Here is a 57,363-nt window from a genome sequence, read left to right as displayed (position 1 = left end):
TTGACCGACCATGCACTCCTGTGGACAAGCGGCGCCCAACTCCCCGTCGAGGCAAGGCTGGTACGTCAAGGCGCATAACCCTTCTGCCCCATTTAGGGGAATAGGGCCCTTTTCCTTGATCCCTCCGCCTCACGCCCCCGCGGATTCCATCCTCAGCATTACCAATACCGGCAATTCGGGCAAAGTGACACGCTTGGCAATATCGGTTCGGACTACCGAAGCCGACACCGGTAGCCTGGAGGGGTGATTGACCTTCGCCTGCTTCGTGAGGACCCCGACCGTGTTCGCGCCTCCCAGCGCGCCCGTGGAGAGGACGTCGGCCTCGTCGACGCCCTGCTCTCCGCCGACGAACGGCGCAGGTCGTCCGGGGTCCGGTTCGACGAGCTCCGTTCCGAGCAGAAATCGCTCGGCAAGCTCGTTTCCAAGGCCTCCCCGGAGGAGCGCGCCGAACTCCTGAAGAAGGCCGAGCAGCTCAAGGCCGACGTCAAGGCGGCCGACGCGGCGCAGGACGAGGCCGACGAGGAGACCAAGAGCCTGCTGCTGCGGCTCGGCAACATCGTCCACACGGACGTGCCGGTCGGCGGCGAGGAGGACTTCGTCGTCCTGGAGACGCACGGCACCATCCGCGACTTCGGCGCCGAGGGCTTCGAGCCCAAGGACCACCTGGAGCTCGGCGAGGCGCTCGGCGCGATCGACATGGAGCGCGGCGCCAAGGTGTCCGGGTCGCGTTTCTACTACCTGACGGGCGTCGGCGCGCTCCTGGAACTCGCTCTCGTCAACGCGGCGATCGCCCAGGCCACCGAGGCCGGCTTCATCCCGATGCTCACCCCGGCGCTGGTCCGTCCGCGCGCCATGGAGGGCACCGGCTTCCTCGGCCAGGCCGCGGAGAACGTGTACCACCTGGAGAAGGACGACTTCTATCTGGTCGGCACCTCCGAGGTACCGCTCGCCGCGTACCACATGGACGAGATCATCGACGCGGACAAGCTGCCCCTGCGGTACGCGGGCTTCTCGCCGTGCTTCCGCCGTGAGGCGGGTACGTACGGCAAGGACACCCGCGGCATCTTCCGGGTCCACCAGTTCGACAAGGTCGAGATGTTCTCGTACGTCGACCCGGCGGACGCCGAAGCCGAGCACCAGCGCCTCCTGGACTGGGAGAAGCAGTGGCTCACCGCGCTCGGGCTGCCCTTCCAGGTGATCGACGTCGCCACCGGCGACCTGGGCTCCTCCGCCTCCAGGAAATTCGACTGCGAGGCGTGGATCCCGACCCAGGGCAAGTACCGCGAGCTGACCTCCGCGTCCAACTGCGACAGCTTCCAGGCACGTCGGCTGTCCGTCCGGATGCGGGACAACCGCGACGGCAAGAAGGTCCTGAAGCCGCTGGCCACGCTGAACGGCACGCTCTGCGCCGTACCGCGGACGATCGTGGCGATCCTGGAGAACCACCAGCTCCCCGACGGTTCGGTAAGGGTGCCCGAGGTCCTCCGTCCGTACCTGGGCGGGCGCGAGCTGCTGGAGCCGGTCGCCAAGTGACCTTTCCCTACAAGCTCGTCGCGACCGACCTCGACGGCACGCTGCTGCGTGACGACGACACGGTCTCCGGGCGCACGCGCGAGGCACTGGCCGCGGTCACCGCGGCCGGTGCGGCGCACATCATCGTCACAGGCCGCGCCGTCCCGTGGACCCGGCATATCCTGGACGACCTGGGCTACGAGGGCCTCGCGGTCTGCGGCCAGGGCGCGCAGGTCTACCACGCCGGCCAGCACAAGCTGCTGACGTCGCTGACGCTGGACCGCCAGCTCGCCGGCCTCGCGCTCTCCAAGGTCGAGGCCGAGGTCGGTCCGCTCGCGCTGGCCGCCAGCCGCGACGGGCTCGACGGCGAAGTGCTCGTCGGCCCCGGGTACCGCGTACAGGAAGGCCCGCTGCCGACCGTCCTGGTCGAGGACCCGGCCGAGATGTGGTCCGCCCCGCTGAACAAGGTCTACATACAGCATCCGGAGCTGGACGACGACGCGCTGGCGAAGGCCGCGCGGGCCGCGGTCGGCAACCTGGTGGACGTGGTCATGGCGGGTCCGGGCGTGGTGGAGATCCTGCCGCTGGGGCTCAGCAAGGCCACCGGCCTCTCGCTGGCCGCGCGTCGGCTGGCCGTGAAGGCGGCGGACACGATCGCCTTCGGTGACATGCCGAACGACATCCCGATGTTCGCCTGGGCACGGCACGGTGTGGCCATGGCCAACGCGCACGAGGACCTGAAGGCCGTGGCCCAGGAGATCACCGCGTCGAACGAGAACGACGGCATCGCCGTGGTGCTGGAGCAGTTGCTCTAGGCGTCGGGGCTGGGCCTCAGAGCTGGACACCGGTCCCAGACGCCAGGGCTGGACATCGGGTCCAGACGTCGAGGCAGGAGATCGGGTCCAGGCGTCATGGCTGGACGTCACGGCTGGACCTCAAGGCTGGGTCTTCTGCGAGGCGGAGGATGCGCGGATCGAACGCGCGCGGGGTCAGAGCCCCGACGACGGCTTAGCAAGCCGCTGCCTTACCACTCGGCCAATCCTCCGGGAGGACGGCCGCGCGCGATGCGCAGCAACGGCCGCCCGGGCGTTCTGCTCGGAGCGGCGCGGCGGAGCAGTCGCTGACTACTCCTGCGCCCGCTCGGGCACGCCCTGCTGGGAGCTCGACGGACTCGGACTCTCGGTCATCGCCGCGCTCCTCTCCCGGTCTTCAGTGCCGTTCCCGGCGGTTGCCGTTCCCGGCGGTTGCCGTTCCCGGCGGTTGCCGTCTCACCTACTGTGCCGTCCCACCGTGGACCGGTGCCACCCAATTAAGGGTGCCACCGGCCCTCCAGCCCTCTCAGCGGCTCCTGTTACGGCGGCACAGGTCCTTGAGATTGCGCGCGAGCTCGTCCATGCGACCGTCGAGCCGGCCGATGTCCTCGGTCACCTCGCCCAGTCGCACGCTCATGGCGCCGACCACCTGATGCGTGACCTCCAGCCTCCGGTCGAGGCTGTCCAGCCGGTGCGACATCCGGCCGAGCACCGGGCCGAGTTCCTGCAGGGCGGTGCCGACGCCGGCCAGGCAGCTTTCGACCCGGGTGACGCGGTGTTCGAGCGAGGTGTACCCGGCGCGCAGGTCCTGCTCGGCGTCGAGGAGATACGTACGGACGCATCGCGCGATGTCGCTGTCGCGAAGAAGCATGGCGACGTTGAGAACGGTCCTGCGGGTGTAGAGGCGGAGTTGAGTCGCTGCCTGTGGATAACTTTCCGCCCCTTCACCACCCCATAGCGACAGCATGTCGCTATGGAAGGTTCGCAGGTCGGAGCCCCGGAGCACACGCAAACCGTTCTGTGCGAGCTCGTCCTGATGGCGGTCGGTCAGCCTCCTGACCACACCTGTGGATACTTCGAAGTACCGGGCCACGTCCTCGGTGCGGACGTGAACTCCGTCCGGGAGCATGACAAGACTCTTCACCTTGTCGAGGACGTCGACGCGCCCCATTTGTTCGATGCGCAAGGCGCGTGATTCGAGTAGGGCGACTTCCGTGGGCATGAGCATGCCTTCCGATCGGGATGCGACGGGGGACAGCCCTCTCCCCGGGCTTCAGGGGCGGAGGACGCTCACGATTGCCACTCACTCAATGACCGACCGACGGGTGATTCCCCGCCGCGCCGGCTATCCCGATTTCACGAAAGCCACGACGCCACAGACTCCAGTTGCCTCCACGCACCAGGAACAACGAACCGATAACCGTACAGTTACGCGTAGGACTGTCTGACATGCGACAACCCCCGTCCATGGGACGGGGGTTGTCGCACGTCACGAGCCGTCCGTACTCACGCGCTCACACGCTTACTCCTCGCCGGCGAGCTTCAGCGTCCGCAGCTTCTGACCGGCGTACCAGGTCGCCACCACGGTGACCGCCACCAGCAGCACCGTCGCGACCGGCAGACCGACGTCGGAGGTGATCGCGCCGCCCCCGCCCACCTTCTCCGCCAGAGCCAGGGACCACTGCTGCACGCTGAGCGTGCGCGCACCGGGTACGAGGCTGCCGAAGAGGGCCTCCCACACGAGCGCGTAGACGAGACCGAGGACCACCGCATGCCGGCTGACCGTGCCCAGCAGCAGGAACAGCGCGCTGTAGGCGATCGAGGCGACCAGTGCGGCGATCGTGTACGCCACCGCGATCTGCTGGCCGTTCCCGTTGAGGATCAGACCGGCGATCAGGGTCGGCACCGCCGAGAACACCATGGTCACCGCGATCGCCACGACCAGCTTGGTGAAGATGATCCTCGGCCGCTTCACCGGCTTGGCCAGCAGATAGACGATCGAGCCGTCGTCGATCTCGGGTCCGATGGCTCCCGTACCGGCGATCACACCGATCAGCGGCACCATGGTGGCGATGGCGAATCCGCCCAGCACGTCCGAGGCCACCTGGTCGTCCGCCCCGGCGAACATGCGCACCGCCACCGCGATGACGATCAGGAGCGCCGGCAGGACGAAGAGGATGGCGGCCCGGCGCCGGCCGAGCAGGGCCCGGTAGGTGAGCCGGGCGACTGTGGGGTCGTACATGACGTCACAGCTCCTTTCAGGCCACTACTCAGGCCGCTACGAGATAGGAAAAGACCGATTCGAGGGACTCGTCGGACGGCGAAACGGTCAGCAGCCGAATGCCCTGATCACGCGCCACCTTGGGCAGCAGCGTGGTGAAGCGTGCGAAGTCGACGGCCTGGATGCGCAGCGCGTTCTCGCCGAGGTCGACCTCGATGCCGGCCGTCGACGGGTCGGCGATGAGCGCGGCCGCGAGGGCGCGGTCGTCGCTGGACCGTACGAGATAACGGTGCGGCCGGTCCGTCATCAGCCGCCGGATCCTGCGGAAGTCGCCGGACGCGGCGTGCCGTCCCGCCACGATCACCTCGATGTGCGAAGCGAGCTGCTCGACCTCTTCGAGGATGTGGGAGGAGAAGAGAACCGTGCGGCCCTCGGCCCCCATCCGTCGCAGCAGTTCCATCAGCTGCATCCGCTGACGCGGGTCCATTCCGTTGAACGGCTCGTCGAGCAGCAGCACGGACGGATCGTGGACCAGCGCGGACGCCATCTTCACGCGCTGGCGCATGCCCTTGCTGTACGTGGAGATCTTGCGGTCCTGCGCGTACTCCATCTGGACCGTGGCCAGCGCGGCAGCCGCCTCGGCGTCGCCGAGACCCTGCAGTTCGGCGTTGGCCACGACGAACTCACGGCCGGTCAGGAAGTCGTACATCCCCTCCCGCTCCGGCACGATGCCGATCTGCCGGTAGACGGCCTCGTTGCGCCAGATCGGCGAGCCGTCGAGCGTGACCGTGCCCGTCGACGGTGCGAGGAATCCGGCCATCATGTTGATGAGCGTGGACTTGCCGGCGCCATTGGGCCCCAGCAGACCGGTGACCCCTGGTCCCACGGTCATGCTCACGTCGTTGACGGCGACCACGTTGCCGAACCAGCGGGAGGTGTGGTCGATCTCGATGGTGGTCACAGCCCGACCCTCCGGTAGCGGCGCATCAGTACGGCGTACGAGCCGGCGACGAGCGCGAGAACAACGATCAGGTAGACCACACCGGCTCCGGCCCCCGGGCCTTCCCCTCCGGGGAAGGCGGAGTCCGCGCCGAGGAACGCGGTCTGCACACCGTCGACGAGCGTGATCGGGGAGAAGAGTCCGAGCCAGGGCACGGCGCCGGTGGACCCCGTGGTCCAGGCGATGCCCTGGATCGTGCTGACCGCTCCGTACGTGATCGTCAGCACGGCGATCACCGCTGCGACACCGAAGCCGCGCCGCGGGGTGAGTGCGGCCATCACGAGGCCGAGACCTGCGAAGAGCACGGACAGCAGCGCCACCGACACCATCCCCTGAGCGAACCACTTGGTCTGGTCGGCGAAGTCGAACTTCCCCAGCAGTGCGCCCACGTACAGGATGACGAGCGGCGCCGCGGTGATGACGAAGAGCGCGGAGACCATGGCGGCGAACTTCGCGAGGACGTAGTCGCCTCGCTCGATCGGCCGGGAGAAGTAGAGCGGAATGCTCTTGAACCGGAGGTCCCTGGAGACCGACTGCGGTGCCTGCGCGGCGATGAACAGACCGATGACCGCCTGCAGATAGATCGCGAACGAGGTGTACTTGATCGGCAGCTGCGTGGTGTTGGGAGTGGCGATGGCGAGTGCCACGATGACTGCCGCGACCAGGCACATCACGCCCAGCAGCAGCATGGGCAGCACCTTGGACTTGGTCGATCGGCCGAGTCCGAAGGAACCGCGCAGAGACTGCGAGTAGAGCGAGCGGCGGGCGTAGGCGCGGCCCAGGCGCGGGCCGTCGTAGGCGCGGTAGCCGATGTTGTGGATCCGGGAGGTCTCGCTCCCGGTCGCGGCGCCGGTCTCAGTGCTCATCGCGACCGCTCCCCTTCTGCAGTACGGCCCCGGCGGATACGGGCGCGGTCCGCGCCTCAAGGTGTGCCGCCGGTGCCTCTTCGGTACGGAAGACCTCGGAGATGTGGTGGCGGCGCTGTTCCATCCGGACGAGGCCGAGGCCGAGACCGGCGACGCTGTCGCGGACGAGGTCGTACGTCTCCTCGCCGGCCGCCTCGACCAGCAGGATGTGGCCTGCTCCGGGCAGCCCCTCGGCGTCGAGCCCGTTGAGCCCCACCAGCTTGACCCCCGCACCGGTGAGGACCTTCCGCAGCGCGTCGGTCCCGTCGGGGTGGGTGTCGCTGTCGGTGACCTCGACCGCGAGTGTCGTGGTGGTCTGGGTGAAGTCGCTGGTGGAGCTGGAGCGCAGCAGTGCTCCGCCGTCGATGACGACGACGTGGTCGCAGGTGCGCTCCAGTTCGCCCAGGAGGTGCGAGGTGACGAGGACCGAGATGCCGAAGTCGGTGTGGATCCGCCGGATCAGGCCGAGCATCTCGTCGCGGCCCACCGGGTCCAGTCCGTTGGTCGGCTCGTCGAGGAGGACCAGCTGCGGGTCGTGGACCAGCGCCTGGGCCAGTTTCACCCGCTGCTTCATGCCGGTCGAGTAGCCGCCGATGGGCCGGTAGCGCTCCTCGTACAGGCCGACGTGCCGCAGCGTGTCCGCGGTGCGTTCACGGGCCGCGGTCGGCGGGAGTCCGGACATCCGCGCCATGTGCACGACGAACTCGGTGGCCGAGATGTCGGGCGGCAGACAGTCGTGTTCGGGCATGTAGCCGACCCGTTCCCGGATGGCGGCGCCGCTGGTCGAGACGTCGAGCCCGAGCACTGCGGCCCGGCCCTCGGTCGCGGGGGACAGACCCAGCAGGATCTTGATCAACGTGGACTTGCCGGCTCCGTTGGCGCCCACCAGCCCGGTCACACCGGGGCCGATGTCCAACGAGAGCCGGTCAAGCGCGGTCACCCGTGGGAACCGCTTGCTCAGGCCTTCGGTCGCAATGACAGTCACGTCATCGACGTTAGTGGCGCGGGCCACACCGGTCGTCAGACCTGACGGCTGGATTCCCGTCAGACTCCAGATGTACGGACCCGTAGGGGGACCCCTCGAAGGAGGACAGCCCGTCACAGGGCCCGGGACCGCCACACGGCGACGCGTCCGGGGCGGCGAGTTGTGTGGTGTCCGGCCGGCCGGTCGTGCGGCGTCCGGACCGGTCGACGGCGTTGTGTCCGGAGCGACCGGCCGCGGTCGTGTCCGGAGCAACCGGCTGCGTCGTATCCAGAGCAACCAGCTGCGTCGTGTCCGGAGCGACCGGCCGCGTCCTGTCCGGAGCGACCGGCTGTGGAGTTGTCCACAGGCCAGGCGCACCCCTTGACGTAGCCGCCGGACATTGTCACATTCATCAGTGTCACGTTACGGGCACGTACCGCACACGGCAGGGAACGGACGGTGGCATGGTCTCGCGCGTCAAGGACGAACGGGCCCCTGAGCTCCAGGGGTTCAGAGAAGTGCAACGTCTCGCGTACGCCTGCGCGGAGGCGGTCGCAGCCCGCCTGAAACCGGGGGTGACGGAGCGCGAGGCGGCCCGGATGCAGCGCGAGTGGCTGCGTGAGCGCGGGGTGCGCGACTGGTTCCATCTCCCCTTCGCCTGGTTCGGGGACCGTACGGCGTTCGCCGGGTTCAAGGTGCCGCTGCAGTTCTTCCCGACCGACCGGCGGCTGGAGCCGGGGATGCCGTTCATCCTCGACATGGCCCCGGTGTACAAGGGGTTCACGGCAGACATCGGGTACTCCGGCTGCCTCGGTCTCCACCCTCTCCACGACCGGCTGCTGGCCGATCTGGAGGCGCACCGCGCGCTGATCCTGAGCGAGGTGCGGGAGCGGCGTCCGCTGCGCGAGATCTACGAGGACGTCGAACGCCTCATGATCAGGCAGGGGTACGCCAACCGGCACCGCGCCTACCCGTTCGGGGTCATCGCCCACAAGGTCGACCGGGTCGCCGAACGGCGCTGGTCGCCCCATGTGTTCGGGTTCGGAACGCAGTCGCTCAAGGGGCTGCTGAGCGACGCGGTGCACGGTCACCGGGACGGCTGGTCGCCGCTCTGGAGTCCGTACCGCTTCTCCGACCATCCCCCGCAACCGGGCCTGTGGGCGGTCGAGCCGCACCTCGGATTCCGGGGTACCGGTGCGAAGTTCGAAGAGATCCTGGTCGTCACCGACTCACGGGATCCCGAGCAGAGTGCCTTCTGGCTGGACGACGATCTGCCGCATGTGCGGCGCTGGGCCGAGGAGAGGGTGGCGGCGTGAGTCTGCGAGATCTGCCGGGGGCGCGCGAGCGCCGGGTGGCCACGGGCGGTATCGAGCTGTGTGTCATCGAGCTGGGTGACGCGGCCCGGCCCACGATCGTGCTGGTGCACGGCTATCCGGACAGCAAGGAGGTCTGGACGCAGGTCGCCCGGCAGCTCGCCGAGCAGTGGCATGTCGTGCTGTACGACGTCCGTGGTCACGGCAGATCGACAGCTCCGGTGCCGCTGCGCGGCGGGTTCACGCTGGAGAAGCTGACCGACGACTTCCTGGCCGTCGCCGACGCCGTGAGCCCGGACCGGCCGGTGCACGTGGTCGGGCACGACTGGGGTTCGGTGCAGGCCTGGGAGTTCGCCACGGTCAGCCGCACCGAAGGGCGGATCGCCTCCTTCACCTCGATGTCCGGCCCGTCGCTGGACCACTTCGGGCACTGGATCAAGCAGCGGATGACCCGTCCCACCCCGCGCCGGGTCGGTCAGCTGCTGGGGCAGGGCGCCAAGTCCTGGTACGTGTACATGCTGCACACTCCCGTGCTGCCTGAGCTCGCCTGGCGCGGACCGCTCGGCAAACGGTGGCCGCGCATCCTGGAGCGGCTGGAGAAGGTGCCTCCGGGCGACTACCCGACGCCGTCCCTGCCCGATGACGCGGCCCACGGGGCCTGGCTCTACCGGGACAACGTCCGTTCCCGGCTGCGTCGGCCGCGCGCCGACGCGTTCGCGCACGTACCGGTCCAGCTGATCACCCCGACCGGCGACATATTCCTCTCGGAACAGCTCTACGACGGACTCGACGCATGGGTACCGCAGTTGACGCGGCGCTCACTGCCGGCCAAGCACTGGGTACCGCGGACCCGCCCGGACCAGCTGGCCTCCTGGATCGGCGAGTTCGCGGCCGTCAACGAAACGGCCCTGCGGGACGGTGTTCCTGTGCGGGACACCGCGCCGCAGGGTGCGTACGCGGACCGGTTCGGCGGACAGCTGGTCCTGGTGACGGGTGCGGCCGGCGGGATCGGGCGGGCCACGGCCTTCGCGTTCGCCGAGGCCGGGGCACGCGTGGTGGTCGTGGACCGGGACGCGGAGGGGGCGAGCCGGACCGCGGAACTGGCCCGGCTGATCGGCGCCCCGGCCGCCTGGGCCGAAACCGTCGACGTCAGCGACGAACAGGCCATGGAGAAGCTCGCCGAGAAGGTCGCCGCCGAGTACGGCATCGTCGACGTGCTGGTCAACAACGCCGGTATCGGGATCTCCGGTTCGTTCCTGGAGACGAGCACCGAGGAGTGGCGACGCGTCCTTGACGTGAACCTCTGGGGCGTCATCCATGGCTGCCGGCTCTTCGGCAAGCAGATGGCCGACCGCGGGCAGGGCGGCCATATCGTCAACACGGCTTCGGCCGCGGCGTATCAGCCGTCCCGTGCGCTGCCCGCGTACAGCACGTCGAAGGCAGCAGTGCTGATGCTCAGCGAATGCCTGCGTGCCGAGCTCGCGGAGAAGTCGATCGGGGTCAGCGCCATCTGCCCCGGGATCGTGAACACGAACATCACCGCCACGACGCGCTTCGCCGGTACGGACGCGGCCGAGGAGCAGCGGCTGCGGAAGCGGACGAGCAAGCTGTACGGGATGCGCAACTACCCGCCGGAGAAGGTCGCCGACGCGATCCTCAGGGCGGTCGTCCGCAACCAGGCCGTCGTCCCGGTGACGCCCGAGTCCCATGGTGCCCGGTTCCTGTCCCGGCTCAGCCCGGGAGCGCTGCGCGCGGCCGCCCGGCTGAAGCCTCCGCTGTGAGCGCCGCCGGGCCGCAGGCGGCCGGCCGGACAGTCGCCGAGTACCGGATCGAGGACCTCGCGCACGCCAGTGGCGCCACGGTGCGCACCATCCGCGCCTATCAGGACCGGGGGCTGCTGCCGACCCCGGAGCGGCGCGGCCGGGCGAACGTGTACCGGGACGCCCATCTCGCCCGTCTCCGGCAGATCGCGGACCTGCTGGACCGGGGCTACACCCTGGCCAGCATCAAGGAGTTGCTGGAGGCATGGGACACCGGGCGCGGCCTGGGTGGCGTGCTGGGACTCGTCGCCGAGGTGCACGGACCGTGGACGGACGAGCGGGCCGACCGCATCACCCGCGCGGACCTGGACGTGAGGTTCGGCGGGCACCCCGACGACGAGGCGATCGCCGAAGCCGTGGAGCTGGGAGTACTCGAACGCATTCCGGGGCGTGACGACGAGTTCCTGGTACCGAGCCCGCAAGAGCTGGCGGTGGCAGTGGAGTTGTACGCCGCCGGTGTGCCGCTGAGCGCAATATCCGGGCATCTGCGGGAGCTTCGCGGGCAGGTCGAGCAGATAGCCTCCCGCTTCCTGGAGTTCACGACGGAGCATGTCTTCGCCCGGTATCTCGGCCACCGGCCCCCGACCGATGCGGATGCGGCCGAGGCGGCTTCGATGGTGCGGCGCCTCCGTCCGCTGGCACAGCAGACGGTGGACGCCGAACTCGCACGGGCCATGCGGACGTTCGCCACGAGACATCTGGAGCACCACCTCTCCGCCGCTGGCCCCTTCACCTCCGGGTCCGTCACCCCGCCGCCGGTGCCGGTCACGCTGCCGGTCGGGACGATCACCGCTGTGGAGCGTCTGGTTGGGCGGGAGAATGCCGCAGCCTTCATTGCCGCAGCCACGGAACGAGAGGTACATACAAGGACATTGGACGCACTAGCCCCACTTGCGGTCAATACAAACATAGTTGATCAAAAGGGTTAAATCGCAGGCCACTTGTCCACAGAATCGTCAAATTACCTGTGGATAACCGGAGTTGGCTGTGGATCAAACCTGTGGGCGAAAATTGCTGCGTGAAATCGGGAGCCAAATCCGGATGCGCCGGAGAGGACCACGCGGGCAGGCTGTCCGGATGGATGACAGACGCACCGTCAAGGTGTCCAAGTACCTCTCGAAACACCTCCGGCATCAGCCCGAACGGATCGGTCTCACGCTGGACGCCAACGGCTGGGTGGCGATCGACGAGCTGCTACGGGCCGTTGCCCGCCACCACTTCCCGCTCACCCGCGCAGAACTCGACCATGTCGTCGCGTCCAACGACAAGCAGCGCTTCGCCATCGAGGGCGACCGCATCCGGGCGAGCCAGGGCCACACCGTCGAGGTGGACCTGGACCTGCCCCCGGCCGAGCCGCCGGCGTACCTCTACCACGGCACCGTCGCCCGGTCCCTGGACGCGATCCGCGGCGAGGGGCTGAGTCCGATGAATCGCACGCACGTCCATCTCTCGCCCGACCGCGAGACGGCGACCCGCGTCGGAGCCCGACGCGGCCGGCCTGTCGTCCTGTCCGTGGACGCGGGTGCCATGCACCGGGCCGGACACGTCTTCTACGTCAGCGCCAACGGGGTCTGGCTCACCGCCGCCGTACCCCCGCGGTTCCTGCGCCTGCCCGGCTGACGGAGCGCCCGCGTCCACAGACAGGACGACTGGCCGACAGGCCGACTGGACCACTGGACGACTGACCGACTGGCCGACTGGATGGCCGCGCCCGTTCGGGCGCTGCCCGGTACCGCTCGCCGGCCCGCGAGCTGGTCCAGCCCCTGCGTCACGTTCCGCTCGAAGAGCTTCTCGTCCGCCACCGCAGCGGGGAGTTCGGGGCTGCCGCCGGGCACCGGTGCGTGGATCACGATCTCGGTGAAGCCGAGCTTCGCGTACCTGCCCGCGAAGTCCACGAACGCGCCCACGAAAGCGAACGGCCCGACCCGGCCCCGACGAGATCCGGGTTGCACTCCGGTGTGAAGCCGCCGGCCATCCACCACCGCAGAGCCTCGCTCCAGCAACGGGCGTCGTAGTGCTATCGGGAGAGGAAGGCGCTGACGGTTTTGCCGCCGGACGGCCGGTGGATGACTGCCGTGGTCCGGGCGAGGTGGGTGACCATGTGCCAGCCGAAGCCGCCGGTGGCGCCGGTCAGGTCGGGGGTGCGCATGCGCGGGGCCCGTGGGCTGGGGTCGTCGACGGCCACCTCGATGAGGTCGGGGTGGGCGGTCAGGTGAAGGGTGTAGGTGCCGCCGCCGTGCCGCAGTGCGTTGGTCACGAGCTCGGAGACGACAAGGATCACGGTGTCGACCGCATCGGGGGCGACGCTCGGCTCCTGCAAGGCTCCGAGGAAGCTCCGGGCCCTCCCGCGCGCGTCGGCGACGGTTGCTGCGGGGCGGATGGTGGTGGCGTTGACGCGCATCGTATTCATCAGGTTCACCCTGGCTCTCCTCGGCTCGTCGCTGCCCGGTACTGCCTGGCTGCCCCTTGTGCCCCGCCCCGCCCCGCTTAACCCGCAACGCTCGATTATCTACGCGTAGAGCCATCGGAAATCTCCATCGGCCACAGTAGACATTGGGGTGGGGTGTGGTTATGGTTTCTCTCGTAGCCGAGATCAACAGGGCCCGGCAGAGACGAACTGGCGGGCAGTAGTACAAGCAGTTGCTGTACGCAAAACGGTGCGGTGGTGGAGTTCCGGAGCCAGAGCGGTTGCAGGATGGCGACGGGACTGACGGCCGGACCGGGTGGCCCGCGGTTTCAGGGGCCGCCGTGAGCGGGGCTGCGGCAAGAACGCGGCGACGATACCCGCGAAAGCAGTTCGCAGGACCAGCAGCGTAGTGAGTGGTCCCTCGGTAAAGGCGTCGGCTGCGGACGCGCGTACCGGTAGGTTCGGCAGTGGGGTTCCAAGCCGGAGCAGACGCAGGACGGGCAACGGGGCTGGCTGCCGAAGAGTGACGCTGCCACAGGTCACGGAGCAGGACGCATCACCAGCAATACGCAAGCAGTTGACCAAGAGGGAAGAACGGAGGAGTTGGTCGCCATCAGGATCGCCCGGGCGCAAGTGCTGGTCCCGGGTACCGCAGGACATCGATAGTGAGGTGGTCTCCGGTCAAGCAACCGCGATCCCCGCAGCCCCCGACCTCTCCCGGGGCGGGTATGCGGAAACAGAGGGCCGACAAAGCCGATCACGGCCGGCCGATGGTGTAGCAGTTCCTTCGGGGCCCTGGTGCCAATGGCACCAGGGCCCCTCCAGCGTGTTCCACAGAGAGGTGCAATGACAGCAAACGACTCGTTCGGCCGTCTCGATGACGACGACTACCCCGCCTACACCATGGGCCGGGCCGCCGCGATGCTCGGCACCACCCAGGGCTTCCTCCGGGCCATCGGCGAAGCGCGCCTCATCACACCCCTGCGCTCCGATGGCGGCCACCGCCGCTACTCCCGCTACCAGCTGCGCATCGCCGCCCGCGCCCGGGAACTCGTCGACCAGGGCACCCCCATCGAAGCCGCCTGCCGCATCGTCATCCTCGAGGACCAGCTCGAAGAAGCCCAGCGCATCAACGCCGAACACCATCAACGGAGTGACCCGGCAACCTGACGGCTGCACCACAGGTACCGCCGGTCCCCCGACACCGTGGCCGCGAACCGAGCCTTCGCGCCCCTGAGACAGGAAAGCGTTGCGGGACAGGCCGGGGGTCCCGCTTCCTCCCGGCACGGATTCCTGCGCCTCAGCCCCACCCACCCGGACACTCTGCGCTCCCGGGCAATTTCGAGGATCTCCAGGAGCTGACCGCCTTCGGGCTTCGGGCACGCGCGAGGAGTCGGGCCGGTGAAGGGGACGGAACGCGGGGCGTGTGACACTCCCGAGTGGGCTTTGATGCCCGTTCCGGCTGGTCTACGGCGACAGTCGCTTTGATGGAGATACGCGAAGAAGGCAGGTCCGGTACCGGTGGACAGACCCAGCGCGGTCGAGCGCTCCCTGCGCGAGGCCGCGCCCCATGAGATCTTCGACGTGATGCGCTCCGTGATCGAGCGCCGCCACCATGCCCACGCGGTGGATCTGTTGTTGGTCGACTACGCCATGACGAGGCTGCAGCCCGTCGGGGTGCTGCCGCACACCCGCTCCCCCGTGTCGGTGCACGACAGCGCTCCGGGTCGTGCGTTCGGCTCCCAGGAACCGCACTGCGTGTACGACCCCTCGGCGCCCACGGTGACGGTGTACCTGCCCCTCAGCGTCCGGGGCGACCGGCTCGGCATCCTCGGCGTCACTCTCCCTGTGGTCCGGGGCGAGGAACTGGACGCAGCCGTGCTGGAGGATCTCCAGGAGTGCGCCGATGCCCTGGCGCACGAGGTGGTCGTCGCGGAGCGCGACACCGACCTCTTCCTCCAGGCACGCCGGGCGGAGCGGCTGACCCTGGCTGCCGAGATGCAGTGGCAGCTGCTGCCCGGGCGCTCGTGCGCCCGGCCGGAGTACAGCCTGGGGGCTCAGCTGGAGCCCGCCTACGCCATCTTCGGGGACTGCTTCGACTGGTCAGCCTCGGCCGATGACCTCTACGTGACCGTCAGCAACGGCATGGGGGAGGGTATCGACGCCGCGCTGTTGACGAACCTCGCGGTCAACGCACTGCGCAATGCCCGCCGCGCCGGCCTGAGCCTGAGCGATCAGGCGTATCTGGCCGATCAGGCCGTGTACGGGCAGCACAGGGGCAGCCAGTACCTGTCGACCCTGCTCTTCCGCTTCCACCTCCCGACCGGGAACGTGGAGATCATCGATGCCGGGTCGCCACGGGTATGGCGGGTACGCAAGGGGGTCGTCGAGCCGATCGAGCTGGAGGCGCAGATGCCTCTGGGCATGTTCGAGGACACCGCCTACGTCCCGCAGCACTTCCGGGTCGAACCCGGAGACCGGCTGCTCTTCATCAGCGACGGCGTCTATGACGCCCTGTCACCGGGCGGTGAGAAGTACAGCCTCCGCGCGCTGGCCGCATCCATCAACAGCACCCGGCTGCTGCCCGCTCCGCAGGTGCCCAGAGTGATGTTGCAGGAACTGCTCGGGCACCGCGGCTCCGGCCCGGCGGCCGACGACTCCCTCGTCATGTGCTTGGACTGGCACGGACGCAGTCCGAGCCGCGACCGCTAGTGCCGTGGCAGGCAACGTCTGCCCCGCCGCGGCACCAGGGCCTCTCGTTCGGATCATGCCGGGCTCGCGGGGTCCGGCACGCACATCTGCGGCGTTGTCGTCGGTCGCCCATGCTCCGCAGTGACTCCCTCCTCCGCCTTGCGGCTGCACGCACCGGACCCCACTCCCTGATCCGGCCTGATCCAAACGCAAGACCCCAGCCCTTCAGCCCTTCACACACCCGTTATGTGGGCCTCAGGTGAAGAACCTGCAACCTTCTCCCCGAGAAGGCCGCGCGGGGCGGGGATGTCGGTTGTCAGGCAGCAGCCTGTGAGAGATTGTTGCCTTCAGGCAATCGTCTAGTTGATGGGGTGAGGGATTCGCTCAGCGGATCCTCGATATGTGGTAGCCACTCAAGTGCAACCCGTCGCAGATACGGGGATGCCGGACCTTCCTTGGGGCCGCGCTCCCTATCCGGTTCTGGTCGCTGACGTCCATGGTGCTGTGGTGCGGTGCAATGACGCGGCAGGTCTTCTTCTGCCCGCCGCGGCCCCGGGGACACCACTGACGGACGTCGCTCCGGACTGGCTCTGTGCCGCGCACACCGCGCTGTCCCTTCCGGGCCCGCATGCCGTCCCGGACACCGAGGGGCCGCTGCGTGGTGTGATCGGAGGGCGCTGTTTCGAGGCGCACCCGACCATACGGAAAGACGGCTCGGTCGCCTGGTGGCTGGTGGATGACACCGATCACCAGCTCGTCCGTGAGGCCCTGTGCATGGAGCGGGGGCGCACCGCGTTCCTCGCGAAGGCGTCCAACGTTCTGCTCTCCTCCCTCAATCTGGCGCGCTGCATGGACGTGACCGCGCAGATGGCCGCCGAGAGCCTCGCGGATGCTGCGCTGGCGATCGCGCCGGCCCGAGGCCAGCGGCTGCCAGTGGTGACCTGCCTGCGTGGCGGCGCACCTGTCCTGTCCACCTTGACGGTGGACCCTGACGACGTGCCGGGGCTGGGAGAGGCGCTGCGCGGATTCCCGCCGGTGCCCTCGCGGTGGATCGACCCGGCGACGGCGCCCGCGTGGATGGTGCCTGAGGGGTTCGGGCCTGTCGGCTCGATAGTGATCACCCCGCTGCCCGGGCACGGTGTTCCGGCTGGAGCGCTCATTCTGCTGCGCAGGACGGAGAACGCCGCGTTCAGGGACGAGGAGGAAGTCTTCGCGCGGCTCTTCGCCGCCCGTGCCGGGGCGGCGATGTCGGCCGCACGCCTCTACGCGGAGCAGAGCACGATCACCGACGTACTGATGCGTGAACTTCTGCCACCGGTCCTGCACCACATCTCCGGAGTGGACTTCGCAGGCCGGTACCGGCCTTCCGCGGACCACGAACGTATCGGCGGTGACTTCTACGACGTGCACCCTGCGGCCGTCGAGGGCGAGGCATCGCTGGTCTCGCTCGGGGACGTGTGCGGCAAGGGCCTGGAGGCCGCCGTGCTGACGGGCAAGATCCGCAACACACTGCACGCACTGCTGCCCATGGCCGATGATCACCAGCGGATGCTCGGTCTGCTGAACACCGCGCTGCTCAGCTCTCATCACACCCGATTCGCGACCCTGGTCCTGGCCTCCGCCGTGCGGCGCGGCAACGTGGTGGACCTCAAACTCACCAGCGGTGGCCACCCCAGCCCGCTGATCATCCGCGCGGACGGCACCGTCGAGGAAGCCGACACCCACGGCACTCTGATCGGAGCCATCCCGAACATCTCCTCCCACACCGCATCGGCGTCCCTGGCACCCGGGGAGTCCTGCGTTCTGTACACGGACGGCATCACCGAGGCCAAGGGCGGCCCCATGGGCGACGCCCTGTTCGGAGAAGAGCGCCTCAAGCGTGCCCTCTCCGACTGCGCGGGCATGCCGGCCGAGGGGATCGTGGAGCACATTCAGATGCTGGCCGCGCAATGGCTCGGCAACCGCCCTCATGACGACATGGCCGTCGTCGTGATCTCCGCCCCCCGCACCCACCATCTCAGCGCGGTGAACGGGCACACCAGGGGCAGGTTCACGGCATGAGCACCAGCACCCCGCCGCGCCTCCCGCGCACCGGAGACACGGAGCAGACCGCGGAGCTGCTGTGGAAGGCCGTCTCCGCTGCGGACGAGTACGCGGCCACCGAACTCGTACTGCGTCTGCTCGACGAGGGGACCGATCCGGAGAGCGTCCTGCTGGATGTGATCGCCCAGGTGCAGGGCAGGGTCGGTGAGGAATGGGCAGCCAACCGGATCAGTGTCGCCCAGGAGCACGCGGCGACCGCCATCAACGAACGGGCCGTGACCGCGGTGAGCACGCACTCCGCCGCCCGCACCGCGGTCACCCGGGGCCGGATCACAGTGGCCTGTGTGGACGGCGAATGGCACGGGCTGCCGGCCCGCCTGCTGGCCGAAGTCCTGAAGCTGCGTGGCTGGCAGGTCGACTACCTCGGCGCCCAGGTTCCGACCCCGCACCTCATCGGGCATCTCCACAGCACCAGGGCGGACGTGGTCGCGCTCTCCAGCTCGATCGCCACTCGGCTGCCCACCGCGCACGCCGCGATCACCGCCTGCCAGGCCGTCGGCGTCCCCGTCCTGGTCGGCGGCGCCGCCTTCGGGCCCGAGGGCCGCTACGCAAAGCTGCTGGGCGCCGACGCCTGGGCCCCCGACGCCCGTACGGCCGCCGGCCATCTCGCCCAAGAGCGCCTGCCGCGGCCTGCGAGCGATCATCAGCGGTTCGATGACTTGCCGCATCTGGGCGACCAGGAATACACCATGGTCGCCCGCAACAGCGCCACTCTCGTGCGCAGCGTTCTCACCGGGCTGGAAGATGCCTTTCCCGCGATGCGCGCCTACAGCGAACTCCAGCGTGAGCGCACGGCGCAGGATCTCGCGCACATCGTGGACTTCCTCGCCACCGCGCTCTACCTCGACGACGAGGATCTCTTCACCCGGTTCATCGCCTGGACCGCGCAAATCCTCGTGGCTCGGGGCGTACCCGCCCGCAGCCTGCCACCGGCCCTGGACCTTCTGGACCGTGAGCTCAAGGATTTCCCCCGGGCCGTCCGCATTCTCCGAGCCGGAACACACACCCTCACCACCGCCCCCTTCACCGCCGCCGGGAACATCGCATGACCACACACCCCCACCTGCGGCTGACCACGGTCGACGCCCAGGACAGCGTCCGTATAGAGGCCCACGGCGACCTCGACCACGACAGCGCCGGCCTCCTGCTGCGCGAGGTCACCGACCAGCTCTCGGCCCGGCCCGCGATGACCGACCTGCATCTGCTCTGCGCGGCCCTCGGCACCGTCGATTCCATGGGCCTGTCCGCCCTGCTGATGATCGGCCGCCGCACCGCCGCCGCAGGGGTGCGGCTGCACCTGGACGACCGCCCCGCGAAGCTGGACCGGCTCCTGCGTCTCACCGGTACCCTTGACCACCTCACGGCACCGCCCCTCACCCCGCGGTGAGATCCTCGGATGCCGAGGAGAGAGCGGTGTGGCGGCTCGCCCCACCGGACCGGACGGAACCACCTGAGCCACTGCCCGGCCGTTTCACCGGGCAGAAGCACACACCGACGGGCAATCATGACCGCACCAGACGCAGCCCCCAGCGGAATCTCGTGTGAGGCGACCCACTCCGCGAGCTTCATCACCGAACTCCTCGACGTGATGTGGGACAACGCCAGAAACTCCACCGCGGGCATGACAGCGCCCAGCTCCACCTCCCAGCTGCGTCTGATGTACGTCGTCGACCGCGAGGACGGCATACGGATGCGCACCGTCTGCGAACGCCTCGCCTCCGCGGCTCCGACCGTGACCCGCATGTGCGACCGCCTGCAAGCCACCGGCTTCCTCGAACGTATCCCCAGCCCCGACAGCGGCCGCGAAGTCACCCTGCGACTCACGCCCACAGGCAAAAGGCACCTGCAACGCATCCGCGAACAACGCGACACCATGCTCCACCAAGCCATCGACAACATGCCGCCCACGGAACGCCGCGCCCTCACCCAAGGGCTCACAGGGCTTCACACACAGCTCTGCACCGCCCACGGAGAGCAAAACCACGGCGGCCACTCCGCAGCCTGAACCAGCAGGTGCTGCACCGGCGCCGCGCACATCGCCTCATGGCAAAGACAGGCAGCTCCTCGACCAGCTGCGTGCGGTCGCGTCCGTCACTGGTCATGACGCCACCGGCCAGAGACGGCGTCCCCGAGCGGCACGCTCAGGTCGAAGGCCGGGCGGCGTCTCCACAGCAGCCGCGGCAGAGGCCGGCTCGGCATCGAGCGACTCCGCTCTGCCTTCGCCACCGACACATGGGCAGAGATGCTCTGTCTTCGCCACCGACACATGGGCAGAGATGAGGACGGAGATCGACGTAGGCTCCTGAGCATGAGTCTGCGCCTGAGCACGGTGATCCTTCCTGTCGACCGCTGGCACGCGGGAGGCCGTGCCAAGTGGCAGAAAGCCGAGGAGCTCGGCTTCCACGCCGCCTACACCTATGACCACCTCTCCTGGCGGACCTTCCGCGACGGCCCGTGGTTCGGCGCCCTGCCCACGCTTACCGCCGCTGCCACGGCCACTGACCGGCTGCGCCTGGGCACCCTCGTCACGTCACCTAATTTCAGGCACCCTGTGACCCTTGCCAAGGAGCTGATCTCGCTCGACGACATCTCCGACGGCCGGATCACACTCGGCATCGGGGCAGGCGGCAACGGCTTCGACGCGACAGCCCTGGGGCAGGAGCCGTGGACACCGAAGGAGCGGGCGGATCGGCTCGGCGAGTTCGTGCCGTTGCTCGACCGGTTGCTCACTGAGGACTCCGTCACGCACAAGGGGAACTTCTACTCGGCGGACGAGGCCCGGAACATCCCCGGCTGCGTACAGCGGCCCCGGCTGCCGTTCGCGGTGGCGGCGACCGGCCCCCGCGGGCTGAAGCTGGCCGCGCGGTACGGGCAGGCATGGGTGACGACCGGTGACCCGAAGCTGTACGAGGAGGGGACGCCGGCACAGTCGGTGGAGGCCCTGCGCGGTCAGGTCGCCAGGCTTGGCACGGCGTGCGCGGAGCTCGGCCGGGACGTGGCCGAGCTGGACAAGATCCTGCTGACCGGCTTCACCCCGGACCGGGGCCGCCCGCTGGAGTCGGTGGACGCGTTCGTCGACTTCGCCGGCCGTCACCGCGACCTCGGGTTCACCGAGATCGTGGTCCACTGGCCGATCGCGAACTCCGACTTCGCCGCGGATCCGGCCGTCTTCGAGCGCATCGCGACCGAGTCCCTCGCCCAGCTGCGCTGAGCGTCCCCACCCTGACGGCGGCAGCCTGCGCCACCTCGCGGCTGCGGCGCCGAACCTCGGCGGCCGGTCATGGAAGCGTCATGGAAAGCCCGCCGGGCCAGGTGGTCGCAGGTGTACGCGGCGCGCAGCCCCAGTTCCCCGGCGCGCTGCCACTGCGCCCGGCCGCCCTCAAGCCGGCAGTGGACGGGCAGGATGACGGTGCTGAGGCGCAGGGGGTGCTCAAGGCCCAGAGCTCACGGTGGGCCGCCCGGTCGCACCCCTTCCCGCAGGCCTCCTTGCAGGACGGCACCGGGGGCACCGGCATGTGGGATCCGCAGAGAATTGCCGGGGAATCCTCCGACATATGCCAGAGGAATTTTCTCCTGCTCACGGGCGTGCGCACTCAAATGTGCGCCCCTGCGCACGCCCGTGCACCCTCGTACGCGAGAATGGACCGGTGACCTCAGCTACCGAACAGCCCGTTCCCGCCGCTCCCAGGCTGATCGCCACCGACCTGGACGGCACCCTCCTGCGCGACGACAAGACCGTCTCGGACCGCACGGTCGCGGCGCTCGCCGCTGCCGAGGAGGCCGGGATCGAGGTCTTCTTCGTCACCGGACGTCCCGCCCGCTGGATGGACGTCGTCAGCGATCACGTGCACGGCCACGGCCTGGCGATCTGCGCCAACGGAGCCGCGGTCGCCGACCTGCACGATGGCGGAAGACTGCTGAAGGTGCGGGGGCTGGAGCGGCCGATCGCCCTCGATGTCGTACACATGCTGCGCTCGGCCGCCCCCGGTACTTCGTTCGCCGTCGAGCTGGCCACCGGTATCCACTACGAACCGTCCTACCCGCCCTTCCACCTCGACCCGGGCGCGACGGTGGCCATGGCCGAGAAGCTGCTCCACGAGGAGACGCCGGGTGCCGGCGCCCCGGTACTGAAGGTCCTGGCCCACCACGGCGAAATGGCCCCGGACGCGTTCCTCGCCCTGGCGCGTGGCGTCGCCGGCGACCGGGCGTCCTTCACCCGGTCCAGCCCCACGGCGCTCCTGGAGGTCAGCGGACCCGGTGTCTCCAAGGCCAGCACGCTGGAGCTGTGCTGTGCCGAGCGCGGCATCTCCGCCGCCGAGGTCGTCGCCTTCGGAGACATGCCGAACGACGTGGAGATGCTGAGCTGGGCGGGCACTTCGTACGCGATGGGCAACGCTCACCCTGCTGCCCTGGCCGCTGCCTCCGGCCGGACGGTCACCAACAACGAGGATGGCGTCGCGGTCGTCATCGAGCGGATCATCGCCGAACGCGCCCGTCTCCGCGTGGAGCGCTGAGGAGCGGATCCCGCCCGTCTCCGCGTGGAGCGCTGAGGAGCGGATCCCGCCCGTCTCCGCGTGGAGCGCTGACACAGGCAAGGTCCACCTCCGCGTGGAGCGCTGACACAGGCAAGGTCCACCCCCGCGTGGAGCGCTGACACAGGCGAGGTCCACCCTCGCGCGGCCCGCCGAGGGATCAGTGAGGCGCCTGCCCGTCAGAGAAGCGCCTGCCCGTCAAAGAGGCGCCTGCCACACCACCGTCGTACCCGCGCCCTCCTCCCCGATCCCGGGTCCGAACCAACTGGCCCCGCCGAGTGATTCCGCCCGGCGGGCCAGGTTCCGCAGCCCGCTGCGCCGACCGCCCGCGGGGATGCCCACCCCGTCGTCGGCGACCGAGAGCCGGACCGCGTCCCGTCCGTCGGGCAGCGTCACGGTCGCGTCGACGACCACATCGATCCGCGCGGCATCCGCGTGCCGGAAGGCGTTGGACAGCGCCTCCCGGAGCGCGGCGATCAGGTTCTTCCCGGTCAGCTCACCGACCAGGGAGTCGACCGGGCCGAGGAAGCGGTGGGACGGTTTGAAGCCCAGCGGGACCGCGGCCATGTTGATCTCGCGCAGCACACGGGTACGCAGCCCGGAGGGCGCCTCGGCCGGCTCCTGCTGCAGCGCGAAGATCGCGGTACGGATCTCCTGAATGGTCACGTCGAGTTCGTCGACCGCCCTGCCGACCCCGGTCTGCACCTCCGGCACGTCCGACCGGCGCTGCGCGCTCTCCAGCATCATCCCGGTGGCGAACAGCCGCTGGATAACCAGGTCGTGCAGGTCGCGGGCGATGCGATCGCGGTCCTCGTAGACCGCGAGCCGCTCCCGGTCCCGCTGTGCCTCGGCCATCATGAGCGCCAGGGCTGCCTGCGAGGCGAACTGGGTGGCGAGGGTCCGCTCCGTCTCCGTGAACGGCCGCCCGCCCCTGGCACGCGGCGTGGCGAGCGCGCCGAGCACCCTGCCTCCGCTGTGCAGCGGGAGCATCATGCTCGGGCCGAAGCGGTCCGCCAGCCTGGTGATCATGCGGGAGTCGGTGGCCGAGTCGGCGACGAAGACCGCCTCTCCGTTCAACAGCCTCGCCACCACAGGGCTGTGCGCCGGAATGATCACCCCGAGCGAGGCGGACGGGTCGTCCGCGGAGACGGCGACGATCTCCAGTCCCCCGTCCTCGGCCGGCAGCAGCACGATGCCTGCCGCGGATCCGGCGAGATGGCGGGCCTGTTCGGCGACGACGGAGAGCGCGTCGTCGGCGTCTCCGCCGGACAGCAGAGCGGTGGTCACGGCAACCGATCCGTCGATCCAGCGCTCGCGCTGCCTGGCCGCCTCGTACAGCCGTGCGTTACCGATGGCGATGCCTGCCTCGGTGGCCAGCACACGGACCATGTGCAGGTCGTAGTCATTGAACTCGCCGCCATCGGCCTTCTCCGCCAGGTACAGGTTGCCGAAGATCTCACCCTGGACCCGGATCGGAACGCCGAGGAACGTGCGCATCAGGGGGTGGCCCGGCGGGAAACCGGCGAACCTCGGGTCGGACGTCAGGTCGGCCATCCGCAGGGGGTGCGGTTCCTGGATGAGGGCGCCGAGCAGTCCCCGCTGCCCGTCCGGCCGGCGCCCGATGCCGCGCGCCACGGTCTCGGGGACTCCGTACGTGACGAAGTCGGACAGCCCCTTGCCCTCCTCGTCCACGACACCGATGGCTGCATAGTGGGCGTGCGCCAGCTCGGCAGCGGTCTCGCAGATCCGGTCGAGCGTGGAGTGGAGTTCCAGGCCCGTGCCCACCGACCTCATGGCTTCCAGCAGCCGTGGAACGCGGGCGGTGAGTTCGGTCGACAGACCCTGCAGGCTGCGGGTCGCCTCCGTCGCGGCGTCGAGCGAGTCCAGTGAATCCTGCGGTTCCAGAGGCTCCGGTGCCTTCGGCGGCTTCGGCGGCTTCGGTGGTTGATCCGGACGATGCGCATGCTCCGGGTGGTTCGGGTCCTGCTCTGACATACCCAGAGCGTAGTTAGTCCTTTTTGAGGTGGAAAGTCGAGAGCTGGAGGCGATCCACGCCTCTCTCAGACACGCGCGCCCACCGGCTCGCCGGAACCGGCCGTGGTCTCCTGCTCGCGCTTCAGCATCCGGCTCAGCGGCCCGTCCACCGCTGCGAGGGTGCTGTACGGGCCACGCTGTACGACGGCGCCCTCCTCCAGGACCACCACCTCGTCCACGGCCTCCAGCCCTTCGAGCCGGTGCGTGATCAGCACGGTCGTACGCCCCTGAGTCGCCGCCAGCAGGTCCGCGGTCAGCGCATCGGCCGTCGGCAGGTCGAGGTGCTCGGCCGGCTCGTCCAGAACCAGCACGGGGAAGTCCGCGAGCAGCGCCCGGGCCAGGGCGAGCCGCTGGCGCTGACCGCCGGAGAGGCGGGCTCCGTGCTCACCGACGAGCGTGTCCAGCCCGTCCGGCAGCGCCAGCGCCCAGTCGAGCAGCCGGGCCCGGCCGAGAGCGTCGCGCAGTTCCGCGTCCGTCGCGCCGGTGCGGGCAAGCCGCAGGTTCTCCCGGATGGAACTGTCGAAGACGTGGGCGTCCTGCGCGCAGAGGCCGACGAACCGCCGGACCGTGTCCCCGTCCAGCGCGGAGGCGTCCACCCCGCCGATCCGGTACGTGCCCGTCCGCGCGTCCAGGAAGCGGAGCAGGACCTGGGCCAGCGTGGTCTTCCCGGAACCGGACCGGCCCACGATCGCGATGCGCCGGCCCGCCTCCAGCGTGAGGTCGAAGGAGTCCAGCGCATCGTGCCCGGCTCCCGCGTACCGGGCTGACAGGCCCCGTACCTCCAGCGGGAACGGCGACGCGGGAGCCTCGGCCGGGACGGCGGGTTCCCGTACCGGCACCGGGGCGTCCAGCACCTCGAACACCCGCTCCGCACTCCGCTTGACCCGCTGCCTGTACTGCACGGCGAGCGGCAGACCGGTCACGGCTTCGAAGGCGGCCAGCGGGGTGAGGACGACCACGGCGAGCTCCACCCCGGCCAGCCGGCCGTCGGCCACCGCGGGAAGGGCGACGAGGGCGGCGGCGACCACGGTGAGTCCGGCGATCAGGGCGCCGAGACCGCCGCCGAGCGCGGTGGCCGTAGCCGCCCGGGCGGCGATCCGGGTCAGCACCCCGTCGGACTCCCGGGTCCTGGCCAGGCGGGCCGGAAGCGCACCGGCGACGGTCAGTTCGGCGGTCCCGCCGAGCAGATCGGTGATCCCGGTGGCCAGATCCGCCCGCGCGGGCGCCAGGCGGCGCTCCACGTGCCGGGCACAGGCTCCGCTGACGAGCGGAACCCCGACCCCGGCCAGCAGCAGTCCGGCAGCCAGCACGACGCCTGCCCCGGGCAGCAGCCACGCGGTGAAACCGGCGGCACCCGCGCCCACGACGACCGCGGTGCAGGCGGGCAGCAGCCATCGCAGCCAGTAATCCTGGAGGGCGTCCACATCGGCGACGAGCCGCGAGAGCAGGTCCCCCCGCCGGGTCCGGCGCAGGCCCGCGGGCGCGATGCGCTCCAGGCTCCGGTAGACGCCCACGCGAAGCTCCGCGAGCATCCGGAGCACAGCGTCGTGCGAGACGAGGCGCTCGGCGTAGCGGAAGACCGCCCGACCGATCCCGAACGCGCGGGTCGCCGTCACCGCCACCATGAGATAGAGAACCGGGGGCTGTTCGGAGGCACGGGAGATCAGCCAGCCGGAAACCGCCATGAGGCCGACGGCGGAGCCCAGTGCGAGGCTTCCCAGCAGCAGGGCCAGCAGCAGCCGGCCGCGCTGTGCGCCGGCGGCCTCCCTCACCCGGGCGAGCACATGCCCGGTCCACGCCGTCGTGTCCCGCAGCGTGCTGGATTCCTTCGGCGTATCGGTCGCGACGACCGCTGCCCGGGCCTCCACCGGCTCCGGCCTCACAGCGGCTGTCCGCTCACCCGCCGCCGGCGAGGCCACTCCGGCAGGTGACAGCGTCACCACCCGGTCCGCCACGGACAGAAGCGCCGGCCGGTGGACGACCAGCAGCACGGTCCGGCCCACCGCCAGCCGTCGTACCGCCTCGACGATGCCCGCCTCCGTCTCGCCGTCCAGGCTCGCGGTCGGTTCGTCGAGCAGCAGGACCGGCCGGCCGGCGAGGAACGCACGGGCGAGTGCCAGCCGCTGGCGCTGTCCGGCGGAGAGTCCCGCGCCGTCCTCGCCGAGGAGCGTGCCGGCACCGTCCGGCAGCGCGGCCACGAAGTCGTACGCCCCGGCCTCGCGCAGCGCGGCCGTCACCGCGCTGTCGTCCGCCCCCGGCCTGGCCAGCCGGACGTTCTCCGCGATGCTGCCCGCGAAGAGGTGCGGGCGCTGCGGCACCCAGGCGATCCGCTCTCGCCAGCGCTCGGGGGAGAGGGTCGCCAGATCGGTCCCACCGACCCGCACCCGGCCCTCGTCGGGTGCCACGAACCCCAGCACCACGTTCAGGAGGGTGGACTTGCCGACGCCGCTCGGACCGACCAGCGCGACGGTCTCCCCCTCGTCCACCACCAGTGAGGCCGCGGCGAGCGAGGGTTCGGTGCGCCCGGTGTGCCGGACGGTCACTCCTTCCACTTCCAGCCGCAGCGAGCCGGGGACGTCCTGCGTGCCGCTCGTGCGCGGCTCGCTCTCCAGGACCGCGAAGATCTCCTCCGCGGCCGAGAGCCCCTCGGCCGCCGCGTGGTACTGCGCGCCCACCTGCCGGATGGGCAGGTAGGCCTCGGGAGCGAGGATCAGCACGACCAGACCGGTGTAGAGATCGAGCTCCCCGTGCACGAGCCGCATGCCGATGGTGACCGCGACGAGCGCCACCGACAGCGTCGCCAGCAGTTCCAGGGCGAAGGACGACAGGAACGCGATCCGCAGGGTCTTCAGCGTGGCCTGCCGGTACTGCGAGGTGATGGTGCGGATGGACTCGGCCTGGGCCTTGGCCCGGCCGAAGACCTTCAGCGTCGGCAGTCCCGCGACCACGTCGAGGAAGTGTCCCGAGAGCCGGGAGAGCAGACGCCACTGCCGGTCCATCCGCGACTGGGTGGCCCAGCCGATCAGAATCATGAACAGCGGGATGAGCGGCAGCGTGACGACGATGATCGCGGCCGACACCCAGTCCTCGGTGACGACTCTGGCCAGCACGGCCACCGGAACCACGACCGCGAGTCCGAGCTGCGGAAGGTAGCGCGCGAAGTAGTCGTCGAGCGCGTCGATTCCCCGCGTGGCGAGAGCCACCAGTGAGCCGGTGCGCTGCCCGCTCAGCCAGTCCGGACCCAGCTCTGCCGCCCGGGCGAGAAGGCGCCCGCGCAGCTCGGACTTGACGGCCGCACCGGCCCGGTAGGCAGCCAGTTCGGTGAGCCACGCGACCAGGCCCCGTCCGAGTGCGACCGCCGCGAGCAGCAGGAGCGGAGTGCGCAGGTCCCCGCCCGTGAGCCCGTCCTCGAAGCCGCCCACCACCACTTCGGCGACGAGCATGGCCTGGGCGATGACCAGCGCCGCTCCGGCCACTCCGAGTACCACCACCGCGGCCAGGAACAGGCGGGTGGCACGGGCGTGGTGGAGCAGACGCGGATCGATCGGTTTCACGTGAAACACCCCACGGGGCTCGGCTCGGTCAAGGCACTCACTGCGTTCAGTGCGCGTCGGCGATGTGCTGCGTACCGATCCGCTTGCGGAACACCCAGTACGTCCAGCCCTGGTAGAGCAGAACGACAGGGGTGGCGATCCCCGCACACCAGGTCATGATCTTCAGCGTGTACGGACTGGACGAGGCGTTGGTGACCGTGAGGCTCCAGGCGTCGTTCAGCGAGGACGGCATGACGTTCGGGAAGAGCGTCAGGAACAGCATGGTGACCGCGGCCGCGATGGTCACCCCGGAGAAGGCGAAGGACCAGCCCTCGCGCCCGGCCGCGATGGCTCCGATCGCCGCGACCAGGGCCACCACGGCGACGAGCATCGCGATCAGGCTCCAGCCGTCACCGTTGTCGACCTGGGCCCAGATCAAGAACCCGAGAGCGAGAACGGCCGCGGCCGCCCCCAGCTTCAGCGCCAGCCTGCGCGCCCGGGCCCGGATGTCCCCGACCGTCTTGAGTCCGGCGAACACCGCTCCGTGGAAGGTGAAGAGGAAGAGGGTGACCAGTCCGCCGAGGATCGCGTACGGGTTGAGCAGATCCCAGAAGTTGCCCACGTACTCCATGTCCGCGTCGATCTTCACGCCGCGGACGATGTTGCCGAAGGCGACGCCCCAGAGCAGGGCCGGAATCAGCGAGGTCCAGAAGATCGCGTGTTCCCAGTTGGTCTGCCACTTCGCCTCGGGCCGCTTCGCCCGGTATTCGAAGGCGACTCCCCGCACGATCAGGCAGAGCAGGATGATCAGCAGCGGCAGGTAGAAGCCGGAGAACAGCGTGGCGTACCACTCGGGAAACGCGGCGAAGGTCGCTCCGCCGGCGCTGAGCAGCCAGACCTCGTTGCCGTCCCAGACGGGCCCGATCGTATTGATCAGGACCCGCCGTTCCTTACGGTCCCGCGCCAGCAGCTTGGTCAGGACACCGATCCCGAAGTCGAATCCCTCCAGGAAGAAGTAGCCGGTCCAGAGAACGGCGATGAGCACGAACCAGACGTCGTGGAGTTCCATCTCTCGGCTCCCTGTGCTCTCAGTAGGAGAAGGCCATGGGCCGGTCGGCGTCGTCGTGGTCGCCGCCGATCCTGGTGGGCGGGTTGAGGTCGGCGTCGGTCAGCTCCGGCGGTCCGGCCTTGATGTACTTCACGAGCAGCTTGACCTCGATCACCGCGAGCACGGCGTACAGCAACGTGAACAGGATCATCGAGGTGAGCACCTCGCCCTGCGAGACGCCGGGGGAGACCGCGTCACGGGTCTGCAGGACGCCGTAGACGACCCAGGGCTGACGCCCCATCTCGGTGAAGATCCAGCCCCAGGAGTTGGCGATCAGCGGGAAGAGAAGGGTCCAGAGCGCGACGATCCAGTAGCACTTGGCGAGCTTCGGGCTGAGCGCCTTGTTCTTGAACAGGACCAGATGCGGCACCTCGTCCTCACCGGTGCGCATCCCCGGAGGCAGCATGAACTTCTTCCGGGTCAGCCACAGGCCGAGGATCCCGAGACCGAAGGACGCCATGCCGAAGCCGATCATCCACCGGAAGCTCCAGAAGGCGACGGGAATGTTGGGCCGGTAGTCGCCGGGCCCGAACCGCTCCTGCTCGGCCTTGTTGATGTCGTTGATGCCGGGGACGTACGAGTTGAAGTCGTCGTCGGCGAGGAAGGACAGTATCCCGGGAATCGAGATCTCGACCGAGTTGTGGCCCTTGCTGACGTCTCCGTACGCGAAGATCGAGAAGGGCGCGGAGTTCTGCCCGTCCCACAGCGCCTCGGCCGCCGCCATCTTCATCGGCTGCTGCTTGAACATCACCTTGCCGAGCTGGTCTCCGCTGACGGCGGTGAGCAGCCCCGAGATCACGATGGTGATCAGCCCCAGCCGCAGCGAGGTCCGCATCACCGGGATGTGCTTCTTGCGCGCGAGGTGGAAGGCGGCGATGCCGACCATGAACGCGCCGCCGACCAGGAAGGCCGCCGTGATGGTGTGGAAGAACTGGGTGAGCGCGGTGTTCTGCGTGAGCACGTGCCAGAAGTCGGTGAGCTCGGCGCGTCCGCGTTCCTTGTTGATGCGGTAGCCGACCGGGTGCTGCATCCAGGAGTTGGCCGCCAGGATGAAGTACGCGGAGAGGATGGTGCCGATCGAGACCATCCAGATGCAGGCGAGATGGATCTTCTTGGGCAGCTTGTCCCAGCCGAAGATCCACAGACCGATGAACGTGGACTCGAAGAAGAACGCGATCAGCGCTTCGAACGCGAGCGGGGCACCGAAGATGTCGCCGACGAACCGTGAGTAGTCGGACCAGTTCATTCCGAACTGGAACTCCTGGACGATGCCCGTGACGACACCCATCGCGATATTGATCAGGAAGAGCTTGCCCCAGAACTTGGTGGCCCTGAGGTACTTCTCCTTGTTGGTCCGCACCCAGGCGGTCTGCAGGCCCGCGGTGAGCGCGGCGAGAGAGATCGTCAGGGGAACGAACAGGAAGTGGTAGACGGTCGTCGTTCCGAACTGCCATCGCGCCAGGGTCTCCGGCGCCAGAGCCAGCTCCACGTCGTCTTCTCCTTACGTCGCCGCCGATACACCGGCAGTTTGTCCTTTAAATCCAACCGATCAAGGGAGGAAGCAGGACACGCTTGTGAACGCGTTCACATTCACAAGCAAATTATGGCGCACAGGCATTCGGGAGAGGTGACCGGGGTACCCCCTCCGGGACGTAGCGATCATTCCTCCCGAAGCAGACACCCCCGGCCCCACGTCCGCCCACGCGAACGGCCCCGCACCTCGCGAACGAGATACGGGGCCGCCGGACCGAGCGCGCCGGAGCTACAGCTCCTTGCGGTACGACTCCGTGACCTTCAGGAACAGGTCGTTCGCCTCGTTCTCGCCGATGGAGACCCGCACGCCCTCGCCCGCGAACGGCCTGACCACCACACCGGCCTTCTCGCAGACCGCGGCGAAGTCGGCGGTACGGTCCCCCAGGCGCAGCCAGACGAAGTTCGCCTGGGACTCGGGCACCGTCCACCCCTGTCGCACCAGCGTCTCGTACACCCGCTGCCGCTCGCACACCAAGGAGCCCACCCGGCCCAGGAGTTCGTCCTCGGCCCGGAGCGAGGCCACCGCCGCGTCCTGGGCGAGCTGGCTGACGCCGAAGGGCACCGCCGTCTTGCGCAGCGCGGCCGCCACCGGCTCATGGGCCACGGCGAAGCCGACCCGCAGCCCCGCCAGGCCGTAGGCCTTGGAGAACGTCCGCAGCACCGCCACATTGGGCCGGTCGCGGTAGATCTCGATGCCGTCGGGAACCTCGGGGTCGCGGATGAACTCCTTGTACGCCTCGTCGAGCACCACGAGCACATCGCCCGGCACCCGGTCCAGGAACCGCTCCAGCTCAGCCCGGCGCACCACGGTGCCGGTCGGGTTGTTCGGGTTGCAGACGAAGATCATCCGGGTCCGGTCGGTGATCGCGTCCGCCATCGCGTCCAGATCGTGCACCTCACCGTCGGTCAGCGGCACCTTCACCGACGTGGCACCGCTGACCTGGGTGATGATCGGGTACGCCTCGAAGGAACGCCAGGCGTAGATGACCTCGTCGCCCGGGCCCGAGGTGGCCTGCAGCAGCTGCTGGGCCACGCCGACCGAGCCGGTGCCGGTGGCCAGGTGCGAGAGCGGCACACCGAATCGGTCGGACAACTCGTTCATCAGCGCGGTGCAGGCCATGTCCGGGTACCGGTTGAAGTGGGCGGCCGCGGCCAGCGCGGACTCCATCACGCCGGGCAGCGGCGGATACGGGTTCTCGTTGGAGGACAACTTGAACGCGACCGGTCCGCCCGCCGCGGCCGGCTTGCCCGGCACATATGCGGGAACGCCATCCAGTTCGGCACGCAGCTTGGGGCTCGTCTCGCTCACCGCAGGTCCTCCTCGACCGTCCGTACACATCAATACTGCTCACCTTATGAGGATTGGGCGCCGCTGCGAATGGCAGGCCGTTGATTCGCCGGATGAGCCCCGGAATGAGGGGGAGCGCTCCGTACCCTGGCGCGCGCCGGTGGCTCACGCCGTGGCGCGCGTCCCTCGAAGAGGTGAGTTGAGACCTCTTCGAGACATCCACCTATCGCCAGGCCCATCCGGCCCGACGCGTGACACATGATGGCCCGACCCCGTAACGCCCTTGATTAGCAAGGTGATTGATCGTTGATGACCATGCAGAAACGTGCCTGTCAACGAGTGAATATGCGACCGGGCCAAGTGCCCGCCCGAGCCCTACTATCGGCTCGCCATGACAGCAGCAGGGAAGCACCAGGTGAGCCGGACGGAGACCCCCCGGCGCGGCGGCCGGCAGGGACGAGCAGGAATCCGGGACGTGGCCGCCGCCGCCGGGGTCTCCATCACGACCGTCTCCGACGCGCTCAACGGCAAGGGCAGGCTCCCGGACGCCACCCGCCGCCATGTCCGCGAGGTCGCCGAGCGTCTGGGCTACCGCCCGTCCGCCGCGGCCCGAACCCTCCGTACCGGAAAGTCCGGCCTCATCGGCCTGACCGTGACGACCTACGGGGATGAACCTTTCACCTTCACCGAATTCGCGTACTTCGCCGAGATGGCCCGAGCCGCCACCTCCGCCGCACTCGCCCGCGGCTACGCCCTCGTCATCCTCCCCGCCACCTCACGCCACGACGTCTGGTCGAACGTCGCGCTCGACGGCACCGTCGTGATCGACCCCTCCGACCAGGACCCGGTCGTCACCGAACTCGTACGCCAAGGGCTGCCCGTCGTGTCCGACGGCCGGCCGGCCGGGACCCTTCCGGTCACCGCCTGGGTGGACAACGACCACCGGGCCGCCGTGCTCGACCTCCTCGACCACCTCGCCGCCGCCGGGGCGCGCCGTATCGGGCTGCTCACCGGCACCACCACCGACACGTACACGCGGCTCTCGACCACCGCGTACCTCCACTGGTGCGAGCGCGTCGGCCAGGACCCGGTGTACGAGTCGTACCCCGCCCACGACCCGTGTGCGGGCGCTGTGGCGGCCGACCGCCTGCTGGCCCGCCCGGACCGCCCTGACGCCGTGTACGGCCTCTTCGACCCCAACGGCACCGATCTGCTGGCGGCCGCCCGCCGGTACGGCCTGCGCGTCCCGGAGGACCTGCTGCTGGTCTGCTGCAGCGAGTCCACGGTGTACGCGACGACCGAGCCGCCCATCACGACGCTCTCGCTCAAGCCCCGGCGCATCGGCACCGCGGTCGTCCAGCTGCTCATCGACGCCATCGAAGGCGTCGACCAGGACGGACCGGTGGAACAGGTCATACCTACGGAACTCATCGTCCGGACCTCCTCGCAACGCCGTCCACCACGCACCACGGTCAGTGCGCCGCGCTCCCCGGCAGGGGATTGATCAGGCGAATTGGGACCAATCGACCGACGAACCTGGCGTGCGCACGGATTCACCACCCCTGGTGCGTCACAGAGCACGATCCTCATTCCTATGATGGGCGCACGACACCGCGGACCGCCCCGACCAGCAGGGCCCGTCAGGTGTACGGCGGCACGACGGTGGTGGAGGGGTCGATGACACAGGGGGCCGGTCAGGAACCCGTGGTGCGGACGGCGACGTTGCGCGACTTCCGCGTACCGCCCTATGCGCAGTCCCCTGCGCCGCCCGCCTCACCGCACCCGGGCAGCGGATTCCCGGGGGGCGAGCCGCCGGAGGGGTACACCCCGACCGCGCGCGACCTCCCCGTGATCAGGCGCGAGGACACCGTCCAGGTACGGGCCGTGCCCGAGCCGCGTCCCGCACAGGAGTCGGGGCTCGGCCCGCTGTACGTCGTCGGTGACGTCCACGGCTATCTCGACGAACTCCTCGCCGCCCTCACCGAGCAGGGCCTCATCGACTCCGAGGGCAACTGGTCCGCGGGCAACGCGCGGCTCTGGTTCCTGGGCGACTTCACCGACCGGGGACCCGACGGAATCGGCGTCATCGACCTCGTGATGCGGCTCTCCGCCGAGGCCGCGGCCGCGGGCGGCTACTGCAAGGCCCTGATGGGCAACCACGAACTGCTCCTCATCGGCGCCAAGCGCTTCGGCGACACCCCCGTCAACTCCGGCGCGGGCACCGCCACATTCCAGGCCGCCTGGCTGCTGAACGGCGGTCAGAAGACGGACATGGAGCGGCTCCAGGACGTCCACCTCCAGTGGATGTCCCGGCTCGACGCCGTCGTCGAGGAGGACGAGCACCTCCTGATGCACTCGGACACGACGGCGTACCTCGATTACGGGTCCACCATCGAGGACGTCAACGACACAGTGCACGCCATTCTCACGCGGAACGACGCCGACGAGTGCTGGGACCTCTTCCGCAAGCTGACCAAGCGGTTCGCCTTCCGCGACGAAGCGGGTCCGCAGGCCGTGCAGGAGCTCATGGCGGCCTACGGCGGCCGACGCGTCGTCCATGGTCACAGCCCCATTCCCTACCTTCTCGGCGAGGTCGGCTCCGAGGACGGCGAGGACAGGTCGGGACCGCTGGTGGACGGTCCGCACGTGTACGCGGACGGGCTCGCGATCGCCATGGACGGCGGAGTGACCATGGCCGGAAAGCTACTGGTCGTTCAGCTCCCGCTGCATGACTGACGTTCTTCGGGGAAGACGCACCCCGACCTGAACACGCGGACCACTGGGCCTATTTCCGGAAACCCCCTGTCACCCCGTGCCGTGGGCGCTCTACCATCGGCGTATCAGTAGCAGGCTCTCCTCCGTTTCCGCCCGACTGCCCGGTTCGACCGGGTAAACAGGCCCTACGGAGCATCGGGGGATGCACATGAACAGCGCTCCGCACCTGCTGACCGAGGACCGGCCCGAGTACGAGCGGATCCTCGACGACGCACTGCGTCACGCCCATGAACGACCGGATCTGGCCGCTGTCGGCGAACGGCTCAATCCGGTGCAGCTACGCACCATGGCTATGGCCGCCACCGCGCTGATCACCGCCGCGGCGGCCACCGAGTACGAGCACTACGTGAAGGCCCGCGAGGAAATCCGCGCCGCGGCCGCCGGATCGGACGAGGACGGCGAACCCGACACCGGCGCGCACGGCGCCCGGCAGTCGGGCGCCGGCGTGGGAGTCGTCATCACCGTCCTGGCTCCGGTGCTGGCAGGCACCGCCGCGGTGATCTTCCTGCTCATCGGTTACATCCTGAAGGCTCTCGACCCGCCCCCGTCGTTCGCGCGCACCATGGTCGGCGCGGGCTGGTTCTTCGCGGCGGCGATGGCGGCCGCCATCCTCGTCGCCGCCGTCGGCCTTCTGGTCACGGCTCTGCGCAACGGCTCGACATCGGTGGATGCCGAGGAGCATGGCGAGGAGTTCCCGGAGGACGTGGCCCGCGCCAGGGAGGCCTGGCGCCACGCCCTGCTGGAGCGCGGCATCCTGCCGTTCCTGCGGGACGCCCTCGCCGACCCCGGGGCCGCCCCGGCCGCGCGCATCCCGCACCGCTCGCCCAACCGCATCCCGAAGATCGGCTACAGCAGGCCCGACTTCACCAGCCCGGACGACGGCCCGGCCGCCGCTCCCCGCCCGACGTTCACGAGCCCGGACTTCACCAGCCCCGACTTCGGCGGGCCCGAGCACGAACCGGAATGACCGGGGCGGTGGCTCGGGCGGTCCGCGCACCGGGGCTCGTGCTCGGAAGGTCCGTGCTCGGGAGGTCCACGTGCCGAGGCCGGGTCGCTCGGGCGGTCCGCGCACCGGGGCCGGTGCTCGGGCGGTCCGCGCTCGGGCGATCCGCGCGCCGAGGCCGGTTCCCGGAAGATCCACGACGGCCCCCGGGGTGTCGGCCCCGGTCGTTTCCGGACCTACAGCGCCGCCAGGCTGCCCACCAGGTCATCGAGCCCCAACGAGCCCTGGGACAGTGCCTTCATGTGCCAGGCCTTGAGGTCGAAGGCCGCACCATGGCGCCGCTTCGCCTCCGCGCGGCCCTGGAGCCAGGCGCGTTCGCCGAGCTTGTAGCCGATGGCCTGGCCGGGCCAGCCGAGGTAGCGGTCGATCTCCGCGTCACGGCGGGCAGCGGGGCTGCCGTTGTAGGTGGCCATGAACTCCGCTGCGAGGGCGCCCGTCCAGCGTTCGCCCGGGTGGAAGCCCGAGTCGGCGGGGACGGCGAGCCCGAGGTGCATGCCGATGTCGACGATCACCCGGATGGTGCGCAGCATCTGCCCGTCCAGGAAGCCGAGCCGGCGCGCGGGTTCGGAGAAGCAGCCCAGATCGTCCATGAATCGCTCGGCATACAGCGCCCAGCCTTCGATGTTGGCGCTGACCATGCCCTCGGTGACCTGGTAGCGGCTGAGGCGGTCGGCGACCGTGACCCACTGGGCGAACTGGAGGTGATGGCCGGGTACGCCCTCGTGGTACCAGATGCTGACGAGCTGCCAGGTCGGGTAGGTGCCCTGCTCCAGAGCGGGCAGGAAGGTACGTCCCGGGCGGCTGAAGTCGAGGCTCGGGCCCTGGTAGTAGGGGCCGGAGGCGCTGCCGGCCGGCGCGATGCGGGACTCGACCTTGCGGAGCGGACCGGAGAGGTCGAAGTGGCTGCCGTCGAGCGTGCTGATCGCCTCGTCCATCAGCTGCTGCAACCAGTCGCGGGCGGCTTCCTCACCCTTGACCGCGTGGCCGTGCTCCTCCAGGTGGTGCATGGTCTCGAGGAGGCCCGCGCCGGGCAGGATGCGCACGGCTTCGACGCGCATCTCGGCGAGCGTCCGGTGGAACTCGTCCCAGGCCCAGTTGTAGGCCTCGTCCAGGTCGAGTTCGGCGCCGGTGTTGTGCCGGGCGGCCCGCAGATAGCGCTCCCGGCCCACCGCGTCCGGAGTGCCCGCCGCAGCGGGGAGGTAGGTGTCGCGCAGCCACTCACGGAACTCGGAGACGGCGCGGGTGGCCCGGAGGGCGGCGGCATCCAGCTCAGGACGCATCCGCTCGGTGCCGTCCGCGACGAAGCCGGCGAACCAGCCCGCGTCCCTGCCCGCGCCCTGTCCGGCGGACTCCCCGGTCCAGTCGGCGAGCTGGCCGATCACCCCGGCGGCCTGCCGGGGAGCAGCGAGCAGGCCGCGGGATATGCCCTCGGTGAGGGTGCTCCGGTAGCCGTCCAGTGCCCCGGGGAGGTTGCGCAGCCGGCCGGCCACCGCCGCCCAGTCCTCGTCGGTGGTCGTGGGCATGAGGGTGAAGATCGACCGCACCTGCTCGACATGCGCGCCCACCGTGCGCAGTTGTCGGTAGTTCTCGCCGGTTTCGTGCATCGCGAGTTCGGCGGTCAGCCGTTCCCGCAGCAGCCGGGCGCACGCCTGCTCGGCGGGGTCGCCGGGCACAGGAGCGGCGTCGAGCGCGGCGAGACTGCGCCGGGCCAGCTCGGCGTGGGCCTCGAATCCGTCCGGGGAGAGGTCCGGCTGCCGGTCGTCGCCCGGGTTCAGGCCCAGCCATGCGGAGGTCATCGGATCGTGTGCGGCCACCTGATCGAGGTGGCGGTCGGCGATGGTGCGCGGGGTGACCGATTCGTTTGCCATGGACACATCTTGACGTGCCGTCGGATCCTTGATCCAGGCTTTCGGGCGCTGTTCCGGACGGGCCGTCGGCCAGTCCGGAACAGCGCCTGCTCAACCGGGCGTCAGTCCGTCAGCGGGAGGTACACGCGGTTGCCCCGGGCGGCGAACTCCTCGGACTTCACCGCCATGCCGGCCAGCGCCTCCGCGTCGAACTCGGTGTGGACGGCCGTGGCCCCGTCGCCGTGCTCGTCACGGATCTTCTGGGAGATCTTCATCGAGCAGAACTTCGGTCCGCACATCGAGCAGAAGTGCGCCGTCTTCGCCGGTTCGGCGGGCAGCGTCTCGTCGTGGAACTCCCGTGCCGTGTCCGGATCGAGCGCCAGATTGAACTGGTCCTCCCAGCGGAACTCGAACCGGGCGTCCGACAGTGCGTCGTCCCATTCCTGCGCCCCCGGGTGTCCCTTGGCGAGGTCCGCCGCATGGGCCGCGATCTTGTACGTGATGACCCCGGTCTTCACGTCGTCCCTGTTGGGCAGGCCGAGGTGCTCCTTGGGCGTCACGTAGCAGAGCATCGCCGTCCCCCACCAGGCGATCATCGCGGCGCCGATGCCCGAGGTGATGTGGTCGTACGCGGGCGCCACATCGGTCGTCAGCGGGCCGAGCGTGTAGAACGGCGCCTCCTCGCAGATCTCCTGCTGGAGGTCGATGTTCTCCTTGATCTTGTGCATCGGGACGTGGCCCGGCCCCTCGATCATGGTCTGGACCCCGAACCGCTTTGCGATCGTGTTCAGTTCGCCGAGCGTGCGCAGCTCCGCGAACTGGGCCTCGTCGTTGGCGTCCGCGATCGACCCGGGCCGCAGCCCGTCGCCCAGGGAGTACGTCACGTCGTACGAGGCGAGGATCTCGCAGAGCTCCTCGAAGTTCTCGTAGAGGAACGACTCCTTGTGGTGTGCGAGGCACCACGCCGCCATGATCGAGCCGCCCCGGGAGACGATGCCGGTCTTGCGACGGGCCGTGAGCGGTACGTACGGCAGGCGCACGCCGGCGTGCACCGTCATGTAGTCGACGCCCTGCTCGGCCTGCTCGATGACCGTGTCCTTGTAGACCTCCCAGGTCAGCTCCTCGGCCCTGCCGTCGACCTTCTCCAGGGCCTGGTAGAGCGGCACGGTGCCGATCGGCACGGGGGAGTTGCGAAGAACCCACTCACGGGTGGTGTGGATGTTGCGGCCGGTGGACAGATCCATGACGGTGTCGGCGCCCCACTTGGTCGCCCAGGTCATCTTGTCCACCTCCTCCTCGATGGAGGACGAGACCGCGGAGTTGCCGATGTTGGCGTTCACCTTCACCAGGAACCGCTTGCCGATGATCATCGGCTCGATCTCCGGGTGGTTCACGTTCGCCGGAAGGACGGCCCGGCCGGCGGCGATCTCCTCGCGCACCACCTCCGGATCGACGTTCTCCCGGATCGCCACGTACTCCATCTCGGGCGTGACCTCGCCCCGGCGGGCGTACGCGAGCTGGGTGACGGGGCGGCCGTCCCGGCTGCGTCGCGGCTGGCGGGGGCGGCCGGGGAAGACCGCGTCCAGGTTGCGCAGCCCACCGCGCGGTGAGGTGTGCTTGAGCCCGTCGTCCTCGGGGCGTCCGGGACGTCCCGTGTACTCCTCGGTGTCGCCGCGGGCGATGATCCAGTTCTCCCGCAGAGGTGCCAGTCCGCGGCGGACGTCGGTCTCGGTGGTGGGGTCGGTGTACGGCCCCGACGTGTCGTACAGCGTCACGTCGTTGCCGTTGGTGAGGTGCACCTGGCGGACCGGCACCCGAAGGTCCGGACGTGAGCCCTGGACATAACCCTTGTGCCAGCCGATGGACTTCCCGGCCTCGTCGCTCTGGTTCGAGGCAGGCATGCGTGTGTCCGATGTGGTCATGAGACCTACTCCCTACGCCGGCATTACCCGGTAACAGGTTCGGCGGTCGGCGCAGCGTGTCCCGTACGGACGTACGGAGATCAGCGCCCTCTCAGCCCGGTGCTCCGAGCTCCCGCGTGTGCAAAGGTGCCACCACGCTAGCGCCCTTGCCGGCGAGATGAACAGAGGGCCCTTCTCTTCTTGCGATGATCGGCCGGTGACGTCCCCCCATAACGCCCCCGAACCGCAGGGCCATCAGCACGGGCACTCCCACAGCCACGGTCCCGCCGCACCCGTCTCCGGCCACCTGCGCAAGGTGATCGCCGCCGTGCTGATCCCGTTCGCGGCCGCGGTCGTCGTCGGCCTCGTGGTCCTCTGGCCCGGTGGTGCGCCGGCGCACGAGCGGACCGGTGTCGGATTCGACCGGCAGACCCAGCAGGGAAAGGTGGTGAACATCGACAAGGTCGACTGCAAGGACGTGAACGCCTCCCAGCTGCCCGTCAGCGACGGGACCACGCCGCCCACCGGCGAGCAGACCGAGGAGAGCGACCCGGCCGACCTCTGCGGGAAGGCGACCGTCGAGATCACGAGCGGTCGGGACAAGGGCCGGAAGTTCGTCGAGGTCGTCCAGCCCGGCGCACCCCGGCAACTGCGGGAGGGGCAGGGGGTGGTCGTCGCGTACGCGCCCGACGCTCCCCGTGACCTCCAGTACTCCGTGACCGACGTGAACCGGAAGTTCCCGCTGATGCTGCTGGCCGGGGTCTTCGCGCTGGTGGTGGTGGCCGTGGGCAGAATGCGCGGGGTGATGGCCCTGGTGGCGCTCGCCCTGTCCTTCGCCGTCCTGACCCTGTTCATCCTTCCGGCCATCCTGCAGGGCTCGAACCCGCTGGTCGTGGCGGTCGTCGGAGCGAGCGCCATCATGCTGATCGCGCTCTACATCTGCCACGGGCTGACGGCCCGCACCTCGGTGGCCGTCATCGGCACCCTGATCTCACTGCTGCTGATCGGGCTGCTCGGCTCGCTCTTCATCGGCTGGGCGAGTCTGAGCGGGAACACCGACGACAACACCGGCCTCATCCACGGTCTGTATCCGCACATCGACATGAGCGGGCTGCTGCTGGCCGGCGTCATCATCGGCTCCCTGGGAGTGCTCGACGATGTGACGGTGACCCAGACCTCGGCGGTCTGGGAACTGCACCAGGCGGACCCGACGATGAGTGCGAAGAAGCTCTACCGGGCAGGGATCAGGATCGGCCGCGACCACATCGCCTCGGTGGTCAACACCCTGGTCCTCGCCTATGCGGGCGCCGCACTTCCCTTGCTGCTGCTGTTCTCGATCGCCCAGAGCAGCGTGGGGACGGTGGCCAACAGCGAACTGGTGGCGGAGGAGATCGTGCGCACTCTGATCGGCTCGATCGGACTGGTCGCCTCGGTGCCGGTGACCACGGCGCTCGCGGCACTGGTCGTCTCCGCCGACCGCACCGGGCCCGCCCCGGATTCCGAAACTCCGGCCTTCGTACGGAGCGGCAGGGGTCGCCGTCGTCGGGCGAAGTCCTGAGTGCCCGGTCACGGAGAGCGATTCACCCGTTCGGCAGGTGTGCTGTTCGACCACCAAGCAGGCCAGGGACACGGGCTTCGTCAACCGGCGTTCTGTTCTTCGGCCAGAATCCGCCCCAGCGCCTCTTCCAGATTGCCCTCGAAGTCACCCAGCGTGCACTCCTGCCCGAGCGGTACGAGCTTGTCCGTCCGGTCGAGGAACGCCACGAGTGGTGCCGTACCGGCCCGGAAGAGCGCACGGTCAGCCCCCACCTGGAGCCGGATGTGGACGTCGGACAGCCCTTCGGGCTCGGTCGGCCCGATGTGCACATCGCCGTCACCACTGGGGCTGTTGAGACCGTCGAGCAGCAGCTCGCGGCCAAAAGCCCAGGTGACGGGGGCATCGCCGGGCAGATGGAAGGTCATCCGGATCGCGTACGGATCGCACACTTCGTACCGGAGCTCCACCGGGATACGGAAAGAGAGCTCCTCGGAGACGAGGAAGCTCATCATGACCTCAGCTTGAACCGACTCGCGCATCGTTCAACCCCGCAGTAGATGAATCTGGCCAGGAATGATCCCCCATGGCCCTATTGACGCCATCGTGGTGCACGCGATAGCAGATCACAAGGAGTGATTTTTCAGATACTGATAGAGAACACGAACGAACGCAAGAGGCTGGCCACTTCGCCACGTAGTCGTTCGACTGCGGGGAGCAACCGTTCTTCCTGGTCGAGAGGGACCGAAATGGCCATCGCGGCGGCCGTGAATCCGGCCGCGATCGGGATGGCCGCGCAGACCGTTCCGAGCGCGTACTCCTGTCGTTCGACGACAGGTTCCGTACGCTCGATCGACCGCAGCCGCTCAAGAAGTGCCGGCCGGTCGCGCACGGAGTAGCGCGTCAGCGGGCGCACCGGATGCCGGTCCAGGTGATCCTCACGGGCCTGCTCGTCGAGCTGGCTCAGCAGACACTGACCGATCGCGTGGGCATGCCCCGTCTCGCCGAACGCCGCCCACTCCTCCACCGCGGGCGCCGCCGGGGTGTCCGCGACCGCGACGAGCTCGATCTCGCCGTCGCGGTAGACGGCGCAGTACACCGGGGCACCGATGATGTCCCGCCACCGCCCCAGGGACTGGGTCATCCTGCTGCGACGATTCTGCAGCGCTCCGTCGTCCACCAGCCGCTCCGCGGCTGCGCCGAAGAGGAAGACGCCGTTCTCCCTGCGCAGATATCCCTCATGGGTCAGCGTGCGCAGCAGGTGGTAGGCGGTGGGAAGGGGGAGCCCCGCTTCCCGTGCGAGCTGTTTGGCCGGTGCCCCGTCGCGATGGGTGCCCACAGCCTCCAGCAGCCTCAGCGCCCGCTGCACCGATCCGATCAGCGTCGGAACGGCGGTACTCGATGCCGTGGTCAACGGTCACCCCCAGGCATGGTGACGGGCGGTCAGCCCGCCTGTGGGGGCCGCCCCCACAGATCTGCCGCAGGCCTGGGGTCCAGAAGGCCGGATGCCGTACAAACCACTGGTCAGGGTGGCGACTGACGGTGTTTTCCCAGGTGGCGGCAGCGGACTGCCACTGTATCGGGAGCATCCTGGCCGAGTGCCGTTTCGCCTTCCGCTTAGCTCAGCTGGGCTAATCGCCCGGCCGCTCGTGCGGTTACCAGTCGCCTCGTGAGGAGGAGGACGACATGAACTTCCGCACGACGAAGACGAGCCCGCCGATCAGGATGACGAAGAGCAGGATCTTGAACAGCAGACCGATCACGAAGCCGACGATGCTGGCGATCAGACCGCCGAACACGACGATCGCGATGACGGGCACCGCGATCCACTTCACCCACCAGGGCATTCCCGCGAATATCTCCCGCACGGCCATCGTCCATACCTCGTCTCTGTGAGTTCCTGCTTCGATGCTAGAGGTGTCGCGCCCGGCTGCGGGGGCTCCGAGCCCTTGAACTCCCCTGATCGATCCCCTAGGGATCCCCTGGACGCGACCCTGCCCCCGGCCGCGTGCGGCTCAGCCCTCGGGCGGCGAGAAGACCACCATCACGCGCAGGTCCTCCGTGATGTGATGGAACTTGTGGGCGGTGCCAGCAGGTACATACACGACACTTCCTCTGCCCACCTGCGTCGTTTCCATGCCCACGGTGATCGAAGCGCGCCCGCTGACGACGAGGTAGACCTCGTCCTGATGGTGCGGCTGCTGCGGGTCGAGCTCACCGGCGTCCAGTGCGTACAGACCGACAGACATGTTCCGTTCGCGGACGAACTGGAGATAAGCACCGTCGTTGGCGGCCCGTTCCGCCTCCAGTTCGTCCAGTCTGAATGCCTTCATGGCCCGTCCGCCCCTTGCCTCTGTCCAGCCGGTGTCCGCCACCGATCATGTCTGCCACGATCAGACACATGAAGAATTTCGTAGTCAAGACGATCGCCAACGCAGGTGCGCTGGCTGTAGCCATCTGGCTGCTCCACGACATCACGCTGACCGGTGGCAGCACCGGCCGCAAGATACTGACCCTGATCGTGGTCGCGCTGATCTTCGGCCTGGTCAACTTCCTGGTCAAGCCGGTGGTGAAGCTGCTCACGCTGCCGCTCTTCATCCTCACCCTGGGGCTGATCACCCTGGTGGTGAACGCCCTGATGCTGCTGCTGACCTCATGGCTGGCCGACGTGCTGAACCTGAGTTTCCACGTCGACGGCTTCTGGACCGCCGTCCTCGGCGGTCTGATCATTTCGATCGTGTCCTGGGCGCTGAACGTCGTCCTGCCCGACGAGGACTGACCACCGAGTGCCTGAGACAGTGACGGCAGGACCGGTGACAGACCGGGGAGAGAAGCGAGGACACGTATATGAGCACGATGGGCGACGGAACCCGGGCGGTACGTGCGGGTCTGCCGGAACCGCAGCAGTACGAGCCCACTCTCCCCGGTCCGGTCTTCGCCGCGCACTTCCACCTGTCCGGCGAGCCGACCGGGCCGTACACCTACGGCCGTGACACCAACCCGACCTGGACCCACCTGGAGCGGGCCATCGGCGAGCTCGAAGCGCCGGGCGAGAACGTCGAGACCACGGTCTTCGCGTCCGGGATGGCGGCGGTCTCGGCGGTTCTGCTGTCCCAGGTACGCACCGGCGATGTCGTCGTGCTGCCCGACGACGGCTACCAGGCTCTTCCGCTGGTACGTGCGCAGTTGGAGGCCTACGGCGTCGAGGTGCGCACCGCCCCGACCGGGGGCGATGCCCAGCTGGCCCTTCTCGAGGGGGCGCGGCTGCTGTGGATCGAGACCCCGTCGAACCCCGGGCTCGACGTCTGTGACGTGCGCCGGCTCGTCGAGGCGGCGCACGCGGGCGGCACGCTCGTCGCCGTCGACAACACCCTCGCCACCCCGCTCGGCCAGCGCCCGCTGGAGCTCGGCGCCGACTTCTCGGTGGCCAGCGACACCAAGGGCATGACCGGTCACGGCGACATCCTGCTCGGTCATGTGACCTGCCGGGATTCCGAGCTGGCAGCGGGAGTGCGGCGCTGGCGCAAGGTCGTGGGTGCCATCCCGGGCCCGATGGAAGCCTGGCTCGCTCACCGCTCCCTGGCCACACTGGAGCTTCGGATCGAGCGGCAGTGCGCGAACGCCCTTCTGCTGGCCGAGACCCTCGCCAAGCACCCCGAGGTGAGCGGGCTGCGCTACCCCGGGCTGCCGGCCGACGCCTCGTATCCGAACGCGGTGCGGCAGATGCGGCGCTTCGGATCCGTCGTGTCGTTCGTGCTGGCGGACCGCGACACCGCCGAGCGGTTCCTGTCGGCGCTCCGTCTCGCCGAGGACGCCACCAGCTTCGGCGGCGTGCGTTCCACCGCCGAACGCCGAGCCCGCTGGGGCGGCGACGCCGTGCCGGAAGGCTTCATCCGCTTCTCCGTCGGAGCCGAGAACGCCACGGACCTGGTAACCGACGTGGAGCGCGCGCTGGCCGAGGCCGTCACCGGGAGCTGAGGACCCGCACCGGTGCGGTACGGACGGTCCGAGCCTCCCCCCTCGTGGCTCGGACCGTCCCGGTTCCCGCCTTCTCCTCGCGAAGAACCGCCTCGACAAGGCTAGTTGACTCTGCGTCAGTGTCCAATCACAGTAGCGGCAGCGACCTATCGACATATTTATAGTTGCCGGAGTCCGACGGGCCGCACGGTGAGAGGGAACGGACATGGACCTGGCCCTGCTGCGCACCTTCGTCACCGTGCACCGCGCCGGCTCGTTCACCCGGGCCGCCGCACTCCTCGGCCTCTCCCAGCCCGCCGTGACCTCGCAGATCCGCACCCTGGAACGGCAGCTGGGCCGCCCGCTCTTCCTCCGCCGGGCCCGCGGCGTGACACCCACCACCATCGGCGACGAACTCGCGCACCGGGCCGCTCCCCATCTGGACGCCCTGGTCGAGATCACCGAGGCGGAACTCGACGAGGAGTCGGGCGTACGGACGCTCCATCTGGCGGGTCCGCCGGAGTTCACCTCGCTGCGGGCCCTGCCGGCACTCACCCCGCTCATCGCCCAGGGGCTCGCACTGCGCAGCTCGTTCTCCGCCGACACCGACGAGACCCTCGACGGTCTGGCCGCCGGCCACCACGACCTGGCGATCGTGACGGCCCGGCCGCGCGGCGGCCTGCTGACCGCAGTCCCGCTCTGCGACGAGGAGCACGTCCTGGTCGCAGCACCGCGGTGGGCGGGGCGTCTGGGCCCGGGAACGCTGCGGCACAACGGCCCGGTGGTCCTGGAACAGCTGCCGGTGGTCGAAGTGCACGAGAGCCTGCCCCTCGTCTCCCGGTACTGGGCGTCGGTCTTCGACAGCCGGCCCGCGGCAGCAGGGGCCGTCATCACGCCTGACCTGCGGGCGGTCCTGGAATGCGCGGTGGCCGGGGCAGGGCTGGCCGTGCTGCCCCGGTATCTGTGCGAGGACGCGTTGGAGAGGGGAGAGCTGGTGGCGCTCCTCGATCCACCGGTGCCTCCTCTGCGCACGTACTTCCTGGCCGTGCGAACCGGCACGCTCGCACTGCCGCATCTCGCACGGGCACACGAGGTACTGCTGCGTGCCGCGGCCGCCTGGTGACCGCAGGACGGGCCGGAGGCCGCCAGGTGTTTCAGAACCCGTTCTGCGGGCCACTCTCTTGCCATGACCGAACGTCCTGTGGTCAAGCGCACCGCACGCGCCGTCCTGCTCGACGGCAACGACCTGATCCTCATCAAGCGCACCAAACCCGGGGTGGATCCGTACTGGCTCACACCCGGCGGCGGGGTCGAGCCCGAGGACGCGACCGTCGTCGAGGCCCTGCACCGCGAACTGGACGAGGAGCTCGGCGCCAAGATCACTGATGTGGTGCCCTGCTTCGTCGACACCGTGGAACACATCGAGGGCGGCGGCGTGAAGGGCGTCAAGGTCCAGCACTTCTTCGTCTGCCGTCTCGAATCCATGGACCTGTCCCTGCGCCACGGCCCCGAGGTCGAAGACCCCTGCGGGGAGTACGACGTCGTCCGGGTGCCCTTCAGCCGGGTCGGAATCGCTGCCGTGCACCTGGTACCGCTGTCACTGAGGCACTACCTGGACGGAAACATCGAAGGTGTCCGGGCGATGCACGCGCCCGACCTCGGCTGACCCCTGCCCGTCCCGGCCCCGCGGCCTGTGCCACATCGAGGGCACAGGCCGCTCGTACGCCGAGGCCAGTACGCGGGGATACTCCCCTCGTCAGATGACCTGCCACGCGGTCCCCGGCACCGTGTTTCACGTGAAACCACTCAAGCGCCACACCCGCAGAGGCCTCCTTGTCGCCCATGTGTCGGTATCCGTCAGCTGGCTCGGTCTCACCGTCGGTCTGCTGGCACTCGGCATCACCGCCTTCTCGACCGGAGATCCCGCCACCGCCCGGGCCGCCACCCGGGCCATGAAGATCTTCGGCGACTGGCTGGTCATCCCGGTCGCGCTGGCCACCCTGCTCAGCGGCCTGATCCTGTCGCTCGGCACCCCCTGGGGGCTGGCCAGGCACCGCTGGGTCTGGACGAAGTTCTGGCTCACCCTGGTGACCACCGGACTCTCGGTCTTCTCCTTGCGCCCCGGCATCAACGAAGCCGTGGACCGGGGAGCCGTCGACATCAGCTTGGTCGTCGCTCCCTCGGTCGCCACGGCGGCCTATCTCTTCATGACCGCGATCTCCGTGCTGAAGCCATGGGGCCCGACCCGGCGCGGCCGACGGCTGCGCGTCTCAGCCAGATCCGTTAAAGCGCTGGACGAGCGATCACTGCGTCGGACAGCCTGACCCCTATGTCCCGCTCACTGCCCCGCCCGCTCGCCGATCTGCCCCTGCGGCGCCTCAACCGGGACGACCTGGTCCCGTGCGCCGATCTCAGCGAGGACCGCGGCTGGCCCCGTGATGAACACCGGTGGGGGCTGCTTCTCACTGCGGGCACGGCCTACGGCATCGACGATCCGGAGAGCAAGGGTCTGATGGCGACGTGCGTGGTGACCGCGTACGGCCCCCGCATGGCTGCCATCGGCATGCTGCTGGTCGCCGGACGCTACGCCCGGCAGGGAATCGGGCGGTACCTGATGCAGCAGGTGATCGAGTCGACCGGGGGCATCCCCCTCAGCCTCCACGCGACGGATGCGGGCCGGCCGCTCTACGAAGAGCTCGGCTTCCTTGCTGTGGGGCGGACCGAGCGGGTGAGCGGGCCCTTCCGGCCCCTCACGGAGCCGGGCCTTCTCGACGCGGCGGGTCACCCGGGTACGGCAGCCGGTGCGGGGCTGACGGTTCGCCCGGCCTCGGCGGGAGATCTGCAGGCCATACTCCGCTTGGACACGGACGCCTTCGGCCTCGACCGGACGCACATCCTGGTCCGCCTGCCGGCCTTCGCCGACCATCTGCGGGTGGCCGAGGAGGACGGGGAGCTGGTCGGCTACGCCGCGCTGTGGCCCAGCTCGGAGAGCCATGCGGTCGGTCCGCTGATCGCGCGGGACACCGCCACCGCGAAGCTGCTCGTGACCTCGCTGGCCGCGGCGACGGACCGGCCGCTTCGTGCGGACATCGACGCCCGCCACGAGGAATTGCTGGACTGGTTCAGGGAGTGCGGGCTGGAGTCCGGACCGGCGACCACGGTGATGAGCCTCGGGGGCCCGGAGCAGCCGGGGGACTGGACACACCGCTTCGCGCCGCTGAGCGTGGCGACGGGCTGACAGCAGGAAGGACGATCCGAGCCCCGGGATCACCGCTCCGGGCCGGCGTCCTGCTCAGTTGTCGAACCAAACGGTGAGCCGGACGTTCTCGTCGCCGTGTACTGCGGCGAGGGCTTCCATCACGGACCAGACCGGCTTCCACTCGCCCTCCGCCGGCACGGCCTCGCGCCGGGTCATCCGCTCCACCCGGTAGAGACGGTCGCCGTCCCTCCACTCGGTGCCCTCCGGCCAGTCCGTCCGGCCGTAGTCGACCGTGCCGGTCGGGGGATGGAGCGGCAGTCCCGCCGCTTTGGCGAAGCGAGCGCTCCAGGCCGCCTTGGAGACGAGCACCCACGCGCCGTCCACCACTTCGTACTCGTGGATCCGCCGGTCCGTGGTCTCGCCGGGCTCGTCCCAGTCGACGCACTTCACTTCACCCCAGCCGATCCAGCTGGAGCTGTGTGCGCCGGAGCCCCAGTCGTCGAACTCCGCGCGTACGGCGTCCGAGATCAGTTCGGGCAGCCCCCGCTCCGCCGCGAGCGGTGCGAAGCCTGCGTGATTCCGCACGCCGAACAGGCAGCCGAACGCGTCGTAGTTCCGGCCCAGGTACAGCAGATCGAGATCGACCGCTGCCGACCAGGCGTCCTCCGGTTCCGCCCACCTCGACCGGCACTCGACGAACCCGTGAATGTCAGCTCCCATGGACGAGGATTGTCCGGCCCAGGGGAAGCTGACACCAGTGAATAGGCTGTGTGCACGGGGCAGAGGCGACCTCAGACGAGGCCGGCGACGGCGGTGGTCGCGAACCCGTGGTCCTGCTCGGGAACACCGCCACCGACCCCGATCGCACCGATCAGCCGGCCGTCGCGGTGGACCGGTACTCCCCCGGCGATGAAGAGCAACGGCCGGTCCAGCGCGGTCGGCAGGGTGTGGAAGAGGCCACCCGGCTGCACCGCGTCGACGAGGTCCGCTGTGGGGGTGTTGAGCTGCAGCGCCGTGTACGCCTTGCGGGTGCTGGTTTCGCCGGCGATGAGGACGGCCCGGTCGTCGCGGCGGAAGGCCAGCAGGTGACCGCCCGCATCGAGGACCGTGACGGCTGCCGCGACGCCTGCGGTCTCTGCGGCGGAACGGGCCGCTTCGATCAGCGCCTCCGCGTCCTGCGTGGTCAGCGGGGCTACAGCGGCTGAGAGGGTGCTCATGGGGGGTGGCTCCTTGATGTGGTGCGGTGGAATGCGTGTGGGGGGGGATCAGGGGTGTTCAGTGCCGGACCGCGGGTACGGCGGCCGGCTCCGGAACGTGCGCGGCGACGAGACGGCTGCGGGCGGTCGTGCGGCGCTCCAGAGTGCTGGAGACGACGGCGAGCACCAGCGCGGAGGCGGCGAGCGCCGCGCCGACCCAGTTGGGCGCGGTGTAGCCGAGACCGGCGGCGATGACCATGCCGCCGAGCCACGCGGACAGGGCGTTGCCGAGGTTGAAGGCGCCGATGTTCACCGCAGAGGCGAGCGTCGGGGCCCCGGCCGCCTGGTCGAGCACCCGCTTCTGCAGCGGGGGGACGGTCGCGAAGCCCAGGCCGCCGATGAGGAAGATGGTGACGGCCGCCGCGATCTTGTTGTGGGCGGTGAGCGTGAACAGCGACAGGACGACGGCGAGGCCGCCCAGCGACACGTACAGCAGGGGCATCAGACGGCGGTCGGCGAACTTGCCGCCGAGCAGATTGCCTCCGACCATTCCGAGGCCGAAGAGAACCAGCAGCCAGGTGACGGACGAGGCCGAGTAGCCGGCGATCTCGGTCATCATCGGTGTGATGTAGGTGATCGCGGCGAAGACACCGCCGAAGCCCAGCACGGTCATCGCCATGGCGAGCAGCACCTGTACGTTGCGGAACGCGGCGAGCTCGTGGCGGAGCCGGATGCCTTCGGCGCGGGGCTGGTCGGGAACGAGCCTGGCCACACCGAGCAGACCGATGACACCGAGCGCCGCGACGACGAAGAACGTGCTCCGCCAGCCGACGCTCTGGCCGATGTAGGTGCCGAGCGGCACACCGACGACGTTCGCGACGGTGAGGCCCGTGAACATCATGGCGATCGCGCCGGCCTTCTTGTGCGGGGCGACCAGATCGGCTGCCACCACCGACCCGATGCCGAAGAAGGCACCGTGGGCGAGCGAGGCGACCACCCGGCCCGCGAGCATCACTCCGAAGACGGGAGCGGTCGCGGAGACCACGTTGCCGATGACGAACAGGGCCATCAGGATCATCAGCATGCGCTTGCGGCTGACCCTGGTGCCGAGGAGGGTCATCAGCGGGGCCCCGATGACGACACCGAGCGCGTACCCGGTGACGAGGAAGCCTGCGGTCGGAATCGAGACCTGGAAGTCCGCAGCCACCTCGGGCAGCAGCCCCATGATCACGAACTCGGTCGTTCCGATGCCGAATGCCCCGATGGCGAGGGCGAGGAGCGCGAGCGGCATGGGTTTCACCTTCCCTGGAGATTGCGTCTGCGCCTTACAAGCGACCACAATAATTGCAGGCGCGGGTTAATTGCAAGCGCGGGCTATTGCGTTCGTCGCCTATCCTGGACGCAAGCAGCTCCGGCACGGAGGAGAGACCCATGACAGCGACGGACCCGGCACTGACCGCCCTCTCCCAGGGATGGTGCGCGCTCTCCCTGCTCCACGGGCAGATCGAAGCCCGTATCGAGCGGGCTCTCCAGGCCGGGCACGGCCTCAGCGTCAGGGAGTACTCCCTGCTGGACGTCCTGAGCCGACAGCACAGCGGGCCCGGCGGACACCTTCAGATGAAGCAGGTGGCCGACGCCGTCGTGCTCAGCCAGAGCGCGACCACCCGCCTGGTCACCCGCCTCGAAGACCGGGGCCTGCTGACCCGGTACCTCTGCGACACCGACCGGAGGGGCATTTACACCGATGTCACCGAAGCCGGTCTCTCGCTTCTCTCCGAGGCCCGGCCGACCAACGACACCGCTCTGCGGGCCGCCCTGGACGAGGCTGCCGAGAACCCCGAACTGGCCCCGCTCGTCCGTGCGGTCGAGGAGCTGAAGGTCCCCGTATAAAGGACCCGCCCGGTCCGGGGCGCGGCGTAGGCTGCCGATCATGAGCGATCTGGAAATCCGCCCCGCGGCCGTCAGCGATCTCGCCGAGATCGTGGCCATGCTCGCCGACGATCCGCTGGGCGCCGGGCGTGAGTCGCCGGACGACCTCACTCCGTATCTCGCGGCTTTCCGGCGGCTGGCCGACGATCCCCACCAGCATGTGATGGTCGCCGTACGGGCGGACCGCGTCGTCGGAACGCTCCAGCTGACCGTGATCCCCGGTCTCTCCAGGCGCGGCTCCACCCGGTCGGTGATCGAGGGTGTCCGGGTCCACGGGGACGAGCGTGGCAGCGGCCTCGGCACGCAGCTGATCCAGTGGGCCGTGGATGAATCACGGCGCCAGGAATGCCAGTTGGTTCAGCTGACATCCGATGCCACCCGGGCCGACGCGCATCGCTTCTACGAACGGCTCGGCTTCGTGGCGAGCCATGTGGGCTTCAAGCTCACCCTCTGACCGCAGCCCGGCATCCAAGGGAGCGACTGTGCACCGCATCAGCGACGAGCAGCGCCGCGTCAGAATCGGTCGACGCCATCTCCTGGCCCCATCGATGCGGCCGGAGTCCCCCGTCGCCGTGGCTGACGCGCTCGTCGCCCTGCACGCCACCGACGCAGCCACCGTGTTCCTGTCCGCGTGTGCCCGGCTGAGGGCGCCTGAGGTCGCCGCCGTGGAGAAGCAGCTCTACCAGGACGTCTCGCTGGTCCGGCTGCTCTCGATGCGCAACACCCTCTTCGTCGTATCGGAGGAGACGGCCCCTCTGGTCGAGGCGTCGAATGCGCGCGCTGTAGCCGCCAAGGAACGCCGGACCCTCCTGAAACACCTGGCGGAGGACGGCAACGGTCTGGACGAGCAATGGCTGGCCGCCACCGAGGAGTCCGTCCTCGCGGCCCTCACCGCCCGGGGCTCAGCCACCGGCAGCGACCTCTCCGCCGCCGTACCCGCTCTGCGCACCAGGATCACGGTCTTTCCCGGGAAGAAGCAGGAGACGGTGCAGGGCGTGGCCTCACGGGTCATCCGTGTGCTGGCCGCCGAAGGACGGATCCGGCGGGACCGGCCGCGAGGGTCCTGGACCTCCAGCCAGTTCCGCTGGACGGCTTCCGAACCACGTGCCGGACTCGACACCGCCCGGGCGCAGACGGAGTTGGCCCTGCGCTGGCTCCGTTCGTACGGCCCCGCGGCGGAGGGAGACCTCAAGTGGTGGACGGGCTGGGGGCTCGGCCAGGTCCGCAGGGCGCTGGCCGGTGCGGGGGCGGAAGAGGTAGAGCTCGACAACGGCGCCACGGCCTGGGTCGCACCCCAGGACCAGGGATCCGAGCCGGCGCCCGAGCCCTGGGCCGCCCTGCTGCCGGCGCTCGACCCGAGCGCTATGGGATGGGCCGATCGCGGATTCCACCTCCCGGCCGGACACCGGGCGGCCCTCTTCGACCGCTCCGGCAACATCGGCCCCACCGTGTGGTGGAACGGCCTGATCGTGGGCGGATGGGCTCTGCGCGCCGACGGCGAGCCGGTCTGGCGGCTGCTCACCGACGTCGGCCGGGATGCCTCCACCGCGATCGAGGCGGAGGCATCCCGGTTGGCGCACTGGGTCGGCGAGGTCCGGATCACGCCGCGCTTCCGCACGCCGCTGGAAAGGGAGTTGACGGGCTGACCGGCCCCACACGCCGTTTCACGTGAAACGGGCCGGCCGACTCCTCAGGCCGGCCAACTCCTCAGGCCGCTCAACTCCCCAGGCCACGCCACCCGTCCTCGTCCACACCACCCGGAACTGCCGCTGCGGGATCGTACGGCTCACGGGTGAGGACGAACGACCCGAGATCCAGATGGTTCACGCTGCCGTCGTCATTCCGTACGACCCGAAGGATCTCCCCCGCGTAGTAGCCGTCCAGCCCGATCCAGGTACCGTCCCGGCGCGCAGTGAAACGGGCACCTCGGCCCTGGCCGTTCAGGGGCTGCAGCTCGAACCCGCGGTCGGGGGTCAGCCGCAGAATGTTCGTACGCGTACCCCAGTACCAAGGACCGGTCAGCGCCAGAAGCTCGTCGTCCACCTCGGGCAGCGGGCGCCACGGATCCGGGATACGAGGCTCCGCCTCGGCGACGATGCCCACGAGTTCGGCAGCCACCTCGCCCACCGGTACCCCGGACGTGGCATTGGCGAACGCGACAGCTGCCACATCGTCCTCGATGCTGATCCAGAGCGCTGCCACGAAGCCCGGCAGCGACCCCGTGTGCCCGATGAGCGTGCGGCCCCTCCTCCGGACCACCTGAAGGCCCAGGCCGTAGTGCCCGTCCCAGTCCCCCGGCTCGGTCGGCGCGGCCGGCGCCCTCATCTCTGCCACGGACGCGGCCGCGAGCACCCTGTCGTCCCCCTCGGCAAGGAACACGGCGAACCGGAGAAGGTCCGCAGTGGTGGACCAGAGCTGCCCGGCCGGCGCCATCAGCCCGAGGTCCTCGGCCGGTTCGGGCAGCATGACGTCCGCCCACGGGTGCACGGCCCAGCCGCCTGCGTGCGGGGCCTGTGCCTGCGGGCTCGTACGGTGCATGCCCAGCGGCTCCAGGATCTCGGTGCGCAGCACCTCGGCCCATGACGTTCCGCGCACCGCTTCGATCAGTGACCCGAGCAGGGTGTAGCCCGGGTTGGAGTAGTGATGCCGGCGCCCGGGCGCATGCATCCTGCCCTGCTCGCCGAGCACGTCCGCAAGACCGGGGCGCAGGCTGCCGGGAGTCCGTTCCCACCAAGGCGCGGGCGACTCGGCAGCCAGCCCGGCGCTGTGGCCCAGCAGCTGGTGGATGGTCGCGTCCCCCGCTCCCGTGCCGGGCAGGTACTTCTCCAGCGGATCGCCGAGATCCAGCAGACCCTCGTCACGCAGCCGCAGGACCAGCACCGCAGTGAACGTCTTGGTCAGGGAGCCGATCCTGAACTGCGTATCGGAATCCGGGGCATGGCCGTCGACACAGGTACGGGAGCCGTTCCAGACGGCCTGGCCGCTCCGCTGCACGGCGGCGGCCAGTGAAGGGGAACGGCCCTCGGCCTGGGCGATGGCAATGCGGTGCAGCAGCGCGCGCCGCGTACTCGGGAGCAGCTGTTCAGCAGGGGAGGTCATCGTCAACAACTACCTTCCGCGGAGGCCCCGTGGCGACTTCATTTGCCGGCCTCCGCATATCCGCCTCCGACCTGCCGGTCCGCGGTGGACGAGGTGACCGCCCGGGCCGGTTCCTGCTTGCGCCACAGCGTGCTGCGCAGATCGGAGCCGCGGACGAGCTGGATACGCCATGGGTCGATCCGCAGCACGTGGTACTCCGGGTCGCCGGGGCCGCCTCTCCAGTAATGAACCGGGTCGTAGCCCACGCCCGGCGGGCCTCCACGTCTGTACAGCTCCCACGCATGCAGCTTCGACCTCTCGTCGTCCGCCCAGGTGGTGACGCTGTCGACGAAGACCGCGTTCTGCCGTGGATTCCAGTACGCGTACGTCGTGTGGGGGTTGTCCGCGAGATGAGCGCTCTTCACCGGGGTCCTGTACGCGGCGAGCCAGCCGACCGGTTCGCCTTCGACGATCTCCCAGACGGGCAGCAGCACACGTGCGCGCGGGCGGTGCCGACGGTCGACGGTGACCATGGTCGCGTACTTGATGTCGCGGACGTAGTCGAGGAAGGAGGCCTGGATCTCGGAGAACGCACTGGCGCTGTCGGTCATGGGTCTGGTCGTCCTTTCGGGGCCGGCACAGGAGAAGAGGCTCAGCGGGAGGAGACGGTGAGGCCTGCGCGCTCCGGCACGGTGTCCCGCCGGGAGCGCAGACCGAAGGCGCTGACGACAGTGGCGATCACCGCGGCCGCGAACGGCACGAGCAGTCCTGCCCGGTAGCCGTCCAGCAGGGCTGCGGGTGACTCCCCGTGCGTGGCGGCCACGCTGACCGCGGTCACCGCGGAGAGTCCGAGCGCGGCACCGAACTGGAAGGCGGTGTAGAGCAGACCGCCCGCAAGCCCTTGCTCCTCCTCGGCAATCCCTTCCGTGGCCGCGATGGTGAGCGGGCCGTACGCCAGGGAGAAGGCGAGGCCCAGGATGACGAGGCCCGGGAACATCGCCGCGTAGCTCCAGTCGGCGCCCAGCGGCAGGAACAGCCCGTAGGAGAGCACGGCCAGCAGCAGTCCCCCGAGGATCACCGGGGCGTTGCCGAAGCGGTTGACCAGCCGTGGCGTGAGGGTCGGCGACAGGATCGCGTCGATGCCGATGACCAGCATCGCGAAGCTCGTCTGCAGCGGCGACCAGTCGCGCAGCTCCTGGAGGTAGAGCACCACGAGGAACTGGAAGCCGAAGAAGCCGGCAGCGAACAGCATCGCCGAGAGGTTCGCCCGCACCAGGGGGCCGTTGCGGAGAATGCCCAGGCGCACCAGTGGCTCGGCGGAGCGCCGCTCGATGACGAGGAAGGTCACGAGGAAGGCCAGCCCGGCCGTCAGGGTTGCGGCACTGGCGGTGATTCCGGAGTGAGCCGCACGCTCGACGCCCAGCACGATCAGCACGAGGGCGAGGGTGACGGTGACCGCACCGGCGGCGTCGACGCGCTGACCGGTTCTGTCAGGACGCTCCGACTTGGGGACGTAGGCGAGGGCTGCGACGAGGATGAGGAAGGAGAGGACGACCGGGGCGAAGAAGACCCACCGCCAGCCGACGGCGGTGAGCAGCCCTCCGGCGACCAGCCCGATCGTGAACCCTCCCGCTGCGGTGCCCGAGTAGAGGAGCAGCGCCTTGTTCCGCTCCGGGCCCTCGGCGAAGCCCGTGGTGATGATGGAAAGGCCCGCCGGGGTCATGAACGCCGCGGAGACGCCCGTGATGAATCGCGCGACGATCAGCATCCATCCTTCGGTGGCGAATCCGCCGAGCCCGGAGAAGAGCAGGAAGACGGTGAGCCAGAGGATGAACATCTGACGGCGCCCGAACAGGTCGGCCGCCCGTCCGCCGAGCAGCATGAAGCCGCCGTAACCGAGGACGTAGGCGCTCATGACCCACTGCAGCTCACCGGTGGAGAGTCCGAGGTCGGCGCGGATCGCCGGCAGCGCCACGTTGAGCATGGCGACATCGATGCCCTCAAGGAAGATCGCGCCGCACAGCACGAGCAGAACGCCCCACTTGCGCGCGTCCAGCCCGTTCGACGTACTCAAGGCACTCATGACGAGTAACCCCTTCCGGAGTGGTGGGTGTTGGTGATGACCCCAAGCCTTCTCCGCACCCCGGAGCGGAACAACAGCGATGATCGCAACGTTCGTACAGCCAGGCTTACCGATCCATGGTTGACGCGACCCCGGAGATGCGCATGGACCAGAACGAGCTCGAATGCTTTCTCGTCCTCGCCGAGGAACTGCACTTCGGCCGGACCGCCTCCCGGCTTCATCTCTCCCGTGCCCGGGTGAGTCAGCTCATCCAGAAGCTGGAGCGCCGAGTGGGAGCGCCGCTGTTCACACGGACGAGCCGCAGCGTGGCGCTGACCACTCTCGGCGGCCGCTTCCTCGACGATCTCGAACCCCACTACCGCGGAATCGAGAGCGCCCTGGCCCGGGCCGTCGCCTCGGCACGCGGCATCGAAGGAATCCTGCACGTCGGATTCTCGACGCCGCTGGCCGGAGAGATGGTGATGAAGACCGCCGAGAAGCTGCGCGCCAGCCATCCCGAACTCAGCGTCGAGGTATGCGAAGTGCCCTTCTCCGATCCATACGGGATGCTGCGCAGGGGCGACTTCGACCTCCAGCTCGCGGACTTCCCGCTGCACGAGGACGACTTGACCCACGGACCGACCCTCCTCGCCGAGGAGCGGGTGCTGGCGGTCGCCGCCGGGCATCGACTCGCCGGGCGGGACTCGGTGACGCTGGAGGACCTGGCCGAGGTGTCGCTCCTGACCATCGAGGGAGACATTCCGGAGTACTGGCAGGAGCATCGGCTGCCGACGCGCACCCCCAGCGGCAGGGCGATCTCGCCGGGCCCGTCCGTCACCAACTTCCAGGAGGCGCTGACGCTCGTCGCGGCCGGCAACGGGGCCCTGCTGGCCGGGGCGCACGTCACCCTGTACCACGGCCGCCCCGGCATCTCGTACGTTCCGTTGGAGGGGGACCAGCCTCTCGGGTACAACCTGATGTGGCGGTCCGGCGGCGGCAGCCGGGCGATCGAACTCTTCGGACGCACGGCACGCGAGGTCGCCCGCGACATGGCTCCGGCCGATCCGAGGAGAGCGCTACCCGGCTGATCGCCCCCGGGGGCGATC

Annotated in this window: 52 protein-coding genes, 1 tRNA gene and 1 pseudogene; 28 read left to right on the top strand and 26 right to left on the bottom strand. The window is 69.4% G+C overall.

Annotated features, from left to right (window positions below):
• Positions 1–243 precede the first annotated feature (243 nt).
• Together serS and JGS39_RS02830 are read left to right on the top strand one after the other, a co-directional pair.
• On the top strand, positions 244–1,533 hold the full coding sequence (gene serS / locus JGS39_RS02835) for a serine--tRNA ligase (protein WP_219567064.1): 1,290 nt from the start codon (positions 244–246) through the stop codon (positions 1,531–1,533).
• Positions 1,530–2,327 (top strand): HAD family hydrolase, encoded by a 798-nt coding sequence (locus tag JGS39_RS02830; RefSeq protein WP_219567063.1) that lies wholly within the window; start codon positions 1,530–1,532, stop codon positions 2,325–2,327. The genes serS and JGS39_RS02830 overlap by 4 nt, the downstream gene beginning before the upstream one ends.
• 143 nt (positions 2,328–2,470) lie before the next feature.
• On the opposite strand, the gene JGS39_RS02825 is transcribed toward JGS39_RS02830, so the two are convergent.
• From JGS39_RS02825 to JGS39_RS02800, 6 genes are all read right to left on the bottom strand, one after another.
• Positions 2,471–2,557, bottom strand: a tRNA-Ser gene (locus JGS39_RS02825).
• A 293-nt stretch (positions 2,558–2,850) separates the two neighbouring features.
• Positions 2,851–3,546 (bottom strand): hypothetical protein, encoded by a 696-nt coding sequence (locus tag JGS39_RS02820; RefSeq protein ID WP_219567062.1) that lies wholly within the window; start codon positions 3,544–3,546, stop codon positions 2,851–2,853.
• A gap of 300 nt (positions 3,547–3,846) precedes the next feature.
• Entirely contained in the window at positions 3,847–4,566 is a 720-nt protein-coding gene (locus JGS39_RS02815; protein WP_219567061.1) for an ABC transporter permease, read from the bottom strand.
• A 28-nt stretch (positions 4,567–4,594) separates the two neighbouring features.
• Complete coding sequence (locus tag JGS39_RS02810; protein WP_219567060.1) at positions 4,595–5,506, bottom strand: ABC transporter ATP-binding protein; 912 nt, start codon at positions 5,504–5,506, stop codon at positions 4,595–4,597.
• Positions 5,503–6,411: an ABC transporter permease gene (locus JGS39_RS02805; RefSeq protein ID WP_219567059.1), complete on the bottom strand. Its 909-nt coding sequence runs from the start codon at positions 6,409–6,411 to the stop codon at positions 5,503–5,505. Before JGS39_RS02805 ends, JGS39_RS02810 begins: the two co-directional genes overlap by 4 nt.
• Entirely contained in the window at positions 6,401–7,435 is a 1,035-nt protein-coding gene (locus JGS39_RS02800; RefSeq protein ID WP_306070868.1) for an ABC transporter ATP-binding protein, read from the bottom strand. Before JGS39_RS02800 ends, JGS39_RS02805 begins: the two co-directional genes overlap by 11 nt.
• A 443-nt stretch (positions 7,436–7,878) precedes the next feature.
• Here JGS39_RS02800 and JGS39_RS02795 point away from each other — a divergent pair, with 443 nt between their 5' ends.
• The 4 genes from JGS39_RS02795 (at position 7,879) to JGS39_RS02780 (ending at position 12,167) form a co-directional block, all read left to right on the top strand.
• Positions 7,879–8,730, top strand: a complete 852-nt coding sequence (locus tag JGS39_RS02795) for a M24 family metallopeptidase (protein WP_219567058.1) — start codon at positions 7,879–7,881, stop codon at positions 8,728–8,730.
• The gene (locus JGS39_RS02790) at positions 8,727–10,508 is read left to right on the top strand and encodes an SDR family oxidoreductase (protein WP_219567057.1); all 1,782 of its coding nucleotides are present in this window, start codon (positions 8,727–8,729) and stop codon (positions 10,506–10,508) included. The genes JGS39_RS02795 and JGS39_RS02790 overlap by 4 nt, the downstream gene beginning before the upstream one ends.
• A complete protein-coding gene (locus tag JGS39_RS02785; RefSeq protein WP_219567056.1) occupies positions 10,505–11,476 on the top strand; it encodes a MerR family transcriptional regulator in 972 nt (323 codons plus the stop codon). Before JGS39_RS02790 ends, JGS39_RS02785 begins: the two co-directional genes overlap by 4 nt.
• Before the next feature lie 148 nt (positions 11,477–11,624).
• The gene (locus JGS39_RS02780) at positions 11,625–12,167 is read left to right on the top strand and encodes an RNA 2'-phosphotransferase (protein WP_219567055.1); all 543 of its coding nucleotides are present in this window, start codon (positions 11,625–11,627) and stop codon (positions 12,165–12,167) included.
• Here JGS39_RS02780 and JGS39_RS02775 read toward each other — a convergent pair.
• Positions 12,098–12,454 carry a hypothetical protein gene (locus JGS39_RS02775; protein WP_219567068.1) on the bottom strand — a complete coding sequence of 119 codons (357 nt, stop codon included), beginning with the start codon at positions 12,452–12,454 and terminating at the stop codon, positions 12,098–12,100. The two genes, JGS39_RS02780 and JGS39_RS02775, sit on opposite strands and share 70 nt — an antisense overlap.
• A 110-nt stretch (positions 12,455–12,564) precedes the next feature.
• Positions 12,565–12,957, bottom strand: a complete 393-nt coding sequence (locus tag JGS39_RS02770; protein WP_219567066.1) for an ATP-binding protein — start codon at positions 12,955–12,957, stop codon at positions 12,565–12,567.
• An 843-nt stretch (positions 12,958–13,800) separates the two neighbouring features.
• Here JGS39_RS02770 and JGS39_RS02765 point away from each other — a divergent pair.
• From JGS39_RS02765 to JGS39_RS02735, 7 genes are all read left to right on the top strand, one after another.
• Entirely contained in the window at positions 13,801–14,124 is a 324-nt protein-coding gene (locus tag JGS39_RS02765; RefSeq protein WP_219567054.1) for a helix-turn-helix domain-containing protein, read from the top strand.
• 351 nt (positions 14,125–14,475) lie between these two features.
• Positions 14,476–15,666 carry a PP2C family protein-serine/threonine phosphatase gene (locus JGS39_RS02760; protein ID WP_219567053.1) on the top strand — a complete coding sequence of 397 codons (1,191 nt, stop codon included), beginning with the start codon at positions 14,476–14,478 and terminating at the stop codon, positions 15,664–15,666.
• Positions 15,667–16,152: 486 nt separating this feature from the next.
• Positions 16,153–17,706 carry a PP2C family protein-serine/threonine phosphatase gene (locus JGS39_RS02755; protein ID WP_362632975.1) on the top strand — a complete coding sequence of 518 codons (1,554 nt, stop codon included), beginning with the start codon at positions 16,153–16,155 and terminating at the stop codon, positions 17,704–17,706.
• The gene (locus JGS39_RS02750) at positions 17,703–18,797 is read left to right on the top strand and encodes a cobalamin B12-binding domain-containing protein (protein WP_219567051.1); all 1,095 of its coding nucleotides are present in this window, start codon (positions 17,703–17,705) and stop codon (positions 18,795–18,797) included. Before JGS39_RS02755 ends, JGS39_RS02750 begins: the two co-directional genes overlap by 4 nt.
• Positions 18,794–19,135 (top strand): STAS domain-containing protein, encoded by a 342-nt coding sequence (locus JGS39_RS02745; protein WP_219567050.1) that lies wholly within the window; start codon positions 18,794–18,796, stop codon positions 19,133–19,135. The genes JGS39_RS02750 and JGS39_RS02745 overlap by 4 nt, the downstream gene beginning before the upstream one ends.
• A gap of 117 nt (positions 19,136–19,252) precedes the next feature.
• Positions 19,253–19,753: a MarR family winged helix-turn-helix transcriptional regulator gene (locus JGS39_RS02740; RefSeq protein WP_219567049.1), complete on the top strand. Its 501-nt coding sequence runs from the start codon at positions 19,253–19,255 to the stop codon at positions 19,751–19,753.
• A gap of 303 nt (positions 19,754–20,056) precedes the next feature.
• Entirely contained in the window at positions 20,057–20,959 is a 903-nt protein-coding gene (locus JGS39_RS02735) for an LLM class flavin-dependent oxidoreductase (protein ID WP_219567048.1), read from the top strand.
• Positions 20,960–21,021: 62 nt separating this feature from the next.
• Here the strand turns inward: JGS39_RS02735 and JGS39_RS40525 are convergent.
• A pseudogene (locus tag JGS39_RS40525) lies at positions 21,022–21,171 on the bottom strand (LLM class flavin-dependent oxidoreductase); the annotation flags it as partial.
• Positions 21,172–21,395: 224 nt separating this feature from the next.
• Here JGS39_RS40525 and JGS39_RS02730 point away from each other — a divergent pair.
• Complete coding sequence (locus JGS39_RS02730) at positions 21,396–22,262, top strand: HAD hydrolase family protein (RefSeq protein ID WP_219567047.1); 867 nt, start codon at positions 21,396–21,398, stop codon at positions 22,260–22,262.
• A 216-nt stretch (positions 22,263–22,478) separates the two neighbouring features.
• On the opposite strand, the gene JGS39_RS02725 is transcribed toward JGS39_RS02730, so the two are convergent.
• The 5 genes from JGS39_RS02725 to hisC form a co-directional block, all read right to left on the bottom strand.
• Positions 22,479–24,275 carry a sensor histidine kinase gene (locus tag JGS39_RS02725; protein ID WP_236063160.1) on the bottom strand — a complete coding sequence of 599 codons (1,797 nt, stop codon included), beginning with the start codon at positions 24,273–24,275 and terminating at the stop codon, positions 22,479–22,481.
• A 65-nt stretch (positions 24,276–24,340) separates the two neighbouring features.
• On the bottom strand, positions 24,341–27,868 hold the full coding sequence (gene cydD, locus JGS39_RS02720; protein ID WP_219567046.1) for a thiol reductant ABC exporter subunit CydD: 3,528 nt from the start codon (positions 27,866–27,868) through the stop codon (positions 24,341–24,343).
• A gap of 46 nt (positions 27,869–27,914) precedes the next feature.
• Positions 27,915–28,916 carry a cytochrome d ubiquinol oxidase subunit II gene (gene cydB, locus JGS39_RS02715; protein ID WP_219567045.1) on the bottom strand — a complete coding sequence of 334 codons (1,002 nt, stop codon included), beginning with the start codon at positions 28,914–28,916 and terminating at the stop codon, positions 27,915–27,917.
• Between the two features lie 19 nt (positions 28,917–28,935).
• Complete coding sequence (locus JGS39_RS02710) at positions 28,936–30,444, bottom strand: cytochrome ubiquinol oxidase subunit I (RefSeq protein ID WP_219567044.1); 1,509 nt, start codon at positions 30,442–30,444, stop codon at positions 28,936–28,938.
• Positions 30,445–30,717: 273 nt separating this feature from the next.
• Positions 30,718–31,797, bottom strand: a complete 1,080-nt coding sequence (gene hisC / locus JGS39_RS02705; protein ID WP_219567043.1) for a histidinol-phosphate transaminase — start codon at positions 31,795–31,797, stop codon at positions 30,718–30,720.
• 370 nt (positions 31,798–32,167) lie between these two features.
• On the opposite strand from hisC, the gene JGS39_RS02700 reads away from it, so the two are divergent.
• From JGS39_RS02700 to JGS39_RS02690, 3 genes are all read left to right on the top strand, one after another.
• Positions 32,168–33,280 carry a LacI family DNA-binding transcriptional regulator gene (locus JGS39_RS02700; RefSeq protein ID WP_219567042.1) on the top strand — a complete coding sequence of 371 codons (1,113 nt, stop codon included), beginning with the start codon at positions 32,168–32,170 and terminating at the stop codon, positions 33,278–33,280.
• A gap of 173 nt (positions 33,281–33,453) precedes the next feature.
• Positions 33,454–34,512, top strand: a complete 1,059-nt coding sequence (locus tag JGS39_RS02695) for a metallophosphoesterase (protein ID WP_219567041.1) — start codon at positions 33,454–33,456, stop codon at positions 34,510–34,512.
• A 181-nt stretch (positions 34,513–34,693) separates the two neighbouring features.
• Entirely contained in the window at positions 34,694–35,518 is an 825-nt protein-coding gene (locus tag JGS39_RS02690; RefSeq protein WP_219567040.1) for a hypothetical protein, read from the top strand.
• Between the two features lie 212 nt (positions 35,519–35,730).
• On the opposite strand, the gene JGS39_RS02685 is transcribed toward JGS39_RS02690, so the two are convergent.
• Together JGS39_RS02685 and thiC are read right to left on the bottom strand one after the other, a co-directional pair.
• Positions 35,731–37,422, bottom strand: coding sequence for a DUF885 domain-containing protein (locus JGS39_RS02685; RefSeq protein ID WP_219567039.1), 1,692 nt, complete (start codon positions 37,420–37,422; stop codon positions 35,731–35,733).
• A 101-nt stretch (positions 37,423–37,523) separates the two neighbouring features.
• Positions 37,524–39,323: a phosphomethylpyrimidine synthase ThiC gene (thiC, locus tag JGS39_RS02680; protein WP_219567038.1), complete on the bottom strand. Its 1,800-nt coding sequence runs from the start codon at positions 39,321–39,323 to the stop codon at positions 37,524–37,526.
• 196 nt (positions 39,324–39,519) lie between these two features.
• Between thiC and JGS39_RS02675 the strand changes: the two genes are divergently transcribed.
• Complete coding sequence (locus JGS39_RS02675; protein ID WP_308120136.1) at positions 39,520–40,860, top strand: YibE/F family protein; 1,341 nt, start codon at positions 39,520–39,522, stop codon at positions 40,858–40,860.
• A gap of 80 nt (positions 40,861–40,940) precedes the next feature.
• On the opposite strand, the gene JGS39_RS02670 is transcribed toward JGS39_RS02675, so the two are convergent.
• The 4 genes from JGS39_RS02670 to JGS39_RS02655 form a co-directional block, all read right to left on the bottom strand.
• A complete protein-coding gene (locus JGS39_RS02670) occupies positions 40,941–41,378 on the bottom strand; it encodes an SsgA family sporulation/cell division regulator (RefSeq protein ID WP_114245561.1) in 438 nt (145 codons plus the stop codon).
• 101 nt (positions 41,379–41,479) lie between these two features.
• Positions 41,480–42,250 carry an IclR family transcriptional regulator gene (locus JGS39_RS02665; protein WP_219567036.1) on the bottom strand — a complete coding sequence of 257 codons (771 nt, stop codon included), beginning with the start codon at positions 42,248–42,250 and terminating at the stop codon, positions 41,480–41,482.
• 241 nt (positions 42,251–42,491) lie between these two features.
• Entirely contained in the window at positions 42,492–42,704 is a 213-nt protein-coding gene (locus JGS39_RS02660; protein WP_219567035.1) for a DUF5326 family protein, read from the bottom strand.
• Between the two features lie 147 nt (positions 42,705–42,851).
• A complete protein-coding gene (locus JGS39_RS02655; RefSeq protein WP_219567034.1) occupies positions 42,852–43,169 on the bottom strand; it encodes a cupin domain-containing protein in 318 nt (105 codons plus the stop codon).
• A gap of 68 nt (positions 43,170–43,237) precedes the next feature.
• Between JGS39_RS02655 and JGS39_RS02650 the strand changes: the two genes are divergently transcribed.
• The 6 genes from JGS39_RS02650 (at position 43,238) to JGS39_RS02625 (ending at position 48,031) form a co-directional block, all read left to right on the top strand.
• On the top strand, positions 43,238–43,615 hold the full coding sequence (locus JGS39_RS02650) for a phage holin family protein (RefSeq protein WP_219567033.1): 378 nt from the start codon (positions 43,238–43,240) through the stop codon (positions 43,613–43,615).
• Positions 43,616–43,683: 68 nt separating this feature from the next.
• Positions 43,684–44,814: a cystathionine gamma-lyase gene (locus JGS39_RS02645; RefSeq protein WP_219567032.1), complete on the top strand. Its 1,131-nt coding sequence runs from the start codon at positions 43,684–43,686 to the stop codon at positions 44,812–44,814.
• A gap of 205 nt (positions 44,815–45,019) precedes the next feature.
• Positions 45,020–45,916: a LysR family transcriptional regulator gene (locus JGS39_RS02640; protein ID WP_219567031.1), complete on the top strand. Its 897-nt coding sequence runs from the start codon at positions 45,020–45,022 to the stop codon at positions 45,914–45,916.
• Between the two features lie 63 nt (positions 45,917–45,979).
• Positions 45,980–46,459 (top strand): NUDIX domain-containing protein, encoded by a 480-nt coding sequence (locus tag JGS39_RS02635; RefSeq protein WP_219567030.1) that lies wholly within the window; start codon positions 45,980–45,982, stop codon positions 46,457–46,459.
• A gap of 130 nt (positions 46,460–46,589) precedes the next feature.
• Positions 46,590–47,117 (top strand): DUF2269 domain-containing protein, encoded by a 528-nt coding sequence (locus JGS39_RS02630; protein WP_219567029.1) that lies wholly within the window; start codon positions 46,590–46,592, stop codon positions 47,115–47,117.
• 5 nt (positions 47,118–47,122) lie between these two features.
• On the top strand, positions 47,123–48,031 hold the full coding sequence (locus JGS39_RS02625) for a GNAT family N-acetyltransferase (protein ID WP_219567028.1): 909 nt from the start codon (positions 47,123–47,125) through the stop codon (positions 48,029–48,031).
• Positions 48,032–48,085: 54 nt separating this feature from the next.
• Here the strand turns inward: JGS39_RS02625 and JGS39_RS02620 are convergent, their stop codons facing one another.
• The 3 genes from JGS39_RS02620 to JGS39_RS02610 form a co-directional block, all read right to left on the bottom strand.
• Entirely contained in the window at positions 48,086–48,712 is a 627-nt protein-coding gene (locus tag JGS39_RS02620) for a hypothetical protein (protein WP_219567027.1), read from the bottom strand.
• 71 nt (positions 48,713–48,783) lie between these two features.
• Complete coding sequence (locus tag JGS39_RS02615) at positions 48,784–49,209, bottom strand: GlcG/HbpS family heme-binding protein (protein WP_219567026.1); 426 nt, start codon at positions 49,207–49,209, stop codon at positions 48,784–48,786.
• Between the two features lie 58 nt (positions 49,210–49,267).
• Positions 49,268–50,479 carry an MFS transporter gene (locus JGS39_RS02610; protein ID WP_219567025.1) on the bottom strand — a complete coding sequence of 404 codons (1,212 nt, stop codon included), beginning with the start codon at positions 50,477–50,479 and terminating at the stop codon, positions 49,268–49,270.
• 140 nt (positions 50,480–50,619) lie between these two features.
• Between JGS39_RS02610 and JGS39_RS02605 the strand changes: the two genes are divergently transcribed.
• The 3 genes from JGS39_RS02605 to JGS39_RS02595 are packed head-to-tail and all read left to right on the top strand — an operon-like array spanning position 50,620 to position 52,763.
• Positions 50,620–51,078: a MarR family winged helix-turn-helix transcriptional regulator gene (locus JGS39_RS02605; RefSeq protein WP_219567024.1), complete on the top strand. Its 459-nt coding sequence runs from the start codon at positions 50,620–50,622 to the stop codon at positions 51,076–51,078.
• A gap of 40 nt (positions 51,079–51,118) precedes the next feature.
• Positions 51,119–51,571 (top strand): GNAT family N-acetyltransferase, encoded by a 453-nt coding sequence (locus JGS39_RS02600; protein WP_219567023.1) that lies wholly within the window; start codon positions 51,119–51,121, stop codon positions 51,569–51,571.
• A 28-nt stretch (positions 51,572–51,599) separates the two neighbouring features.
• Complete coding sequence (locus tag JGS39_RS02595) at positions 51,600–52,763, top strand: winged helix DNA-binding domain-containing protein (RefSeq protein WP_219567022.1); 1,164 nt, start codon at positions 51,600–51,602, stop codon at positions 52,761–52,763.
• A 70-nt stretch (positions 52,764–52,833) separates the two neighbouring features.
• On the opposite strand, the gene JGS39_RS02590 is transcribed toward JGS39_RS02595, so the two are convergent.
• Genes JGS39_RS02590 through JGS39_RS02580 form a run of 3 tightly spaced genes read right to left on the bottom strand, consistent with a single transcriptional unit; the run spans position 52,834 to position 56,278 of the window.
• The gene (locus JGS39_RS02590; protein WP_219567021.1) at positions 52,834–54,216 is read right to left on the bottom strand and encodes a serine hydrolase domain-containing protein; all 1,383 of its coding nucleotides are present in this window, start codon (positions 54,214–54,216) and stop codon (positions 52,834–52,836) included.
• Between the two features lie 38 nt (positions 54,217–54,254).
• Complete coding sequence (locus JGS39_RS02585) at positions 54,255–54,806, bottom strand: pyridoxamine 5'-phosphate oxidase family protein (RefSeq protein WP_236063163.1); 552 nt, start codon at positions 54,804–54,806, stop codon at positions 54,255–54,257.
• A 41-nt stretch (positions 54,807–54,847) separates the two neighbouring features.
• Positions 54,848–56,278, bottom strand: coding sequence for an MFS transporter (locus tag JGS39_RS02580; RefSeq protein ID WP_219567020.1), 1,431 nt, complete (start codon positions 56,276–56,278; stop codon positions 54,848–54,850).
• A 143-nt stretch (positions 56,279–56,421) separates the two neighbouring features.
• On the opposite strand from JGS39_RS02580, the gene JGS39_RS02575 reads away from it, so the two are divergent.
• On the top strand, positions 56,422–57,345 hold the full coding sequence (locus tag JGS39_RS02575) for a LysR family transcriptional regulator (protein WP_219567019.1): 924 nt from the start codon (positions 56,422–56,424) through the stop codon (positions 57,343–57,345).
• Positions 57,346–57,363 lie beyond the last annotated feature (18 nt).

Source organism: Streptomyces poriferorum (assembly GCF_019399235.1).
Classification (GTDB): Bacteria; Actinomycetota; Actinomycetes; order Streptomycetales; family Streptomycetaceae; genus Streptomyces; species Streptomyces poriferorum.
Note: the sequence above shows the minus strand (reverse complement) of the source record. Positions and strands in the feature narration are given on the sequence as shown.

Bases quoted from the DNA above. Each gene is read 5' to 3' on its own strand.
- JGS39_RS02820 (WP_219567062.1), bottom strand. From the start codon at position 3,546: ATGCCCACGGAAGTCGCCCTACTCGAATCACGCGCCTTGCGCATCGAA.
- JGS39_RS02815 (WP_219567061.1), bottom strand. From the start codon at position 4,566: ATGTACGACCCCACAGTCGCCCGGCTCACCTACCGGGCCCTGCTCGGC.
- JGS39_RS02805 (WP_219567059.1), bottom strand. From the start codon at position 6,411: ATGAGCACTGAGACCGGCGCCGCGACCGGGAGCGAGACCTCCCGGATC.
- JGS39_RS02795 (WP_219567058.1), top strand. From the start codon at position 7,879: ATGGTCTCGCGCGTCAAGGACGAACGGGCCCCTGAGCTCCAGGGGTTC.
- JGS39_RS02780 (WP_219567055.1), top strand. From the start codon at position 11,625: ATGGATGACAGACGCACCGTCAAGGTGTCCAAGTACCTCTCGAAACAC.
- JGS39_RS02770 (WP_219567066.1), bottom strand. From the start codon at position 12,957: ATGAATACGATGCGCGTCAACGCCACCACCATCCGCCCCGCAGCAACC.
- JGS39_RS02765 (WP_219567054.1), top strand. From the start codon at position 13,801: ATGACAGCAAACGACTCGTTCGGCCGTCTCGATGACGACGACTACCCC.
- JGS39_RS02750 (WP_219567051.1), top strand. From the start codon at position 17,703: ATGAGCACCAGCACCCCGCCGCGCCTCCCGCGCACCGGAGACACGGAG.
- JGS39_RS02745 (WP_219567050.1), top strand. From the start codon at position 18,794: ATGACCACACACCCCCACCTGCGGCTGACCACGGTCGACGCCCAGGAC.
- JGS39_RS02740 (WP_219567049.1), top strand. From the start codon at position 19,253: ATGACCGCACCAGACGCAGCCCCCAGCGGAATCTCGTGTGAGGCGACC.
- JGS39_RS02735 (WP_219567048.1), top strand. From the start codon at position 20,057: ATGAGTCTGCGCCTGAGCACGGTGATCCTTCCTGTCGACCGCTGGCAC.
- JGS39_RS02725 (WP_236063160.1), bottom strand. From the start codon at position 24,275: ATGTCAGAGCAGGACCCGAACCACCCGGAGCATGCGCATCGTCCGGAT.
- cydB (WP_219567045.1), bottom strand. From the start codon at position 28,916: ATGGAACTCCACGACGTCTGGTTCGTGCTCATCGCCGTTCTCTGGACC.
- JGS39_RS02700 (WP_219567042.1), top strand. From the start codon at position 32,168: ATGACAGCAGCAGGGAAGCACCAGGTGAGCCGGACGGAGACCCCCCGG.
- JGS39_RS02695 (WP_219567041.1), top strand. From the start codon at position 33,454: ATGACACAGGGGGCCGGTCAGGAACCCGTGGTGCGGACGGCGACGTTG.
- JGS39_RS02690 (WP_219567040.1), top strand. From the start codon at position 34,694: ATGCACATGAACAGCGCTCCGCACCTGCTGACCGAGGACCGGCCCGAG.
- JGS39_RS02685 (WP_219567039.1), bottom strand. From the start codon at position 37,422: ATGGCAAACGAATCGGTCACCCCGCGCACCATCGCCGACCGCCACCTC.
- thiC (WP_219567038.1), bottom strand. From the start codon at position 39,323: ATGACCACATCGGACACACGCATGCCTGCCTCGAACCAGAGCGACGAG.
- JGS39_RS02670 (WP_114245561.1), bottom strand. From the start codon at position 41,378: ATGCGCGAGTCGGTTCAAGCTGAGGTCATGATGAGCTTCCTCGTCTCC.
- JGS39_RS02655 (WP_219567034.1), bottom strand. From the start codon at position 43,169: ATGAAGGCATTCAGACTGGACGAACTGGAGGCGGAACGGGCCGCCAAC.
- JGS39_RS02650 (WP_219567033.1), top strand. From the start codon at position 43,238: ATGAAGAATTTCGTAGTCAAGACGATCGCCAACGCAGGTGCGCTGGCT.
- JGS39_RS02645 (WP_219567032.1), top strand. From the start codon at position 43,684: ATGAGCACGATGGGCGACGGAACCCGGGCGGTACGTGCGGGTCTGCCG.
- JGS39_RS02640 (WP_219567031.1), top strand. From the start codon at position 45,020: ATGGACCTGGCCCTGCTGCGCACCTTCGTCACCGTGCACCGCGCCGGC.
- JGS39_RS02635 (WP_219567030.1), top strand. From the start codon at position 45,980: ATGACCGAACGTCCTGTGGTCAAGCGCACCGCACGCGCCGTCCTGCTC.
- JGS39_RS02625 (WP_219567028.1), top strand. From the start codon at position 47,123: ATGTCCCGCTCACTGCCCCGCCCGCTCGCCGATCTGCCCCTGCGGCGC.
- JGS39_RS02620 (WP_219567027.1), bottom strand. From the start codon at position 48,712: ATGGGAGCTGACATTCACGGGTTCGTCGAGTGCCGGTCGAGGTGGGCG.
- JGS39_RS02615 (WP_219567026.1), bottom strand. From the start codon at position 49,209: ATGAGCACCCTCTCAGCCGCTGTAGCCCCGCTGACCACGCAGGACGCG.
- JGS39_RS02610 (WP_219567025.1), bottom strand. From the start codon at position 50,479: ATGCCGCTCGCGCTCCTCGCCCTCGCCATCGGGGCATTCGGCATCGGA.
- JGS39_RS02605 (WP_219567024.1), top strand. From the start codon at position 50,620: ATGACAGCGACGGACCCGGCACTGACCGCCCTCTCCCAGGGATGGTGC.
- JGS39_RS02600 (WP_219567023.1), top strand. From the start codon at position 51,119: ATGAGCGATCTGGAAATCCGCCCCGCGGCCGTCAGCGATCTCGCCGAG.
- JGS39_RS02590 (WP_219567021.1), bottom strand. From the start codon at position 54,216: ATGACCTCCCCTGCTGAACAGCTGCTCCCGAGTACGCGGCGCGCGCTG.
- JGS39_RS02585 (WP_236063163.1), bottom strand. From the start codon at position 54,806: ATGACCGACAGCGCCAGTGCGTTCTCCGAGATCCAGGCCTCCTTCCTC.
- JGS39_RS02580 (WP_219567020.1), bottom strand. From the start codon at position 56,278: ATGAGTGCCTTGAGTACGTCGAACGGGCTGGACGCGCGCAAGTGGGGC.
- JGS39_RS02575 (WP_219567019.1), top strand. From the start codon at position 56,422: ATGGACCAGAACGAGCTCGAATGCTTTCTCGTCCTCGCCGAGGAACTG.